The 57,671-nt window shown below is 69.7% G+C and carries 41 protein-coding genes and 2 pseudogenes (1 of these 43 running past the window's edge); 32 read left to right on the top strand and 11 right to left on the bottom strand.

What is annotated here, in order from left to right:
• Positions 1 to 241 carry the 3' portion of an elongation factor P gene (efp, locus tag ACIBCU_RS27030; RefSeq protein ID WP_014044814.1) on the top strand. It extends 326 nt beyond the left edge of the window, so only the last 241 of its 567 coding nucleotides appear in the window; its start codon lies off the left edge, out of view; its stop codon occupies positions 239 to 241.
• A gap of 2 nt (positions 242 to 243) precedes the next feature.
• Positions 244 to 675, top strand: a complete 432-nt coding sequence (gene nusB, locus ACIBCU_RS27025; protein WP_362929226.1) for a transcription antitermination factor NusB — start codon at positions 244 to 246, stop codon at positions 673 to 675.
• Between the two features lie 169 nt (positions 676 to 844).
• Here the strand turns inward: nusB and bldD are convergent, their stop codons facing one another.
• The gene (gene bldD, locus ACIBCU_RS27020) at positions 845 to 1,345 is read right to left on the bottom strand and encodes a transcriptional regulator BldD (protein ID WP_014157378.1); all 501 of its coding nucleotides are present in this window, start codon (positions 1,343 to 1,345) and stop codon (positions 845 to 847) included.
• A 221-nt stretch (positions 1,346 to 1,566) separates the two neighbouring features.
• Here bldD and pyrR point away from each other — a divergent pair, with 221 nt between their 5' ends.
• The 14 genes from pyrR (at position 1,567) to ACIBCU_RS26950 (ending at position 18,276) form a co-directional block, all read left to right on the top strand.
• A complete protein-coding gene (gene pyrR, locus ACIBCU_RS27015) occupies positions 1,567 to 2,151 on the top strand; it encodes a bifunctional pyr operon transcriptional regulator/uracil phosphoribosyltransferase PyrR (protein ID WP_362929224.1) in 585 nt (194 codons plus the stop codon).
• 90 nt (positions 2,152 to 2,241) lie between these two features.
• Complete coding sequence (locus ACIBCU_RS27010) at positions 2,242 to 3,258, top strand: aspartate carbamoyltransferase catalytic subunit (protein WP_362929222.1); 1,017 nt, start codon at positions 2,242 to 2,244, stop codon at positions 3,256 to 3,258.
• 2 nt (positions 3,259 to 3,260) lie between these two features.
• Positions 3,261 to 4,547, top strand: a complete 1,287-nt coding sequence (locus ACIBCU_RS27005; RefSeq protein WP_362929220.1) for a dihydroorotase — start codon at positions 3,261 to 3,263, stop codon at positions 4,545 to 4,547.
• Complete coding sequence (locus ACIBCU_RS27000; protein ID WP_362929218.1) at positions 4,544 to 5,158, top strand: hypothetical protein; 615 nt, start codon at positions 4,544 to 4,546, stop codon at positions 5,156 to 5,158. The genes ACIBCU_RS27005 and ACIBCU_RS27000 overlap by 4 nt, the downstream gene beginning before the upstream one ends.
• Positions 5,155 to 6,291 carry a glutamine-hydrolyzing carbamoyl-phosphate synthase small subunit gene (carA, locus tag ACIBCU_RS26995; protein ID WP_399234622.1) on the top strand — a complete coding sequence of 379 codons (1,137 nt, stop codon included), beginning with the start codon at positions 5,155 to 5,157 and terminating at the stop codon, positions 6,289 to 6,291. Before ACIBCU_RS27000 ends, carA begins: the two co-directional genes overlap by 4 nt.
• Positions 6,284 to 9,592, top strand: coding sequence for a carbamoyl-phosphate synthase large subunit (carB, locus tag ACIBCU_RS26990; protein ID WP_362929214.1), 3,309 nt, complete (start codon positions 6,284 to 6,286; stop codon positions 9,590 to 9,592). Before carA ends, carB begins: the two co-directional genes overlap by 8 nt.
• Positions 9,593 to 9,646: 54 nt before the next feature.
• Complete coding sequence (locus ACIBCU_RS26985) at positions 9,647 to 10,756, top strand: quinone-dependent dihydroorotate dehydrogenase (protein ID WP_362929212.1); 1,110 nt, start codon at positions 9,647 to 9,649, stop codon at positions 10,754 to 10,756.
• Positions 10,753 to 11,592 (top strand): orotidine-5'-phosphate decarboxylase, encoded by an 840-nt coding sequence (pyrF, locus tag ACIBCU_RS26980; RefSeq protein ID WP_362929210.1) that lies wholly within the window; start codon positions 10,753 to 10,755, stop codon positions 11,590 to 11,592. Before ACIBCU_RS26985 ends, pyrF begins: the two co-directional genes overlap by 4 nt.
• 244 nt (positions 11,593 to 11,836) lie before the next feature.
• Entirely contained in the window at positions 11,837 to 12,160 is a 324-nt protein-coding gene (locus ACIBCU_RS26975) for an integration host factor (RefSeq protein WP_014157387.1), read from the top strand.
• A gap of 38 nt (positions 12,161 to 12,198) precedes the next feature.
• On the top strand, positions 12,199 to 12,816 hold the full coding sequence (gene gmk / locus ACIBCU_RS26970; RefSeq protein ID WP_362929208.1) for a guanylate kinase: 618 nt from the start codon (positions 12,199 to 12,201) through the stop codon (positions 12,814 to 12,816).
• Positions 12,817 to 12,914: 98 nt separating this feature from the next.
• Positions 12,915 to 13,187 (top strand): DNA-directed RNA polymerase subunit omega, encoded by a 273-nt coding sequence (rpoZ, locus tag ACIBCU_RS26965; RefSeq protein ID WP_003970369.1) that lies wholly within the window; start codon positions 12,915 to 12,917, stop codon positions 13,185 to 13,187.
• A 174-nt stretch (positions 13,188 to 13,361) separates the two neighbouring features.
• A complete protein-coding gene (gene coaBC / locus ACIBCU_RS26960; RefSeq protein ID WP_399234618.1) occupies positions 13,362 to 14,564 on the top strand; it encodes a bifunctional phosphopantothenoylcysteine decarboxylase/phosphopantothenate--cysteine ligase CoaBC in 1,203 nt (400 codons plus the stop codon).
• 239 nt (positions 14,565 to 14,803) lie between these two features.
• The gene (gene metK, locus ACIBCU_RS26955; protein WP_362929204.1) at positions 14,804 to 16,012 is read left to right on the top strand and encodes a methionine adenosyltransferase; all 1,209 of its coding nucleotides are present in this window, start codon (positions 14,804 to 14,806) and stop codon (positions 16,010 to 16,012) included.
• Between the two features lie 119 nt (positions 16,013 to 16,131).
• Complete coding sequence (locus ACIBCU_RS26950) at positions 16,132 to 18,276, top strand: primosomal protein N' (RefSeq protein WP_399234616.1); 2,145 nt, start codon at positions 16,132 to 16,134, stop codon at positions 18,274 to 18,276.
• Positions 18,277 to 18,326: 50 nt separating this feature from the next.
• Here the strand turns inward: ACIBCU_RS26950 and ACIBCU_RS26945 are convergent, their stop codons facing one another.
• Positions 18,327 to 18,839: a hypothetical protein gene (locus tag ACIBCU_RS26945; protein ID WP_362929465.1), complete on the bottom strand. Its 513-nt coding sequence runs from the start codon at positions 18,837 to 18,839 to the stop codon at positions 18,327 to 18,329.
• A 259-nt stretch (positions 18,840 to 19,098) separates the two neighbouring features.
• On the opposite strand from ACIBCU_RS26945, the gene fmt reads away from it, so the two are divergent.
• The gene (fmt, locus tag ACIBCU_RS26940; RefSeq protein ID WP_399234613.1) at positions 19,099 to 20,031 is read left to right on the top strand and encodes a methionyl-tRNA formyltransferase; all 933 of its coding nucleotides are present in this window, start codon (positions 19,099 to 19,101) and stop codon (positions 20,029 to 20,031) included.
• Positions 20,032 to 20,109: 78 nt separating this feature from the next.
• Entirely contained in the window at positions 20,110 to 21,543 is a 1,434-nt protein-coding gene (locus ACIBCU_RS26935; RefSeq protein WP_362929469.1) for a transcription antitermination factor NusB, read from the top strand.
• Between the two features lie 38 nt (positions 21,544 to 21,581).
• Here ACIBCU_RS26935 and ACIBCU_RS26930 read toward each other — a convergent pair whose 3' ends face one another.
• Complete coding sequence (locus ACIBCU_RS26930) at positions 21,582 to 22,517, bottom strand: TauD/TfdA family dioxygenase (protein ID WP_362929471.1); 936 nt, start codon at positions 22,515 to 22,517, stop codon at positions 21,582 to 21,584.
• 558 nt (positions 22,518 to 23,075) lie between these two features.
• Between ACIBCU_RS26930 and rpe the strand changes: the two genes are divergently transcribed.
• Positions 23,076 to 23,759 carry a ribulose-phosphate 3-epimerase gene (gene rpe, locus ACIBCU_RS26925; RefSeq protein ID WP_362929473.1) on the top strand — a complete coding sequence of 228 codons (684 nt, stop codon included), beginning with the start codon at positions 23,076 to 23,078 and terminating at the stop codon, positions 23,757 to 23,759.
• A 138-nt stretch (positions 23,760 to 23,897) separates the two neighbouring features.
• Complete coding sequence (locus ACIBCU_RS26920; protein ID WP_362929676.1) at positions 23,898 to 24,884, top strand: sugar-binding domain-containing protein; 987 nt, start codon at positions 23,898 to 23,900, stop codon at positions 24,882 to 24,884.
• Positions 24,885 to 24,944: 60 nt separating this feature from the next.
• On the opposite strand, the gene ACIBCU_RS26915 is transcribed toward ACIBCU_RS26920, so the two are convergent.
• Positions 24,945 to 25,997: a terpene cyclase gene (locus ACIBCU_RS26915; RefSeq protein WP_399234610.1), complete on the bottom strand. Its 1,053-nt coding sequence runs from the start codon at positions 25,995 to 25,997 to the stop codon at positions 24,945 to 24,947.
• Positions 25,998 to 26,290: 293 nt separating this feature from the next.
• Between ACIBCU_RS26915 and ACIBCU_RS26910 the strand changes: the two genes are divergently transcribed.
• From ACIBCU_RS26910 to ACIBCU_RS26890, 5 genes are all read left to right on the top strand, one after another.
• Positions 26,291 to 27,757: a GuaB1 family IMP dehydrogenase-related protein gene (locus tag ACIBCU_RS26910; protein ID WP_399234608.1), complete on the top strand. Its 1,467-nt coding sequence runs from the start codon at positions 26,291 to 26,293 to the stop codon at positions 27,755 to 27,757.
• A gap of 202 nt (positions 27,758 to 27,959) precedes the next feature.
• A complete protein-coding gene (locus ACIBCU_RS26905) occupies positions 27,960 to 29,420 on the top strand; it encodes an aldehyde dehydrogenase family protein (RefSeq protein WP_399234606.1) in 1,461 nt (486 codons plus the stop codon).
• A gap of 118 nt (positions 29,421 to 29,538) precedes the next feature.
• The gene (locus tag ACIBCU_RS26900; protein WP_362929481.1) at positions 29,539 to 29,997 is read left to right on the top strand and encodes an Lrp/AsnC family transcriptional regulator; all 459 of its coding nucleotides are present in this window, start codon (positions 29,539 to 29,541) and stop codon (positions 29,995 to 29,997) included.
• Positions 29,998 to 30,229: 232 nt separating this feature from the next.
• Positions 30,230 to 31,027: a carbon-nitrogen hydrolase family protein gene (locus ACIBCU_RS26895; RefSeq protein ID WP_362929483.1), complete on the top strand. Its 798-nt coding sequence runs from the start codon at positions 30,230 to 30,232 to the stop codon at positions 31,025 to 31,027.
• A 46-nt stretch (positions 31,028 to 31,073) separates the two neighbouring features.
• Positions 31,074 to 32,765, top strand: a complete 1,692-nt coding sequence (locus ACIBCU_RS26890) for a flavin monoamine oxidase family protein (RefSeq protein WP_399234604.1) — start codon at positions 31,074 to 31,076, stop codon at positions 32,763 to 32,765.
• A 15-nt stretch (positions 32,766 to 32,780) separates the two neighbouring features.
• On the opposite strand, the gene ACIBCU_RS26885 is transcribed toward ACIBCU_RS26890, so the two are convergent.
• Entirely contained in the window at positions 32,781 to 33,491 is a 711-nt protein-coding gene (locus ACIBCU_RS26885; RefSeq protein WP_362929487.1) for a DUF5995 family protein, read from the bottom strand.
• 35 nt (positions 33,492 to 33,526) lie between these two features.
• Between ACIBCU_RS26885 and ACIBCU_RS26880 the strand changes: the two are divergent.
• Positions 33,527 to 33,736 (top strand): annotated as a pseudogene (locus ACIBCU_RS26880) (hypothetical protein); the annotation flags it as partial.
• A 48-nt stretch (positions 33,737 to 33,784) separates the two neighbouring features.
• Here ACIBCU_RS26880 and ACIBCU_RS26875 read toward each other — a convergent pair.
• Both ACIBCU_RS26875 and ACIBCU_RS26870 read right to left on the bottom strand, forming a co-directional pair.
• Complete coding sequence (locus ACIBCU_RS26875; protein ID WP_399234602.1) at positions 33,785 to 36,037, bottom strand: penicillin acylase family protein; 2,253 nt, start codon at positions 36,035 to 36,037, stop codon at positions 33,785 to 33,787.
• 1,490 nt (positions 36,038 to 37,527) lie between these two features.
• Positions 37,528 to 38,499: an alpha/beta hydrolase gene (locus ACIBCU_RS26870; protein WP_362929491.1), complete on the bottom strand. Its 972-nt coding sequence runs from the start codon at positions 38,497 to 38,499 to the stop codon at positions 37,528 to 37,530.
• 1,276 nt (positions 38,500 to 39,775) lie between these two features.
• On the opposite strand from ACIBCU_RS26870, the gene ACIBCU_RS26865 reads away from it, so the two are divergent.
• Positions 39,776 to 40,648: an alpha/beta hydrolase gene (locus tag ACIBCU_RS26865; protein WP_362929493.1), complete on the top strand. Its 873-nt coding sequence runs from the start codon at positions 39,776 to 39,778 to the stop codon at positions 40,646 to 40,648.
• Positions 40,649 to 41,036: 388 nt separating this feature from the next.
• Here ACIBCU_RS26865 and ACIBCU_RS26860 read toward each other — a convergent pair whose 3' ends face one another.
• The 3 genes and pseudogenes from ACIBCU_RS26860 to ACIBCU_RS26850 all read right to left on the bottom strand — a co-directional run.
• Positions 41,037 to 42,062: a helix-turn-helix domain-containing protein gene (locus ACIBCU_RS26860; RefSeq protein ID WP_399234599.1), complete on the bottom strand. Its 1,026-nt coding sequence runs from the start codon at positions 42,060 to 42,062 to the stop codon at positions 41,037 to 41,039.
• Positions 42,063 to 42,363: 301 nt separating this feature from the next.
• Positions 42,364 to 46,146: a S8 family serine peptidase gene (locus ACIBCU_RS26855; RefSeq protein WP_399234597.1), complete on the bottom strand. Its 3,783-nt coding sequence runs from the start codon at positions 46,144 to 46,146 to the stop codon at positions 42,364 to 42,366.
• A 298-nt stretch (positions 46,147 to 46,444) separates the two neighbouring features.
• Positions 46,445 to 46,618 (bottom strand): annotated as a pseudogene (locus ACIBCU_RS26850) (helix-turn-helix domain-containing protein); the annotation flags it as partial.
• A 762-nt stretch (positions 46,619 to 47,380) separates the two neighbouring features.
• Here ACIBCU_RS26850 and ACIBCU_RS26845 point away from each other — a divergent pair.
• A complete protein-coding gene (locus ACIBCU_RS26845; protein ID WP_399234595.1) occupies positions 47,381 to 49,729 on the top strand; it encodes an ATP-binding protein in 2,349 nt (782 codons plus the stop codon).
• Positions 49,730 to 50,115: 386 nt separating this feature from the next.
• On the top strand, positions 50,116 to 50,469 hold the full coding sequence (locus ACIBCU_RS26840) for a UBP-type zinc finger domain-containing protein (protein ID WP_362942599.1): 354 nt from the start codon (positions 50,116 to 50,118) through the stop codon (positions 50,467 to 50,469).
• 641 nt (positions 50,470 to 51,110) lie between these two features.
• On the opposite strand, the gene ACIBCU_RS26835 is transcribed toward ACIBCU_RS26840, so the two are convergent.
• Entirely contained in the window at positions 51,111 to 52,106 is a 996-nt protein-coding gene (locus tag ACIBCU_RS26835) for a helix-turn-helix domain-containing protein (RefSeq protein ID WP_399234592.1), read from the bottom strand.
• An 845-nt stretch (positions 52,107 to 52,951) separates the two neighbouring features.
• On the opposite strand from ACIBCU_RS26835, the gene ACIBCU_RS26830 reads away from it, so the two are divergent.
• The 3 genes from ACIBCU_RS26830 to ACIBCU_RS26820 form a co-directional block, all read left to right on the top strand.
• Positions 52,952 to 53,377, top strand: coding sequence for an SsgA family sporulation/cell division regulator (locus tag ACIBCU_RS26830; RefSeq protein WP_362942603.1), 426 nt, complete (start codon positions 52,952 to 52,954; stop codon positions 53,375 to 53,377).
• A gap of 1,156 nt (positions 53,378 to 54,533) precedes the next feature.
• On the top strand, positions 54,534 to 56,825 hold the full coding sequence (locus ACIBCU_RS26825) for a helix-turn-helix domain-containing protein (protein ID WP_362942605.1): 2,292 nt from the start codon (positions 54,534 to 54,536) through the stop codon (positions 56,823 to 56,825).
• Between the two features lie 514 nt (positions 56,826 to 57,339).
• On the top strand, positions 57,340 to 57,671 hold a 332-nt coding region (locus ACIBCU_RS26820), incomplete at its 3' end, for an alpha/beta hydrolase (protein WP_362942608.1).

The following is a 57,671-nucleotide window of genomic DNA, read 5'->3' as shown; positions in this document are numbered from 1 at the left end:
CTTCACCGCCTCCGTGGCGCAGCACGAGGGCGAGGTGCTCTACGTCGAGCTGCCGGCCGCGGTCGAGCTGACCATCCAGCACACCGACCCGGGCGTCCAGGGCGACCGCTCCACCGGTGGCTCCAAGCCCGCCACCCTGGAGACCGGTTACGAGATCGGTGTCCCGCTCTTCATCACCACCGGCGAGAAGATCAAGGTCGACACCCGTACGGGCGACTACCTCGGCCGGGTGAACAGCTAACCGTGGCTGCCCGGAACAAGGCCCGCAAGCGCGCCTTCCAGATCCTTTTCGAGGCCGACCAGCGCGGTGAGTCCGTGCAGACGGTCCTCGCGGACTGGGTACGGCTCTCGCGGACCGACGACCGTCAGCCGCCGGTCGGTGAGTTCACGATGGAACTGGTCGAGGGGTACGCGCAGTACGCCGACCGGATCGACGACCTCATCATCACCTATGCCGTGGACTGGGAGATCGACCGCATGCCGGTCGTCGACCGGAGCATCCTGCGGCTCGGGGCGTACGAGCTGATCTGGATGGACTCGACCCCGGACGCCGTGGTGATCGACGAGGCGGTCCAGCTCGCCAAGGAGTTCTCCACGGACGACTCCCCGACCTTCGTGAACGGCCTGCTGGCCCGGTTCAAGGACCTCAAGCCGAATCTCCGCCGGGAGCAGTAGCCTCCGGCGGCGACAGAGCCGAACGAAGGGCCCACGGTCGCGTGCGACCGTGGGCCCTTCGGCGTGTCCGCCCCGGCTGCGGCGGACGGGCCGGGACATGAGAACGCCGGGCCGGCGGGGTCCTGGGGACCCCGCCGACCCGGCGGCACGCTCTTCGTGGTGCTGGTGGTCAGCCCTCGTCGTGGGCCACGGCGCGACGCGCGTCGGCGTCCAGCACACCCCAGCTGATCAGCTGCTCCGTGAGCACGGACGGCGACTGGTCGTAGATCACGGCCAGGGTGCGCAGGTCGTCCTGGCGGATGGACAGCACCTTGCCGTTGTAGTCGCCGCGCTGGCTCTGGATCGTCGCCGCGTAACGCTGCAGCGGTCCGGCCTTCTCCGGCGGCACGTGGGCGAGGCGCTCGAGGTCGAGGACCAGCTTCGGCGGCGGCTCGGCGGCACCGCCAGGAGTCGTACCGGGCAGGAGCTCCTGCACCGGAACGCCGTAGAAGTCGGCCAGCTCGGCAAGGCGCTGAACGGTCACGGCGCGGTCGCCGCGCTCGTAGGAACCGACCACGACGGCCTTCCAGCGGCCCTGCGACTTCTCCTCCACGCCGTGGAGGGAGAGGCCTTGCTGGGTGCGGATGGCGCGGAGCTTGGCCCCGAGCTGCTTTGCGTATTCGCTGGACATGAGGCTCCCCGGACGCTGGAACATTCTGCGGCTGGGCCGCGTGGCTGGTAACTCACTGTGAGGTTACGCAGCGTTACTTGGCTGCGTCAAGCCGAAAGGTCCGGACTGCGGCCTCCCGGGGGCGGGTCCAGGGCCTCGCACAAGCCCTGGTAACGTGGGTGACGCAATTTCGACGTCCTTTAACGTCCGTCCAGTGAGGCGGAGAAGGAGGTCCGTTTCTTATGGACGCACAGCATGACCACACCGGCAATGCGGCCCGCCCCGTTCTTGAGGCTCCCGACATCGCCCGGGTACTGACCCGAATCGCCCACGAGATCGTCGAACGCGCCAAGGGCGCCGACGACGTGGTGCTCCTCGGCATCCCGACACGAGGGGTCTTCCTCGCCCGTCGGCTCGCCGGAAAGCTCGAAGAGATCACCGGCCGGAAGACGCCGGTCGGGTCACTCGACATCACGATGTACCGCGACGATCTGCGGATGCGCCCGGCGCGTGCTCTCGCACGCACCGAGATCCCCGGTGAGGGCATCGAGGGCAGCCTCGTCGTGCTCGTCGACGACGTGCTCTTCTCCGGCCGCACGATCCGCGCCGCACTCGACGCGCTCGGCGACATCGGCCGGCCCCGTGCCGTACAGCTCGCGGTCCTCGTCGACCGGGGCCACCGCGAACTCCCGATCCGTGCCGACTACGTCGGCAAGAACCTCCCCACGTCGCTGCGGGAGACGGTCAAGGTCCAGCTCGCCGAGGAGGACGGCCGCGACGCCGTGCTGCTCGGTGTCAAGCAGACCGTCCCGGCAGGCGAGCAGTAGCCGAGTCCCGTCCCGTGCGCCCGAAAGGCCGCACGGCCGCTTCCGCACGCTCGCCTGCCTGATCCCTCCACCCTTCACGGAGACTCCCAGATGCTGCGCCCTCCCGGGGACAACCCCCGGACACCCCGCCACCTCATCTCGGCCGCAGACCTCACCCGCGACGACGCCGTCCTGATCCTCGACACCGCCGAGGAGATGGCGAGGGTCGCCGACCGGCCGATCAAGAAGCTTCCCACCCTGCGTGGACGAACGGTCGTCAACCTCTTCTTCGAGGACTCGACCCGGACGCGGATCTCGTTCGAGGCCGCCGCCAAGCGCCTCTCCGCCGACGTCATCAACTTCTCCGCGAAGGGCTCGTCCGTCTCCAAGGGCGAGTCGCTCAAGGACACCGCCCTGACCCTGGAGGCCATGGGGGCCGACGCCGTCGTCATCCGGCACGGCGCCTCCGGAGCCCCGTACCGCCTCGCGACCTCGGGCTGGATCGACAGCGCCGTCGTCAACGCGGGTGACGGCACGCACGAGCACCCCACCCAGGCACTGCTCGACGCGTTCACGATGCGCCGCAGGCTGGTGGGGGCCGACGCGGGCATCGGCCGCGACCTCGAAGGCCGCCGGATCACGATCGTCGGCGACATCCTGCACAGCCGCGTGGCGCGCTCCAACGTGCACCTGCTGCACACGCTCGGTGCGCACGTCACCCTGGTGGCCCCGCCCACCCTCGTGCCCGTAGGCGTGGAGCAGTGGCCCTGCGACGTCAGCTACCGCCTCGACGACGTGCTGCCGAAGTCCGACGCCGTCATGATGCTCCGTGTGCAGCGCGAGCGGATGAACGCCGCCTACTTCCCGACCGAGCGCGAGTACTCCCGCCGCTACGGCCTGGACGGCGAACGCATGGCGCGGATGCCCGAGCACGCCATCGTGATGCACCCCGGCCCGATGGTCCGCGGCATGGAGATCACCGCCGAGGTCGCGGACTCCGACCGCTGCACCGCCGTCGAACAGGTCGCGAACGGCGTCTCCACCCGCATGGCCGTCCTGTACCTGCTGCTGGGCGGTTCCGAGACCGCCCTGCCGTCCGCCTCCGCCCGTACCGAGGAGAACAAGTAACCATGAGCAAGATCCTGATCCGCGGTGCGAAGGTCCTCGGCGGCGAGCCGCAGGACGTCCTCATCGACGGCGAGACCGTCGCGGAGACCGGCACGGGCATCGAGGCGGGCGACGCCACCGTGATCGAGGCGGCAGGCCGGATCCTGTTGCCGGGCCTCGTCGACCTGCACACCCACCTGCGCGAGCCCGGCCGCGAGGACTCCGAGACCGTCCTCACCGGGACCAAGGCGGCCGCGGTCGGCGGCTTCACCGCCGTCCACGCCATGGCCAACACCTTCCCCGTCGCCGACACCGCCGGCGTCGTCGAGCAGGTCTGGCGGCTCGGCAAGGAGTCCGGCTACTGCGACGTGCAGCCCGTCGGCGCCGTCACCGTCGGCCTGGAGGGCAAGCAGCTCGCCGAACTCGGCGCCATGCACGACTCCGCCGCCGGGGTGAAGGTCTTCTCCGACGATGGCAAGTGCGTCGACGACGCCGTGATCATGCGCCGCGCGCTGGAGTACGTGAAGGCCTTCGACGGTGTCGTCGCCCAGCACGCCCAGGAGCCCCGCCTCACCGAGGGCGCCCAGATGAACGAGGGCGTCGTCTCGGCCGAGCTCGGCCTCGGCGGCTGGCCCGCCGTCGCCGAGGAGTCGGTCATCGCGCGCGACGTCCTCCTCGCCGCCCACGTCGGCTCCCGGGTCCACATCTGCCACCTGTCGACCGCCGGCTCCGTGGAGATCGTCCGCTGGGCCAAGTCCAAGGGCTGGAACGTCACCGCCGAGGTCACCCCGCACCACCTGCTCCTCACCGACGAGCTCGTACGGACCTACAACCCGGTCTACAAGGTGAACCCGCCGCTGCGCACCGAGGCCGACGTCATGGCCCTGCGCGAGGCCCTCGCCGACGGCACCATCGACTGTGTGGCCACCGACCACGCGCCGCACCCGCACGAGGACAAGGACTGCGAGTGGGCCGCCGCCGCCATGGGCATGGTGGGCCTGGAGACCGCGCTCTCCGTGGTCCAGCAGACGATGGTGGACACCGGGCTCCTCGACTGGGCGGGCGTCGCCGACCGCATGTCGTTCCGCCCCGCTGCCATCGGCCGGCTCGAAGGACACGGCCGGCCCGTCTCGGCGGGTGAGCCCGCCAACCTCACTCTGGTCGATCCGGCATACCGTGGAGCTGTGGACCCCGCGGGCTTCGCCTCCCGCAGCCGCAACACTCCGTACGAGGGTCGCGAGCTGCCCGGCCGAGTGACCCACACCTTCCTGCGGGGCCGTGCCACGGTCGTCGACGGGAAGCTCGCGTGACAACACTCAACCCCCTCTACCAGCTGGCCGCCGAAGAGAAGTCGGCCGAAGTGACGGACTGGTCCGCCCGCATCAGCTGGGTCATCGGACTGGTCGTCCTCATCGCCTTCGTCTACTGGCTGATGCGCCAGGGATGGAAGTGGCGGGGGAGCCTGCAGTCCGGCCTGCCCGAGCTCACGACCACCCCCGAAGGGTTCGCGGACGGCGAGAAGCTGCTCACACTCACCGGCCGCTACCACGCCTCGACGACCGCCGGGCAGTGGCTCGACCGGATCGTGGCGCACGGCCTCGGCACCCGCAGCCGGGTCGAGCTGACGCTCACCGCGCAGGGCCTCGACGTCGTACGCACCGGGGCGGCCGACTTCTTCGTGCCGGCCGCCGCGCTGCGCGAGGCCAGGCTCGACAAGGCGCTCGCCGGCAAGGTCCTGCCCGAGGGCGGCCTCCTGGTCATCACCTGGGAGCACGGCGACCGGCTGATCGACTCCGGCTTCCGCTCCGACCACGCGGCCGAGCACCAGGCGTGGGTCCACGCCGTCAATCACCTCACCGGCGCAGCCGGTGACCACCTCACCAGCACCACCACCAGCACGACGGAAGGCACCGCACGATGACGATCTCCACCCGGGGAGCCGGAAAGGCTCCCGCCGTACTCGTCCTGGAGGACGGCCGCTCCTTCCGCGGCCGCGCCTACGGGGCCGTGGGGGAGACCTTCGGCGAGGCGGTGTTCTCCACCGGCATGACCGGTTACCAGGAAACGCTCACCGACCCCTCGTACCACCGCCAGGTCGTCGTCATGACCGCCCCGCACGTCGGCAACACCGGCGTGAACGACGAGGACCCCGAGTCGAAGCGGATCTGGGTCTCCGGCTACGTCGTGCGCGACCCCGCCCGCGTGCCCTCCAACTGGCGCGCGCAGCGCTCGCTGGACGAAGAGCTGCGGAAGCAGGGCGTCGTCGGCATCAGCGGCATCGACACGCGCGCCCTGACCCGCCACCTGCGAGAGCGGGGCGCGATGCGGGTCGGCATCTTCTCCGGCAACGCGCTGCCCGACGAGGGCACGATGCTCGCCGAGGTGCGCCAGGCGCCCGAGATGGTCGGCGCGAACCTCTCCGAGGAGGTTGCAACCAAGGAGAAGTACGTCGTCCCCGCAATCGGTGAGAAGAAGTTCACCGTCGCAGCGCTCGACCTCGGCATCAAGGGCATGACCCCGCACCGCATGGCCGAGCGCGGGATCGAGGTGCACGTCCTGCCCGCCACGGCGACGCTGGACGATGTGTACGCGATCAACCCCGACGGCTTCTTCCTGTCGAACGGTCCGGGCGACCCCTCCACCGTCGACCTGACCGTCGTCAAGGGCGTTCTGGAGCGCAAGACGCCCCTCTTCGGTATCTGCTTCGGCAACCAGATCCTGGGCCGCGCCCTCGGCTTCGGCACGTACAAGCTGAAGTACGGCCACCGCGGCATCAACCAGCCCGTGCAGGACCGCACGACCGGCAAGGTCGAGGTCACCGCGCACAACCACGGCTTCGCCGTCGACGCCCCCCTCGACAAGGTCTCGGACACGGCGTTCGGCCGCGCCGAGGTCTCCCACGTATGCCTGAACGACCAGGTCGTCGAAGGCCTCCAGCTGCTCGACCAGCCGGCCTTCAGCATCCAGTACCACCCCGAAGCAGCCGCGGGTCCGCACGACGCCGCGTACCTCTTCGACCGTTTCGTCACCCTGATGGAGGGCCCGCGTGCCTAAGCGCTCCGATATCCAGTCCGTCCTGGTCATCGGCTCCGGCCCGATCGTCATCGGGCAGGCCGCCGAGTTCGACTACTCAGGCACCCAGGCCTGCCGCGTGCTCAAGGCTGAGGGCCTGCGCGTCATCCTGGTGAACTCCAACCCGGCGACGATCATGACCGACCCGGAGATCGCCGACGCCACGTACGTCGAGCCGATCACCCCCGAGTTCGTCGAGAAGATCATCGCCAAGGAGCGCCCCGACGCGCTGCTCCCGACCCTGGGCGGCCAGACGGCGCTCAACACCGCGATCTCCATGCACGAGAACGGTGTCCTGGAGAAGTACGGCGTCGAGCTGATCGGCGCCAACGTCGAGGCCATCAACAAGGGCGAGGACCGCGACCTCTTCAAGGGAGTCGTCGAAGCCGTCAAGGCGAAGATCGGTTACGGCGAGTCCGCCCGCTCCGTCATCTGCCACACGATGGACGACGTCATCGCGGGCGTCGACACCCTCGGCGGCTACCCCGTCGTCGTCCGCCCCTCCTTCACGATGGGCGGCGCCGGCTCCGGCTTCGCCCACGACGAGGAGGAGCTGCGCCGCATCGCCGGACAGGGCCTCACGCTCTCGCCGACCACCGAGGTGCTCCTGGAGGAGTCCATCCTCGGCTGGAAGGAGTACGAGCTGGAGCTGATGCGCGACAAGAACGACAACGTCGTGGTCGTCTGCTCCATCGAGAACTTCGACCCGATGGGCGTCCACACCGGCGACTCGATCACGGTCGCCCCGTCGATGACGCTCACCGACCGTGAGTACCAGCGGCTGCGTGACATCGGCATCGCGATCATCCGCGAGGTCGGCGTCGACACCGGCGGCTGCAACATCCAGTTCGCCATCGACCCGGCCGACGGCCGGATCATCGTGATCGAGATGAACCCGCGCGTCTCCCGCTCCTCGGCGCTCGCCTCGAAGGCCACCGGCTTCCCGATCGCCAAGATCGCCGCCAAGCTGGCCGTCGGCTACACGCTCGACGAGATCCCCAACGACATCACCGAGAAGACCCCGGCCTCCTTCGAGCCGTCTCTCGACTACGTCGTGGTCAAGGCCCCGCGCTTCGCCTTCGAGAAGTTCCCGTCCGCCGACTCCACCCTCACCACCACCATGAAGTCGGTGGGCGAGGCCATGGCGATCGGCCGCAACTTCACCGAGGCCCTCCAGAAGGCCCTGCGCTCCCTGGAGAAGAAGGGCTCGCAGTTCGCCTTCACCGGCGAGACGGGCGACAAGGCCGAGCTGCTCGCCGAGGCGGTCCGCCCCACGGACGGCCGCATCAACACCGTGATGCAGGCGATCCGTGCCGGCGCCACCCAGGAAGAGGTCTTCGACGCCACGAAGATCGACCCCTGGTTCGTCGACCAGCTCTTCCTGATCAAGGAGATCGCCGACGAGCTGGCCGCCGCCGAGCGCCTCGACACCGAACTCCTCGCCGAGGCCAAGCGGCACGGCTTCTCCGACACGCAGATCGGCGAGATCCGCGGCCTGCGCGAGGACGTCGTGCGCGAGGTCCGGCACGCGCTGGGCATCCGCCCGGTCTACAAGACGGTCGACACCTGCGCCGCCGAGTTCGCCGCGAAGACGCCGTACTTCTACTCCAGCTACGACGAGGAGAGCGAGGTCGCGCCCCGCACCAAGCCGGCGGTGATCATCCTCGGCTCCGGCCCGAACCGCATCGGCCAGGGCATCGAGTTCGACTACTCGTGCGTCCACGCCTCGTTCGCCCTGCACGACGCGGGCTACGAGACCGTCATGGTCAACTGCAACCCGGAGACCGTCTCCACGGACTACGACACCTCCGACCGGCTCTACTTCGAGCCGCTCACGCTCGAGGACGTCCTGGAGATCGTGCACGCCGAGTCGCTGGCCGGCCCGATCGCCGGTGTGATCGTCCAGCTCGGCGGCCAGACACCCCTGGGGCTCTCGCAGGCACTCAAGGACAACGGCGTGCCGGTCGTGGGGACGTCCCCCGAGGCCATCCACGCCGCCGAGGACCGCGGCGCCTTCGGCCGGGTGCTCGCCGAGGCCGGACTGCCGGCCCCGAAGCACGGCACCGCCACCACCTTCGCCGAGGCCAAGGCCATCGCCGACGAGATCGGCTACCCCGTCCTCGTGCGCCCGTCCTACGTGCTCGGCGGACGCGGCATGGAGATCGTCTACGACGAGACCCGGCTGTCCTCCTACATCTCCGAGTCCACCGAGATCAGCCCCACCCGGCCGGTCCTGGTCGACCGCTTCCTCGACGACGCGATCGAGATCGACGTCGACGCGCTCTACGACGGCACCGAGCTCTACCTCGGCGGCGTCATGGAGCACATCGAGGAGGCCGGTATCCACTCCGGCGACTCCGCCTGCGCGCTGCCCCCGATCACGCTCGGCGGCTACGACATCAAGCGGCTGCGTGCCTCCACCGAGGGCATCGCCAAGGGCGTCGGCGTACGCGGGCTGATCAACATCCAGTTCGCGCTCTCCGGCGACATCCTGTACGTCCTGGAGGCCAACCCGCGTGCCTCGCGGACCGTCCCCTTCACCTCGAAGGCGACCGCGGTCCCGCTCGCGAAGGCCGCCGCCCGCATCTCGCTGGGCGCGACCGTCGCGGAGCTGCGCGCGGAGGGCCTGCTGCCGAAGCAGGGCGACGGCGGCACCCTGCCGCTGGACGCGCCGATCTCCGTCAAGGAGGCCGTCATGCCGTGGTCGCGCTTCCGCGACATCCACGGCCGCGGCGTCGACACGGTCCTCGGCCCGGAGATGCGCTCCACCGGCGAGGTCATGGGCATCGACTCGGTGTTCGGCACCGCGTACGCCAAGTCGCAGGCCGGCGCCTACGGCCCGCTGCCCACCAAGGGGCGTGCCTTCATCTCCGTCGCCAACCGCGACAAGCGCTCCATGATCTTCCCGGCGCGCGAGCTGGTCGCCCACGGCTTCGAGCTGCTGGCCACCTCCGGCACCGCCGAGGTGCTCAAGCGTAACGGCATCAACGCCACGGTCGTGCGCAAGCAGTCCGAGGGTGAGGGCCCGAACGGCGAGAAGACGATCGTCCAGCTGATCCACGACGGCGAAGTCGACCTCATCGTCAACACGCCGTACGGGACGGGCGGCCGTCTCGACGGCTACGAGATCCGCACCGCGGCCGTCGCCCGGTCCGTGCCGTGCCTCACGACGGTCCAGGCGCTCGCCGCCGCCGTCCAGGGCATCGACGCGCTGAACCACGGCGACGTCGGCGTACGTTCCCTCCAGGAACACGCGGAACATCTGACCGCGGCCCGCGACTAGCTGCCCGATGGGGGACACCGGAAACGGTGTCCCCCTCTTCATGAGGACACCGTGATGTACAAACTCTTCTTCCAGCTGGTCTTCAAGCGGATGGACCCGGAGCAGGCCCACTACCTGGCGTTCCGATGGATCCGCCTCGCCGCCCGCACCCCCGTACTGCGCACCTTCCTCGCCGCCGCGCTCGCCCCCCGCCACAAGGAGCTGCGCACCGAGGCCCTCGGCCTGCGGATGCACGGCCCCTTCGGGCTCGCCGCCGGCTTCGACAAGAACGCGATCGCCATCGACGGCATGTCCATGCTCGGCTTCGACCACATCGAGATCGGCACGGTCACCGGCGAGCCGCAGCCCGGCAACCCCAGGAAGCGGCTGTTCCGCCTCGTCGAGGACCGGGCGCTGATCAACCGCATGGGCTTCAACAACGAGGGCTCCGCGGCCGTGGCCGAACGCCTCGCCGCCCGCACCCCGGTCTTCCGTACGACCGTCGGTGTCAACATCGGCAAGACCAAGGCCGTCCCCGAGGACGAGGCCGTGGGCGACTACGTGAAGTCCACCGAGCGGCTCGCCGCCCACGCCGACTACCTCGTCGTGAACGTCTCCTCGCCCAACACGCCCGGACTGCGCAACCTCCAGGCCACCGAGGCGCTCCGCCCGCTGCTCACCGCCGTGCGTGAGGCCGCCGACCGCACCGTCACCGGCCGGCGGGTCCCGCTCCTCGTGAAGATCGCCCCGGACCTCGCGGACGAGGACGTCGACGCGGTGGCCGACCTCGCCGTCGAGCTCGGTCTGGACGGCATCATCGCCACCAACACCACCATCGCCCGCGACGGCCTCGGCCTGAAGTCCGGCGCGTCCCTGGTCAAGGAGACCGGCGGACTCTCCGGCGCGCCCCTCAAGGAGCGCTCCCTGGAGGTCCTGAGCCGTCTGTACGCCCGTGTGGGGACCCGGATCACCCTGGTGGGCGTCGGGGGCATCGAGAACGCCGAGGACGCCTGGCAGCGCATCCTGGCCGGTGCCACGCTCGTCCAGGGCTACAGCGCCTTCATCTACGAGGGCCCGTTCTACGCCCGCGCGGTCCACAAGGGCCTGGCCGCCCGCCTGGCCGCATCCCCGTACGCCACCCTCGCCGAAGCCGTCGGCGCCGAGACACGGAAGGTCATGCAGTGACCCTGGACCCCTTCGGCGCGCGCCTGCGCCACGCCATGGACACCCGCGGGCCGCTCTGCGTCGGCATCGACCCGCACTCCTCCCTGCTCACCTCCTGGGGCCTGAACGACGACGTCGCGGGCCTGGAACGCTTCACCCGTACGGTCGTCGAGGCACTGGCCGACCGGGTCGCCGTGCTCAAACCGCAGTCCGCGTTCTTCGAGCGCTTCGGATCGCGCGGTATCGCCGTCCTGGAGAAGGCCGTCGAAGAGGCCCGCGCGGCGGGGGCCCTCGTGCTGATGGACGCCAAGCGCGGTGACATCGGGTCGACCATGGAGGCCTACGCTGCCACCTACCTCGACAAGGACTCGCCGCTCTTCTCCGACGCGGTCACCGTCTCGCCGTATCTCGGCTTCGGTTCGCTGCGCCCCGCGCTGGAGGCCGCCGAGACCTCCGGTGCGGGAGTCTTCGTGCTCGCCCTCACCTCCAACCCGGAGGGCGCGGAGGTCCAGCGGGCCACCGCAGCGGACGGAAGGCCGCTCGCCCAGGTGATGCTCGACCACATGGCCGCCGAGAACGCGGGGGCGGCGCCGCTCGGCTCCGTCGGCGCGGTGGTCGGTGCCACGCTCGGGGACGCGGGTGTGGATCTGGCGATCAACGGTCCGCTGCTCGCTCCCGGCATCGGCGCCCAGGGCGCGACCCCCGCGGATCTGCCCGGTGTGTTCGGCGCCTCGGTGGGCAACGTGGTGCCGAGCGTGAGCCGGGGCGTGCTCCGCCACGGACCGGACGCGTCAGGGCTGCGCGAAGCCGCCGGACGGTTCGCGGACGAGGTCCGTACGGCCGTCTCGGAAAGCTGACCATGCCACGTAACAGCCTGTTGACGGAATCCTGACCAGAAATCCGGGTTGTTATGGCCGGAATGTCCGGGTCGGCTCAGGCTGACCAGGACTTTTCGTCTGTTCTCGCTGACTCAGGCGGCCATGGCCGCTAGTCTCCGTCGAGAGCCAACGAGCACTCGTTGTTCGTTGCTCACCAGGTGTGGGGCTACCAGGTTCCTCACCGGTCCGTATCCGACAGATCGACATCCGAGGTGACGTAGGCGTGGCTCTTCCGCCCCTTACCCCTGAACAGCGCGCAGCCGCGCTCGAAAAGGCCGCCGCGGCTCGCCGGGAGCGGGCCGAGGTCAAGAATCGACTCAAGCACTCCGGCGCCTCGCTCCATGAGGTCATCAAGCAGGGCCAGGAGAACGACGTCATCGGCAAGATGAAGGTCTCCGCCCTTCTCGAGTCCCTGCCGGGCGTGGGCAAGGTCCGCGCCAAGCAGATCATGGAGCGTCTCGGCATCTCCGAGAGCCGCCGTGTCCGGGGTCTTGGCTCCAACCAGATCGCATCCTTGGAGCGTGAGTTCGGCGGCAGCGCCGCCTGACGTTCTCAGGCACTCCTGAGAACGGGGATAATCGCCCCATGGCTGCAACATCCCGGGGGACGTCCCCCGTACCCCCGGACGTACGTCCGCGGCTGACCGTGCTCTCCGGCCCCTCAGGGGTCGGCAAGAGCACGGTCGTCGCTCATATGCGCAAGGTTCACCCCGAGGTCTGGCTCTCGGTGTCCGCGACGACCCGTAAGCCACGCCCCGGCGAGCGCAACGGCGTCCACTACTTCTTCGTGGAGGACGAGGAGTTCGACAAGCTGATCGCCAACGGCGAACTCCTGGAGTGGGCCGAGTTCGCGGGCAACCGGTACGGCACGCCGCGCCGGGCCGTGCTCGACCGCCTGGAGGCGGGCGAGCCGGTGCTGCTGGAGATCGACCTCCAGGGCGCCCGACTGGTCCGCCAGTCGATGCCCGAGGCGCAGCTCGTCTTCCTGGCGCCGCCCGGCTGGGACGAGCTGGTGCGCCGGCTCACCGGCCGCGGAACGGAGTCGCAGGAAGTGATCGAGCGCCGGCTCGCCGCGGCGAAGGTCGAGCTGGCCGCCGAGGCGGAGTTCGACACCACGCTCGTCAACACCTCGGTCGAGGACGTGGCGCGCGAGCTGCTAACGTTGATGCTGCAGGCTTCCGGCCTCCGTGGTAGCGACGACTGACCCACTGTCCTCACCGTCCACGGACGCAGAGCATCACCACTGCGGAACCAGCATGATCAAAGATCTCTTTGATCTCTATCCCCTTCGGAAGGCAGAGAGTGTCCTCTTCCATCACCACGCCCGAGGGCATCATCAACCCGCCGATTGATGAGCTCCTCGAGGCCACCGACTCGAAGTACAGCCTTGTGATCTACGCCGCCAAGCGCGCGCGTCAGATCAACGCGTACTACTCGCAGCTCGGCGAAGGCCTCCTCGAGTACGTCGGTCCGCTCGTCGACACCCACGTGCACGAGAAGCCGCTCTCGATCGCGCTCCGCGAGATCAACGCGGGCCTGCTGACCTCCGAGGCCATCGAGGGCCCCGCGCAGTAAGCAGGCGGCAGGAAACGCACCTTCACCACAGGCCCGGCGGTCGGTACCCGCCGGGCCTGTGGTGTGTCCGGCGCCGGACCCGCCGGAGTGCCTCGCGGGCGGTGAGGCAGCATGGGGTACGTACGTCATGAGGCCGCACGCGAGTGCGCGGAGACACGAGTGCGGGGAGACGCAGTGGAGAAGCCGAGGGTCGTCCTGGGGGTCAGCGGAGGCATCGCCGCGTACAAGGCGTGCGAACTGCTGCGGAGGCTGACCGAGTCCGGCCACGACGTACGGGTCGTCCCGACCGACGCGTCGCTGAACTTCGTCGGGGCGGCCACCTGGTCCGCCCTCTCCGGGAACCCCGTGTCGACCGAGGTCTGGGAGAGCGTGCACGAGGTGCCGCACGTCCGGATCGGCCAGGGCGCCGACCTCGTCGTGGTGGCCCCCGCCACCGCCGACATGCTCGCCAAGGCCGCCCACGGCCTCGCCGACGACCTCCTCACCAACACTCTGCTCACCGCGCGCTGTCCGGTCGTCTTCGCGCCCGCGATGCACACCGAGATGTGGGAGCACCCCGCCACCCAGGAGAACGTCGCCACCCTGCGCCGCCGCGGCGCCGTCGTCATCGAGCCCGCCGTCGGCCGGCTCACCGGCGTGGACACGGGCAAGGGCCGGCTGCCGGACCCCGGGGAGATCTTCGAGGTCTGCCGGCGCGTCCTGGCCCGGGGTGCCGGCGCCCCCGACCTCGCGGGCCGGCACGTGGTGATCAGCGCGGGCGGCACCCGTGAGCCGCTCGATCCGGTCCGCTACCTGGGCAACCGGTCCTCGGGCAAGCAGGGCTACGCCCTCGCCCGCACAGCCGTCGCCCGCGGCGCCCGGGTGACGCTGATCGAGGCGAACACCGGGCTGCCCGACCCCGCGGGCGCCGACGTCGTGCGCGCCGGGACCGCCGTACAGCTGCGCGAGGCCGTGCTGAAGGCGGCGGCCGACGCCGACGTGGTGGTGATGGCCGCGGCCGTCGCCGACTTCCGGCCCGCCGCCTACGCGACCGGGAAGATCAAGAAGAAGGACGGCCAGGAGCCGGCCCCCATCGCGCTCGTCCGCAATCCGGACATCCTCGCCGAGGTCGCCGCCGACCGCGCCCGGGAGGGGCAGCTCGTCGTCGGATTCGCCGCGGAGACCGACGACGTCCTCCGCAACGGCCGCGAGAAGCTCCGGCGCAAGGGCTGCGACCTCCTCGTCGTGAACGAGGTGGGGGAGCGCAAGACATTCGGGTCGGAGGAGAACGAAGCGGTCGTGCTCGGCGCCGACGGCGGTGAGACCCCCGTGCCGTACGGGCCGAAGGAAGCGCTTGCCGACACGGTTTGGGACCTGGTGGCCGCGCGTTTCGACTAGATTGCACACACGCCGTCGCGGCGGAAGAATCTCATGACATTCGGCCATATCTCGTACCCGGAAGGAGGGATTGTCGTACCGCCGTCAACAGTGCCGCAGGTCACAGACCTCCCAAGGGGCGAGACACGTGCCCCAATCACCGGAAGCGACCGATAAACTGGTCGACGGAATGTGCCGGGCGCAGCTCCCGGAGTTCCGACAATGATCAGCCAGCAGCCGCTGCAACCCCAGGGAGCGATGTGTCCCGCCGTCTCTTCACCTCGGAGTCCGTTACCGAGGGCCACCCCGACAAGATCGCTGACCAGATCAGCGACACGATTCTCGATGCCCTCCTGCGCGAGGACCCCTCCTCGCGCGTCGCGGTCGAGACCTTGATCACCACCGGTCTGGTGCATGTCGCGGGTGAGGTCACGACCAAGGCCTACGCCGACATCCCCAACCTCGTGCGCAACAAGGTCCTGGAGATCGGCTACGACTCCTCCAAGAAGGGCTTCGACGGAGCCTCCTGCGGCGTCTCGGTGTCCATCGGGGCGCAGTCCCCGGACATCGCCCAGGGTGTCGACACCGCGTACGAGAAGCGGGTCGAGGGCGACGAGGACGAGCTCGACAAGCAGGGCGCGGGCGACCAGGGGCTGATGTTCGGCTACGCCTGCGACGAGACGCCCGAGCTGATGCCTCTGCCGATCTACCTCGCGCACCGGCTCTCGCGCCGGCTCTCCGAGGTCCGCAAGAACGGGACCATCCCGTACCTGCGCCCCGACGGCAAGACCCAGGTCACCATCGAGTACGACGGCGACAAGGCCGTCCGCCTCGACACGGTCGTCGTCTCCTCGCAGCACGCCTCGGACATCGACCTGGACTCGCTGCTCGCGCCCGACATCCGCGAGTTCGTCGTCGAGCACGTCCTGAACCAGCTCATCGAGGACGGCATCAAGCTGGACACCGACGGCTACCGCCTCCTGGTCAACCCGACCGGCCGCTTCGAGATCGGCGGCCCGATGGGCGACGCGGGCCTCACGGGCCGCAAGATCATCATCGACACGTACGGCGGTATGGCCCGCCATGGCGGCGGCGCGTTCTCCGGCAAGGACCCGTCCAAGGTCGACCGCTCGGCCGCGTACGCCATGCGCTGGGTCGCCAAGAACGTCGTGGCGGCCGGGCTCGCCACCCGTTGCGAGGTCCAGGTCGCCTACGCGATCGGCAAGGCCGAGCCGGTGGGCCTGTTCGTCGAGACCTTCGGCACCGCCGCGGTCGACACGGAGAAGATCGAGCACGCGATCGGTGAGGTCTTCGACCTCCGCCCGGCCGCGATCATCCGCGACCTCGACCTGCTCCGCCCGATCTACGCCCAGACCGCGGCGTACGGGCACTTCGGCCGCGAGCTCCCCGACTTCACCTGGGAGCGCACCGACCGCGTGGACGCGCTGCGCCAGGCGGCGGGGATCTAGCACCGCTTGCAGTCCTGCACGACGGGGGCCCGGACACCGCACGAGGTGTCCGGGCCCCCGCGCGTGCGGCCCTCCCGGGCCGCCGGGGCGTGTCAGTGGTGTCTGGTAGGAATGTGGCTGTGAGCAGCGACGACGAGCGGTCCGACGAGCCCGGGTCCGGGGCACCGGAGCAGCTTGCGCTCATCCGGGAGACGGTGCGCCGGGCCAAGGTGCCGCGTGCCAAGCCGCGGACCTGGCGGGGCGCCCCGCTCGCCGAGAGACTCCCGGTCGCCCGCGTCCTGGTGAACAAGGGCGCACTCCACCTCGACCAGTACTTCGACTACGCCGTCCCCGAGGAGCTCGACGCGGACGCGCAGCCCGGTGTCCGGGTGAGGGTGCGGTTCGGGGCCGGAGGACGTCAGGTCCGCGGCGGGCGACGCGAGGGCGGCGGGCTGATCGACGGCTTCCTGATCGAGCGGCGGGCCTCGTCGGACTACCAGGGGGCCCTGGCGGCCCTCGCCTACGTGGTCTCGCCCGAGCCGGTGCTCGGACCGGAGCTGCTCGAGCTCGCGCGCGCCGTCGCCGACCGTTACGCGGGAAGCCTCGCGGACGTGCTGCAGCTCGCGGTGCCGCCGAGGAACGGCCGCGCCGAGTCCAAGCCCTCGGCGGCCCCGCTGCCACCGCCTCCCGCCCCGTCGCCCGGCACCTGGGAGCGGTACACCCAGGGCCCCGGATTCCTGCGGGCGCTGGCCGAGGGCGGGGCGCCCCGGGCCGTCTGGACCGCGCTGCCCGGACCGCACTGGCCCGAGGAGATCGCCCGCGCGATGGCCGCCACCCTGGCCTCGGGCCGGGGCGCGCTCGTCGTCGTACCGGACGGGCGTAGTGCCGGGCGGGTGGACGCCGCGCTCACCGCGGTGCTGGGGGAGGGGCGCCACGCGCTGCTGACCGCCGACTCCGGACCGGAGAAGCGCTACCGGCAGTGGCTGGCCGTCCGGCGCGGCTCCGTGCGCGCGGTGGTCGGGACCAGGGCCGCGATGTTCGCCCCGGTCGCGGACCTCGGCCTGGTGGCCCTCTGGGACGACGGAGACTCCAGCCACAGCGACGACAACGCCCCCTTCGCGCACGTCAGGGAGGTCCTGGAGCTGCGGGCGGCGCACGGCCGCTGCGCGTTCCTGCTCGGTGGCACGAGCTGCACGGTGGAGGCCGCCCAGCTGGTCGAGAGCGGCTGGGCTCTGCCCCTGCGCGCGGACCGGGACCAGCTGCGGGCCGCGGCCCCCCTCGTGCGCACCGTCGGCGACGGGGAGCTCGCGCGGGACGGCGCCGCCCGCTCCGCGCGGCTGCCCAGCCTGGCCTGGCAGACCGTACGGGACGGCCTGCGCAGCGGCCCCGTGCTGGTCCAGGTGCCGCGCCGGGGCTACGCGCCCAGGCTGGCCTGCGAGCGCTGCCGCGAACCCGCCCGGTGCAGGCACTGCGCGGGGCCGCTGCAGGCACCCGACCAGCAGGATCTCAACTGCGCCTGGTGCGGGCGGGCCGAGACGGCCTGGAGCTGCGTCGCCTGCGGCGGCGTCCGGCTGCGGGCGCAGATCGTCGGCGCCCGCAGGACCGCCGAGGAGCTGGGGCGGGCGTTTCCCGCTGTCCCGGTGCGGACGTCCGGGCGGGACCATGTGCTGGACTCCGTGCCCGGCCAGCCCGCCCTGGTGGTCAGCACCCCCGGGGCGGAGCCGGTGGCCGAGGGCGGCTACGCGGCGGCGCTGCTGCTGGACGGCTGGGCGATGGTCGGCCGGCCCGACCTGCGGGCGGGCGAGGAGGCCCTGCGGCGCTGGACGGCCGCCGCCGCGCTGGTCCGAGGGCAGCCTGAGGGCGGCACGGTGGTGATCGTGGCCGAGCCGACTCTGCGGCCCGTGCAGGCCCTGGTCCGCTGGGACCCGGTCGGTCACGCCCGGCGTGAGCTCGCCGAACGCGCCGAGCTCGGCTTCCCGCCGGTGTCCCGGATGGCCTCGGTGACCGGCCCGCCGGAGGCGGTGGCCGCCTACCTCGCCGGAGCGGACCTGCCGCCCGAGGCGGAGGTCCTCGGCCCGGTCCCCGTGCCGGCAGCCACCCCCGGCAGGCCCCGCCGACAGGGGGACGCACCCACCGGCGAGACCTGGGACCGTGCGCTGGTCCGGGTCCCGCCGGGGCGGGGAGCGGCGCTGGCGGCCGCCCTGAAGACGGCGCTGGCGGCGCGGACGGCCAAGGGCACCGGAGATCCCGTACGGATCAGGATCGATCCGCCGGACATCGGCTGAGGCGGCCGGGACGGGGCGGAGGTGTGCCGCCCCGCCTTCTCCGCCGTCCGTCAGCCGTTGCGCGGCCCGGGGAAGGCGCCGGGGCGGTCCGACGGCTGCGGCGGCATGGAGCGGGCCGTGGGCACGGTCGGCAGCACGGAGGAGGGCTCCGGCGTCGCGGGCACCGCACGGGTCGCGTTCTCGGAGGCGGCCTCCGCAGACCCGGGCTGCGGGGTCGCGCGGCGTGCGCCGTAACGCCGGTGCACCGCCTGCTTCGTGACCCCGAGGGCGGAACCCACCGCGTCCCACGAGAAACCCAGCGAGCGGTCGAAGTCCACCGCCGCGGTGACCAGCGTCTCGACGCTGTCCCGCAGTTCCTGGGCGAGCCGGACCGTCGGGGCCGGCGCCCTGCCGTAGACGACGAAGCCCGCGGACGGGCCGGAGCGGCGCGGACGGTAGACGTTGCCCAGCTGCGCAGTGAGGGTACGCAGCGCGTCCACCTGCCGCCGGACCCGCTCGATGTCCCGCACCAACAGGTGCAGACTGGCACGCGCTTGAGCGTCGTGGGTTGCGTGGTCGGCCATGAACAAGCCTCTCGAACCGGCGTTGAAAGGGATCGGACCGCGCGGCGGCGGCCCACTTCGGTCAATCTCACTTGACCAACGCGTCACCCGGCCATGTGGTCACGCAATAGGGGCGTATGTGCGTATGCGCGGGGCGCGCGGACCTGCGTACGCCCCCCGCCGTCCGGCCCGGGGAGGCCGGGCGGGACCACGGGGTGACCCCCTAGACTGGTGTGCTGCTCGCCACGTACGTTCCGGCCCGAGAGGCAGTCCGCCACCCATGAAGCTCGTCTTCGCAGGCACCCCCGAGGTCGCCGTTCCCGCCCTGGACGCCCTGATCGCCTCCGACCGCCACGAGGTGGCCGCCGTGGTGACCCGCCCCGACGCTCCGGCCGGGCGGGGCCGCCGGCTGGTCGCCAGCCCCGTCGCGGAACGTGCCGAGGAGGCGGGCATCGAGGTGCTCAAGCCCGCCAGGCCGCGCGACGAGGACTTCCTGGCGCGGCTGCGCGAGATCGCACCGGACTGCTGCCCCGTCGTCGCGTACGGCGCCCTGCTGCCCAAGGTCGCGCTCGACGTGCCTGCCAAGGGCTGGGTCAATCTGCACTTCTCGCTGCTGCCCGCCTGGCGCGGTGCCGCACCCGTGCAGCACTCGGTGATGGCCGGGGACGAGGTCACCGGCGCGTCGACCTTCCTGATCGAGGAGGGGCTGGACTCCGGACCGGTCTACGGCGTCCTCACCGAGGAGGTCAGGCCCACCGACACCAGCGGAGACCTGCTCACCCGGCTGGCCTTCGCCGGCGCGGGCCTGCTCGCGGCGACCATGGACGGCATCGAGGACGGCATCCTGCACGCCGTCCCGCAGCCCGCCGAGGGCGTCACCCTCGCACCCAAGATCACCGTCGAGGACGCCCAGGTGCGGTGGTCCGCCCCCGCGCTCCGGGTCGACCGTGTCGTGCGCGGCTGCACCCCCGCGCCGGGGGCATGGACCCTCTTCCGCGGGGAGCGCCTCAAGCTGGTCCAGGCGGCGCCCGTCCTGGACCGCACCGATCTCGCCCCCGGCGAGCTGTCCGCGGGCAAGAACAACGTGTACGTGGGCACCGGTTCGCACGCCGTGGAGCTCCTCTGGGTCCAGCCGCAGGGCAAGAAGCCGATGCGGGCCGCCGACTGGGCCCGCGGCGTGCGCATCGCCCACGGGGAGCTCCTGGGGCTCTGAGGCCTCGGGGCAGGGGGCGGGCCCGGCGACGTACGCTGGACGGGTTCGTCCCCTCACCATCAGCGGAGCACCTTTCACGTGAACGACCAGCAGCGTCGCCGTCCCTCCACACCGCACCGGCGTCCCAAGAAGGACCCGGTCCGGTTCCTCGCCTTCGAGGCGCTCAGGGCCGTCGACGAGCGCGACGCCTACGCCAACCTCGTCCTCCCCCCGCTGCTGAAGAAGGCGCGCGCCAAGGGCGATTTCGAGGGCCGGGACGCGGCGCTGGCGACCGAGCTGGTCTACGGGACGCTGCGCCGGCAGGGCACCTACGACGCGATCGTCGCCGCCTGCATCGACCGGCCGCTGCGCGAGGTCGACCCGCCGGTGCTCGATGTGCTCAACATGGGCGTCCATCAGCTGCTCGGCACCCGCATTCCCACCCACGCGGCCGTCTCCGCCAGTGTGGAGCTGGCGCGGGTGGTGCTGGGCGAGGGCCGCGCCAAGTTCGTCAACGCCGTGCTGCGCAAGGTCTCCGCGCACGACCTCGACGGGTGGGTGGAGCGCGTCGCGCCCGCGTACGAGGAGGACGCCGAGGAACACCTCTCCGTCGTCCACTCGCATCCCCGGTGGATCGTCTCCGCCCTCTGGGACGCCCTGGGCGGCGGCCGCGCCGGGATCGAGGACCTGCTGGAGGCCGACAACGAGCGGCCCGAGGTGACGCTGGCCGCCCGCCCCGGCCGCTCCACCACCGAGGAGCTGCTGGACGCCCTCGGCGAGGAGAGCGGTCTTCCCGGCCGCTGGTCGCCGTATGCCGTGCGGATGGCCGAGGGGGGCGAGCCCGGGGCCCTGGCCGCCGTACGGGACGGCAGCGCCGGTGTGCAGGACGAGGGCAGCCAGCTCGTCGCCGCAGCCCTGGCCAACGCCCCCGTCGACGGCGACGACACGCGGTGGCTGGACGGCTGCGCCGGACCGGGCGGCAAGGCCGCGCTGCTGGCCGCGCTCGCCGCCGGACGCGGCGCGACCCTGCTCGCCGCCGAGAAGCAGCCGCACCGCGCCCGGCTCGTCGAGCGCGCGCTGGCCGGCAACCCGGGGCCGTACCAGGTGATCACCGCCGACGGCACCCGGCCGCCGTGGCGGCCCGGCTCCTTCGACCGGGTCCTCATGGACGTGCCCTGCTCCGGCCTCGGCGCGCTGCGCAGGCGTCCGGAGTCCCGCTGGCGGCGCCGCGCGGAGGACCTGGAGGGCTTCGCCCCCCTGCAACGCGGTCTGCTGCGCGAGGCGTTGAACGCCGTACGGGTCGGCGGGGTCGTCGGTTACGCGACCTGCTCACCGCACCTCGCGGAGACCAGGGTCGTCGTCGAGGACGTGCTCAAGGGGCGCGGCGGGGAACCGTTCGAGGCGGAGTGGGTGGACGCCCGGCCGCTGCTGCCCGGAGTCCCCGCCCTGGGCGACGGGCCGGACATCCAGCTGTGGCCGCACCTGCACGGCACCGACGCGATGTACCTCGCGCTGCTGCGCCGTACGGGCTGACCCGACCCGGCGGCGCCGCGCCCGCGCCGGACCGTCCGTCAGCGCGGGCGGTCTCCCGCGACGGCTACACGTTCGGCCACCCTGCGGTGCGGGGCGTAGTCGTTCACCGCGTAGTGCTGCGTCGCCCGGTTGTCCCAGAACGCGACGTCTCCCGCCCGCCAGGTGAAGCGCACCTGGTACTCGGGTACGTGCGCCTGCTGGAACAGCAGCCGCAGCATCCGGTCGCTCTCCTCCTGGTCCCAGCCCACGATCCGGGTGGTGAACGAGGTGTTGACGAAGAGCATCCGGCGCCCGGTGGCGGGGTGCGTCCGCACCACGGGGTGCTCGACCGGCGGGAAGCGGTCCTGGAAACGGACCAGCCGCTCCTCCGGGGTGAACCGCGCGAATCCCGGCACGAAGTCGTGCACCGCCCGCGCCCCTTCCAGGCGGGCCTTCACCTCCGGCGGAAGGTTGTCGTACGCGGCAGCCATGTCGGCCCACATCGTGTCGCCGCCGTACGGAGGCACCTCGCGCAGGTGGAGGACCGCGCCGAGCGCGGGCCGCTCGCGGAACGTCACATCGGTGTGCCAGACGTTCTCGAAGCTCGGCACGGACGCGCGGTCGAAGCGCGCCACCTCCGGATCGTCCCCGGCCGCCAGCAGGGGATTGGTCTCCAGCTCCCCCCAGTTGCGGGCGAAGGCCCGCTGCTCGGCCGAGCTGGGGTGCTGCCCGCGGAAGAAGAGCACCTTCCACTCCAGCAGCGCCCGGTCGAGCTCCGCGCGCACGGCGGGCGTGAGCGGACGGGTCAGGTCGACACCGCCGATCTCGGCCCCGATCACCGCGCCGAGCGGAACGACGTCGAACAGCGTGTAGGGCCGGTCGGGCTGACCCGGCGCCAGCCTGCGCAGCTCGCGGGGGCCTTCGTACAGCCCGTCCGCCGGCAGCCGGGGGGTGCGCAGCGCGGGGACGGAACCGATGGGCGCGGTGAGGGACATGGGGACTCCTGTCTGCGTGGGGGTGCGGGGGGCCACCTGCCCGGCATGAGGAGCGGGGGCGGTGGCCACGGCGCCGGAGGAGGAGCCGCAGAACGCGTGCGCGCCGCAAGCGGACGAAAACGTACGGTCCGGCTCACGGACAGGGTTCTGGGGGGGGACTGCCGGCTCACCCGAGGGCGGCCGGCAGGCGGGCGGACGACGCCGCACAGTTCTGGAAGCGCTCAGCGCTGCCGGGCCAGGTTCAACAGAAGGAGCTGGGCACGCGGCAGGGATCGATGCTGAGGTGCTCCTTCAGGAACTGGTCGCTGATCATGGGAATGGTCTAACACAGCCGCATGGCGGGCACCAGGGGCTGTCCGCGCCCTGGTACGGGCCGGAGCGCGGGCCCTTCCGGGACCGTTCCTCCGCCCTTCCGGGACCGTTCCTCCGCCCACCGGGGCCGTTCCTCCGCCCACCGGGGCCGCCGAAAAGCCGGGAATGCGCGAACCGTGATGATCCCGTGAGGCTTTGAGGCGCACCGAGGCGGGGAAGTGGCTCCGGGCATGGCAGGCTTGGTACATGGCCCAGATCAACCCCAGCATCCTGTCCGCCGACTTCGCCCGTCTCGCCGAGGAGGCGAAGGCCGTGGAAGGCGCCGACTGGCTCCATGTAGATGTCATGGACAACCATTTCGTGCCCAACCTGACCCTCGGCGTGCCCATCGTGGAGGCGCTGAGCAAGGCGACGGACACCCCGCTGGACTGCCATCTGATGATCGAGAACGCGGACCGGTGGGCTCCGCAGTACGTCGAGGCCGGTGCGGGCTCGGTCACCTTCCACGCGGAGGCCGCGGCGGCGCCCGTGAGGCTGGCCCGGGAGATCAGGGCCAAGGGCGCCCGCGCATCCATGGCGCTCAAGCCCGCGACGCCCATCGAGCCGTACGAGGACCTGCTCCCCGAGCTCGACATGCTGCTGATCATGACGGTGGAGCCCGGCTTCGGAGGCCAGGCGTTCCTGGACATCATGCTGCCGAAGATCCGTCGTACGCGTGAGCTGATCTCCAAGCACGGCCTGGAGCTGTGGCTCCAGGTCGACGGCGGAGTCTCGGCCACCACCATCGAGCGGTGCGCCGAGGCCGGCGCGGATGTGTTCGTCGCCGGCTCGGCGGTGTACGGGGCCGAGGACCCGGCCGAGGCGGTCCGGGCGCTGCGCGCACAGGCGGACACGGTCACGGCTTCCGCGCCCTGGGCATGCGGCCACTGAACCAACCTCGGATGAACGCGGCCCGACGGGTCTGACCAGGGATTGCCGCATCTGACAGGATGAACGGCGTATCAGCGTGTGAACAGCAGTGAGGAGATCGCGGTGTCTGGCATCTCGGCGGGTCGGTCAGCCATGCGGATGGGACCCGCGGAGCTGGTGCAGGCGGCGGCCATGGCCCGCCGGTTCTACCTCGAGGGCAAGTCGAAGATCCAGATCGCCGAGGAGTTCGGCGTCAGCCGCTTCAAGGTGGCCCGGGTCCTGGAGACAGCCCTCGAGCGTGATCTCGTACGGATCGAGATCCGGGTACCGGCGGAGCTGGACGCGGAACGCTCCGACGCGCTCCGGGCCCGCTACGGGCTGCGGCACGCCGTCGTGGTCGAGTCCCCCGCGGAGGAGCAGGACGACGCCGCCGATCCGGAGAATCTGGGTGAGGTGGCGGCCGAGCTGCTCGGCGAGCTGGTGAACGAGGGCGATGTGCTGGGCCTGGCCTGGGGCCGCTCCACCATCCACATGGCGGCGGCCCTCGACCGGCTGCCCCCGTGCACGGTCGTACAGCTGACCGGTGTCTACGACGCGGGTACGGCCGAGCGCGGCTCGGTCGAGGCGGTCCGCCGCGCCGCGCAGGTGTCCGGCGGTGAGGCGCACCCGATCTACGCTCCGATGCTGCTGCCCGATCCGGCGACGGCGGCCGCGCTGCGTCACCAGACGGGTATCGCCCGCGCCTTCGAGTACTTCGACAAGGTGACGGTCGCCGCGGTCTCCATCGGATCCTGGGAGCCCGGGATCTCCACCGTCCACGACATGCTCTCGGACGAGGAGCGGGCCCACTACGCCTCGCTCGGTGTGGCGGCGGAGATGTCCGCCCACCTCTTCGACGCGAACGGGCGCCGGGTCGGCCGGGACCTCGGCGAGCGGTGCATCACCGTGGAGGCCGACCGGCTGCGCCGGATCCCCGAGGTGGTGGCCATCGCCGGAGGACAGCGGAAGGCGGCTGCGATCGGCGCGGTGCTGCGCTCAGGGCTGGTCACCAGCCTCGTCACGGACACCGCCGCCGCCGACTACCTCCTGACGGAGTTCGCCGCGGGACAGCGCCCGGCGCTGGAGCGGGCCGACCCGGACGACTGACCGAGGACATGACGGAGGCCGGGCACCGTGGGGCGCCCGGCCTCCGTCATGTCCGGCTTCTCAGCCGCTGCCGCCCGCGCCCAGCCGCGCGTGGTCCGGGCTCACGACGAGCACGGACTCCTCCAGATAGGCCCCGGGCTCCGTGTACTGGCTGACGTCCGCCGGGTTGTAGCGGGGGGTCTGCCGCGACCAGTCCAGATTTCCGCGCATCCAGCTCCGCATCCCGTCGAGATAGGGCACGAGCAGGCCCGCCAGCTCCGGGTACAGGCCGAGCAGCTCGGCCTCCGCGACGAGGAAGCGTCTCGTCTCGTCGGCTATCTCCGCGCACACGTGCTCCAGCGCCTGGCGCTCACCGTAGCCGCGGTGGTGCCGGACCAGATGGACGAGATTGTGGATCTCGCCCAGCACCTGCTCCTTCTCGTAGGAGTAGACGTCGTTCGCCCAGCACACGACGTTGCAGGCGGCTTCGAGCGCGGTGATGAACCGGGCGTCGTTGTGGACCGACTCGGGCGCCCCGATGCCGGCCACGATCTCTATCAGGTCCATGCACACATGGATGGCCCCGGTGTGCCGGCGCTTGGCGATGTACGTCGCCTCGGACGGCACGATCCCGTCGGCGCGGTTCCCCGCCTCCCAGGTGGTGGCGGTCGTCAGATACGTCATGAGGTGCCAGGTGAAGCGAGCGCGCCAGTGCGGGGCGGCCCTCGGGATCGTACGTTCCCACAGGTCGGCCAGGGCGACGAGCGCGGCGGGGGCCTCCTCGTCCGGCAGGGGGCCGGGAGCTCCGCCCTCGATCACGGTGCGCATCCGCTCCACCACGTGGCGTACGCGTTCGGGGCTGCGGCCCAGGTGCCCGTCGTCCAGCTGGTCGTCGACGAGGAAGAGCCAGACGAACCAGTCGGCGACCAGGTCGAGGTGCTCGCTGTCGGCCGTCGGGTGGACCATGCCCACGAAGGCGCCGAAGTCGGCCTGCTCGAAGCGCTTCCTGGCCGATTCCCGGTGCACCAGACCGGTGCGCCGTGTCCAGACGTCGAGGTGCTCACGGGTATGAGCCACGTGCGGATTGCTCCGCCGAGGGAACGGGCAGTAGATGTCGGGCAGTTCGCTCTCCACAGGCGGATCCCCATCCTCTCCGGCCAAACGCGTGACAGGTGTTCCGGGCTCGTGGGCGGTGTCGCACCTACCGCATGGACCTACGGATTTGAAGCTACCTGACCCCTCGTCACTCGGTCCAGGGATAGTGATCACGAAGGAGCGAATCCTGTTCGGGTAGGGTCCATGGGTAAGGCAGGTTTCCACTTGCCCGGCCCCCGGGCAGCTCCTTGGAGGAACTGACGAACGCGGGGGTCCATTGCCGTGTCTTCGTGGAAACGACCTGCACCGTTTCGTATGAAAAAATGGGTGTTATGCGTTTTCTTGAGCCCGGCACCGGTCGCTACACGACCTCTCCCTCGGTCCCCTACGACCTCACGTACGACGATGTCTTCATGGTCCCCGGCCGCTCCGCGGTCGGTTCCCGGCAGGCCGTGAACCTCTCGTCGCCGGACGGCAGCGGCACCACCATCCCGCTCGTCGTCGCGAACATGACCGCCATCGCGGGCCGCCGGATGGCCGAAACCATCGCCCGCCGCGGTGGTCTGGTCGTGATCCCGCAGGACATCCCGATCGAGGTCGTCACCGAGGTCATCGGCTGGGTCAAGAAGCGCCACCTCGTGCTCGACACGCCCATCGTGCTGGCCCCCGGCCAGACCGTCGCCGACGCGCTGTCCCTCCTGCACAAGCGGGCCCACGGAGCCGGCGTCGTCGTCGACGCCGGGAACCGTCCGGTCGGTGTCGTCACCGACCACGACCTGACCGGCGTGGACCGCTTCACCCAGCTCTCCGAGGTCATGTCCAAGGACCTGGTGGTGCTCGACGCGGACATCGATCCGCGCGAGGCCTTCAACAAGCTCGACGGCGCCAACCGCAAGCTCGCTCCGGCGGTCGACGCGGACGGCCGGCTCGTCGGCATCCTCACCCGCAAGGCCGCGCTGCGCGCGACGCTCTACACCCCCGCGACGGACGCGGACGGCAAGCTGCGGATCGCGGCGGCCGTCGGCATCAACGGCGATGTGGCGGGCAAGGCCAAGCAGCTCCTGGACGCCGGTGTCGACACCCTCGTCGTGGACACCGCCCACGGTCACCAGGAATCCATGATCAGCGCGGTCGCCGCCGTCCGGGCGCTCGACCCGGCCGTGCCGATCGTCGCGGGCAACGTCGTGGCCGCCGAGGGCGTGCGTGACCTGATCGAGGCCGGCGCCGACATCATCAAGGTCGGCGTGGGCCCCGGCGCGATGTGCACCACCCGCATGATGACCGGCGTCGGCCGGCCGCAGTTCTCCGCCGTGCTGGAGTGCGCCGCCGAGGCGAAGAAGCACGGCAAGCACGTCTGGGCCGACGGAGGCGTCCGGCACCCGCGCGACGTGGCGATGGCTCTGGCCGCCGGCGCGTCCAACGTGATGATCGGTTCCTGGTTCGCCGGGACGTACGAATCGCCCGGCGACCTCCAGCAGTCCGCCGACGGGCGGTACTACAAGGAGTCGTTCGGGATGGCCTCGGCGCGCGCGGTCAAGAACCGCACCTCGGAGGAGTCCGCCTACGACCGGGCCCGCAAGGGACTGTTCGAGGAGGGGATCTCCACCTCGCGGATGTTCCTCGACCCCACCCGCCCCGGTGTGGAGGACCTGATCGATTCGATCATCGCCGGTGTCCGTTCCTCCTGCACCTACGCGGGCGCGTCCTCGCTCGAGGAGTTCGCCGAGAAGGCGATCGTGGGTGTCCAGAGCGCGGCGGGCTACGCGGAGGGCAAGCCGCTCCACGCCAGCTGGAGCTGACGCCAGGGGCCCGGCGGCCCTGTCGCACGAGTGCCTCTCCCTGCCGTTCGCGCGGGGAGAGGCACTTTTCGTGTGCGCACCCGAGGTCATGGCTGCCTGACCGCATTCACAGGCGAGCACTCCCGTCTCTCCTTCAACATGGTTGAAAGATAAGTAATATGAGCCGCAATCAGCTGCCCGCCCCTCTGCGGTAAGGGATTCCATGAGCTCCTTCTTCACCGACCTGGCCCAGCAGTACATCGACGGCGAGTGGAGGCCGGGGAAGGGGTCCTGGGACATCATCGACTTCAACCCGTACAGCGGGGAGAAGCTCGCCCCGGTCACCGTCGCGACGGCCGGCGAGGTCGACCAGGCCTACCGCGCCGCCGAGCGGGCCCAGCCGGAGTGGGCCGACACCAACCCGTACGCCCGGCGGGCGGTGCTGGAGAAGGCGCTGCGGGTCGTCGAGGAGCGCGAGGCCGAGATCAGCGAGGCGATCGTCGCAGAGCTCGGGGGCACCCGGCTGAAGGCGGGCTTCGAGCTGCATCTGGCCAAGGAGTTCCTGCGCGAGGCGGTCCAGCTCGCGCTGCGGTCCACCGGGCAGATACTCCCCTCGCCGACCGAGGGCAAGGAGAACCGCGTCTACCGGCTGCCCGTCGGGGTCGTGGGTGTCATCAGCCCCTTCAACTTCCCCTTCCTGCTGTCGCTCAAGTCGGTCGCGCCCGCGCTGGCCCTCGGCAACGCCGTGGTCCTCAAGCCGCACCAGAACACCCCGGTCTGCGGCGGCACGCTGATCGCCAAGGTGTTCGAGGAGGCGGGGCTCCCCGCCGGACTGCTGAACGTCGTGGTCACCGACATCGCCGAGATCGGCGACGCTCTGCTGGAGCACCCCGTCCCGCAGGTCATCTCCTTCACCGGGTCGGACAGGATCGGCCGCCACGTCGCGACGGTCTGCGCGGCCAACCTCAAGCGCGCGGTGCTCGAACTCGGCGGCAACAGCGCGCTGATCGTCCTGGACGACGCCGATGTGGACTACGCCGTCGACGCGGCCGTCTTCAGCCGCTACATCCACCAGGGCCAGGTCTGCATGGCGGCCAACCGCATCCTGGTGGACCGCTCGGTGGAGCAGGAGTTCACCGAGAAGTTCGTCGCCAAGGTCGCCTCCCTCCGCGTCGGCGACCCGGCCGACCCCGCGACCCACATCGGCCCGCTGATCAGCTCCTCGCAGGCCGACGCCGTGTCCAGGCTCGTCGACGAGACCGTGGCGGCGGGCGCCACGGCGCTGCTGCACGGCCGGACCGAGGGCAATGTGGTCAGCCCGTCCGTCCTGACCGGCCTCGCCGCCGATTCCCCCGTCCTGCACCAGGAGATATTCGGTCCGGTGGCCCTGCTCGTTCCCTTCGACGGGGAGGACGAGGCCGTACGGATCGCCAACGACACCCCGTACGGGCTGAGCGGCGCGGTCCACACCGGCAACATCGAGCGCGGCGTACGGGTGGGGCAGCGGATCCGCACCGGCATGATCCACATCAACGACGGCACCGTCCACGACGAGCCCATCGTCCCCTTCGGCGGGGAGAAGAACTCCGGCCTCGGGCGGCTGAACGGCGAATCGATGCTCGAGGCGTTCACCACGCAGAAATGGATCTCGGTCCAGCACGGCCGCTCGGAGTTCCCCTTCTGACCGGCCGTTCCCCGCGGTGAGCGCGCCCCTCGCGGGGTGCGCGTGGTCTACTTCGGGGGCGGCCGAAGACCCCGGCCGCCCCTGAAACCCACCGCCGCAGAGAAGTGATCCACCCGAAGTGCGCCTGAACGACCTCGACGAACGCATCGTCCACGCCCTCGCCGAGGACGCCCGCCGCTCCTACGCGGACATCGGCGCCCTCATCGGCCTCTCGGCACCCGCGGTGAAGCGCCGCGTGGACAGGCTGCGCGCCGAAGGGGCCATCACGGGCTTCACCGTGCGCGTCGACCCGGCGGCGCTCGGCTGGGAGACCGAGGGGTTCATCGAGATCTACTGCAGCCGCAACACCGCCCCCGAGGCGATCAAGCGGGGCCTCTCCGCGTATCCGGAGATCGCGGCCGCGTCCACGGTGACGGGCGACGCCGACGCGGTCGTGCAGGTCTTCGCCGCCGATATGCGCCACTTCGAGCAGGTGCTGGAGCGGATCGCGGGCGAGCCCTACGTCGAGCGGACCAAGTCGGTCCTCGTGCTCTCCCCGCTGCTGCGGCGGTACTCCTCCTCCGGCCCGCCCGCCTGACCCCGTACGGGCGTCGAGGGAGCCGGACCCCAGACCTGCGGGCGGGTGCGGGGGAGACCGAAATCACTCGTCCGGCCTGCGAGGACGCCCCACGCAACACATCACCGCAGCGGCCGCTTTCCGCGCAACGGATCGACGGTACACGCGCAACAATCGCGCCTTGTCGGCCGTGATCCCCGCGCCGTACCTTCAATACGTCTCCCCACCCCGCCCGTCCCGCCCGAGGTCAGCCATGCCGCCGTTGCGCACCGCCCTGCTCCAGAGCTCCGGACGAGCCGGCTCCGTGGACGACAACCTCGCGGCGCTCGACGAGGCCGCCGCACGGGCCGCCGCCGCGGGCGCCCGGCTGCTGGTCTGCCCGGAGCTGTTCCTCACCGGATACGCCATCGGTGACGCCGTCCCCGAGCTGGCCGAACCCGCGGACGGACCCGCCGCGCGAGCCGTCGCCGGCATCTGCGTACGCCACGGCCTCGCCATCCATTACGGGTACCCGGAGCGGGAGGACGAGGCGGTCTTCAACGCGGCACAGCTCATCGGCCCCGACGGGGCGCCGCTCGCCAACTACCGCAAGACCCACCTCTACGGCGGCTTCGAGGAGGAGTGGTTCACCCCCGGCGAGCAGCCGGTGGTGCAGGCCGAGCTGGACGGCATGCGGGTCGGGCTGCTGATCTGCTACGACGTCGAGTTCCCGGAGAACGTGCGCGCGCACGCCCTGGCCGGCACCGAGCTGCTGCTGGTCCCGACCGCGCTGATGCACCCCTTCACGTTCGTCGCCGAATCCGTCGTGCCGGTCCGCGCCTTCGAGAACCAGCTCTACATCGCGTACGTCAACAGGGCCGGCAGCGAGGGAGAGTTCGACTTCACCGGGCTGAGCTGCCTGGCCGGCCCCGACGGCACGGTCCGCGTCCGCGCCGGCCGCGGCGAGGAGCTCCTCATCGGCGAGGCCGACCCCGGACTGCTCGCCGGGTCGCGCGCCGCCAACCCGTACATCGAGGACCGGCGGCCGGGCCTGTACGGCTCCCTGGTCTGAGCACCCGCCCCCGTTCCACGCTTCCCCCGCAAGGAGTCCGTACCCCATGACGTCCACGGTGCCCAACGCCGTCCAGCACACCGACGCACAGCCGCCGATCACCATGTTCGGGCCGGACTTCCCGTACGCCTACGACGACTTCCTCGCCCACCCGGCGGGCATCGGACAGATACCGGCCACCGAGCACGGCACCGAGGTGGCCGTCATCGGCGGGGGGCTCTCCGGCATCATCACCGCGTACGAACTCATGAAGATGGGGCTGAAGCCCGTCGTCTACGAGGCGGACCGGATCGGCGGCCGGCTGCGCACCGTCGGCTTCGACGGGTGCGACCCCTCGCTGACCGCCGAGATGGGCGCCATGCGCTTCCCGCCCTCGTCCACGGCGCTCCAGCACTACATCGACCTGGTGGGGCTGGAGACCAAGCCGTTCCCCAACCCGCTCTCCCCGGCCGCCCCGTCGACCGTCGTCGACCTCAAGGGCGAGTCCCACTACGCGCGCACCATCGACGACCTGCCCCAGGTGTACCGCGAGGTGATGGACGCCTGGAACTCCTGCCTGGAGGAGGGCGCGGACTTCTCCGACATGAACCGCGCGATGCGTGAGCGCGACGTACCGCGCATCCGGGAGATCTGGGCGGAGCTCGTCGAGAAGCTCGACGACCAGACCTTCTACGGCTTCCTCTGCGGCTCCGACGCCTTCGCCTCCTTCCGGCACCGCGAGATATTCGGTCAGGTCGGCTTCGGCACCGGCGGCTGGGACACCGACTTCCCCAACTCGATCCTGGAGATCCTCCGCGTCGTCTACACCGAGGCCGACGACCACCACCGGGGGATCGTCGGCGGCAGCCAGCAGCTGCCGCTGCGCCTCTGGGACCGGGAGCCGCAGAAGACCGTGCACTGGCCGTCCGGCACGTCGCTGTCCTCGCTGCACGGCGGGGAACCGCGCCCGGCCGTGACGCGGCTCGACCGCACGGCGGGCAACCGGATCACGGTCACCGACGCCACCGGTGACATCCGCACCTACCGGGCGGCGGTCTTCACCGGACAGTCCTGGCTGCTGCTCTCCAAGATCGCCTGCGACGACGAGCTCTTCCCGATCGACCACTGGACGGCGATGGAGCGCACTCACTACATGGAGTCGTCCAAGCTGTTCGTGCCCGTCGACCGGCCGTTCTGGCTCGACAAGGACGGGTCGACCGGCCGGGACACGATGTCCATGACGCTCACGGACCGGATGACCCGGGGGACGTACCTCCTGGACGACGGGCCCGACAAGCCGGCCGTCATCTGTCTCTCCTACACGTGGTGCGACGACAGCCTGAAGTGGCTGCCGCTCTCCCCGAACGAACGCATGGACGTCATGCTCAAGTCGCTCGGCGAGATCTATCCGGGCGTCGACATCCGCAAGCACATCATCGGCAACCCGGTCACCGTCTCCTGGGAGAACGAGCCGTACTTCATGGGCGCGTTCAAGGCGAACCTGCCCGGCCACTACCGCTACCAGCGCCGCCTCTTCACCCACTTCATGCAGGACCGGCTGCCCTCCGACAAGCGCGGCCTGTTCCTCGCGGGCGACGACATCTCGTGGACGGCGGGCTGGGCCGAGGGAGCCGTACAGACCGCGCTGAACGCCGTATGGGGCGTGATGGCGCAGTTCGGCGGCACCACCGACCCGGCGAACCCGGGGCCGGGCGACGTCTTCGACGAGATCGCGCCGGTCGAGCTCCCGGAGGGCTGAGACGGGCTCGCCGCCTCAGCGGCACGGAGTGAGCAGGAAGCGCCCCACCAGGCCGGCTCCGGCATCCATCCGTGCCCTGAACTCCTCGGCCAGAGGCGGCACTCCACGCAGCTGCCACAGCATCCGGGCCGCCGACCAGGACGCCTCGCGGGCCCGCTCCAGACTCCAGGTCCCCGCGAGATGGATGAGGGGATCGGCGACCTGCAGCAGATCGGGACCGGGCATCAGATCCTCGCGGATCTGCTCCTCCAGCAACACGAGGAGATCGCCCACCCGGTCGAACTCCTCCTTGAGGTCCGGCGGAGCGCAGTCGAGCGTACGGCAGGTGTCCACGACGGCCAGGGCGAGGTCGTGCCCGATGTGCGCGTTGATACCCGCGAGCGCGAACTGCAGCGGACGTACGCCCGGATGGCGGCGGTACTGGAACAGCGGGCGCCAGCACTCGGGCGGACGGTCGCCCGAGACGGCTGTGTCGACCGCCGTCAGATAGTGCTCGGCGAACCGCACGTCCAGTGCGGACACGGCCTCCCGGTCCTTGAACGCGCCGTCCGTGATGTGCCGGCCGACCGCCTCCGTGACCGTCAGATAGACCTGGTTGAAGACCGCCACACCGTCCTCGGGTGGCCAGTCGGAGCGGAACGCACGCATCCGCTCGATCACCGCGTCGACATCGGTCACCGCGCCGGCCGCGCCGGCCGGGATTGCGAACTGCTCGATCCGGTCCATGCGGGCAGCGTCCCAGCCATAGGCTCGCCACGGCGCCGACGGGCCGGAGACTTCATCGGAACGGACGAACACCGGGCGCCGTGACCGGCCAGGTCCGGGACGTGACGGCCGCGGCGGCAGTCGCCGGCCGTACGCCCGTCCTCGACGGGTACCTCTGGGTGAAGCTGCCGGGGGAGTCCGACGGCTGCAAGGGGTCGGCCGGCTCGTTCACCCCGGACTACGCCTACGAGCTGGCCACGGGCTGAGGGGGACAGCTCTCTGGGCCGGGCCGGGCCGTCCCGGTCGGCGGGCTCTCACTCGCCGGGCCGGTACCTCCGCTCCACGTGCCCCTCCAGCTCGTCGGGGTAGAAGTAGACGCGCCGCAGGTCGCCGCCTGCGTAGCGTTCGGCCTGGTCGTCGAAGTGCGGGGAGCCGGGGTGGCCGCTCACGCCGCCCGCCGTGACCGCCCAGGCGCGCAGCCGCGGCCCGAACTCCACCACCGCGACGAAGGAGTTGCCGCTGGTGCCGTAGTAGCGCTTCGTACCCGGGTAGGCCTTCGCACCGAACGACGCGAGCGAACCCCAGCGCGAGGAAGCGAAGGGGACCGGAATGCTCGGCTTGTCGTCGTCGAACTCCTGGACGATCGCGCCGTCGTTGCGCTGGTAGCGGTTGATCTCGCCCCACTCCACGTCCCAGCCGCCGAAGTCCCGCTCCAGCCGCGCCACCGCCGTGCCGAGCGCCTCGATGCGCTCGGCATCGGTGGCGCGGTCGGCCATGTAGTCCCACCCCGAGAGTCCGGCGTCCGCGGCCGCTTGCGCGGTCATCGCCCACAGGTCCTCACCCCAGAACACGGCCACCGACATGGCCGTCGACTGCGCCGACCAGCGACAGTCCCAGTCGCGCAGCAGGGCGATCGGGCCGGAGAGCCGCTTCCTCTGCCCGTTGCCACGGGGAAGCCCGTCCCACGCGGCGACGAGGCCGGGGAGCAACCGGGCGAAGGCCGTGAGGTACGGGTCGAAGGCGGCCTCGATCAGCGTCCGCGGAGTGAAGTCCTTGCGCGCGGTGAGGACTCGGATCGCCTGCGGCCCGCGCGGATTTTCGCCGGCCTTGTCGAAGTAGCGCGGGTAGTCGGCGGCGTCGGGGCTCTCGTCACCGGCCGCGGTCCAGGGCCAGTTGTTGGTGTTGAAGGTCCAGCCGTTCTTGGGATTCACGGCCTGCGGCATGCTCGCCAGGCTGTGCAGTCCGTTCCAGTCGGTGGCGGGGTCGCTGCCGTCGACGTTCTTGAGATAGTCGAAGCGGTCGTCGCGCTTCGGCATGAACTGCGGCATCAGAAAGGCGATGTCACCCCTGGAATCCGCGAAGAGGGTGTTGTTGGAGCTGTTCGCCTTGAGTTCCGCGACCCGGATGTACTCCTCGTAGTTCTTCGTCGTGGTGCGCAGGAAGCTCTGCTTGAGCGCGTCGACGGGCTTGTTCATCAGCGCGCAGGCGATCCACTTGCCGTCCTCCTCGCGGACGACCGGGCCGTGGTGGGTGGCGAAGGTGGTGAAGCTCCGTTCCTCCTGGCCGCCGTCCTCGGTGCGGCAGGACAGCTTGACCGTCCTCGTGGTGACGGGGCGCAGCTCGTCGCCGTAACGGTAGAAGTACTCCCCGTCCTCCCCGTCCGGGCCGCTCACGATCGTCTCGGCGAAGTTGTCGATGTTGTCGACCCCGGCCGTCGTGTGCATCCAGCCGGTGTCGGCGTTGAAGCCCTGGTAGATGAAGAACTGGCCCCAGGTGGCGGCCCCGTAGACGTCGAGTCCCCGTTTGCTCGTCACGTGCTGCTCGGCGCGGAAGAAGAAGCTGGTGTGGGGGTTGATGAGGAGCAGGGCGTGGCCGTCGCGGGTGTGGCTCGGCGCGATGGCCATGCCGTTCGATCCGGTCGGCTCGCGAAACGTCAGGCCGATCTCGTCGTCGGTCATCGGCACTTCGCGCTTGGCGTAGAAGGCTTCGAGCCGGCTGAGCGGGATCGACTCGATGTCGCCGCCGATGCTGCCCTCCGAGAAGCTCAGCGGCATCCACGGCTCGAAGCGGCCGAGTGCGCGCGGGCGTACGTCGGGGTGGGTGGCGAGGTAGTAGTTGAGGCCGTCCGCCCAGGCCTGCATCAAGGTGCGCAGCCAGGCGGGGGACCTGGCGTAGTCCTTCTTCAGCTCCTCGTGGTCGAGATAGAGCCGCTGGCGCAGGTCCTGCCATATCGCGCTCTCGCCCTCGGCCTCGGCGAGCCGGCCGAGGGCTGTCAGGTAATTGGTCTCGACCCGGTTGAAGTCGTCCTCGGCCTGGCTGTACATCATCCCGAACACCGCGTCGGCGTCACTCTCGCCGACCACGTGCGGGACGCCCCAGTCGTCGCGGGTGATCGTCACACGCGCGGAGTGTCGTCGCCAGCGGGCCGTGTCCGACGCCGCGGACGCGCTGCCGGCCGGCAGCCCCGCCGCGACGACGGCCAGCCCGGCCGCACCGCCCAGGACGCGGCGTCGGCTCAATCCTCCGTGCTGTCCCGGGGTCTGCCCTGTGCTCTGCGCGTCGCTCATCAAATGCTCCCCATCGGCTGTCGCGGCAGGACGCGTGGATTCCGGTGATCATCCACGCGGACAGTCCTATCCATGACGTGGCGCGTTGACAAGATCCCCGCCACGGCCCGAGCAGCAGATAGAGGACGGAGGGCTCCCGCTGCAGTTTCTCTCCCGTGTCCGCACGGGGAAAATGTCGACGAGTATCGGCGGATTATCGCAGATATAAGGCATGAGAAGCAGCGAGGCGAAATACCGGCACAAGGGAGTTGAATCCCTGGGCCGTTCCGCACCACGCTCTGGGCGCTGCAGATCCCGATCGCCGTGCTGCTCCTGGTCCGTCTGATGGCACCTGCCCGCCCGAGCGAACGCCTGAAACCGCGTGGCCCGCGGCACCGCGACATCGCGCTGGCCACCGGAACTGGTCGAACGCAATCAGCTGGGGCAAGCCGCCGCAGCACCTGGCTCAGCATCACGTCCGTCTCACAGCAACCGACGGCCACATCGAAAAGCGTGTCCGCCGACTCCTGGTATCGGGCACGTACCCAGAGGTGACACACGCCTTTGACGCATCGGCGGGCCCCGTGGTCACAGCCACCGCGGACCAAGGAGGGGCGAGTGCCGCAGAAGCGTAGGCAGGCCCGTGCCCCGTCATCAGGAACCCTTCGCACGAGTGGAGAGGAGGTGTACGGGTCGGCATTGCAGATCAGGCGGCACGACCGAGCTTTTCGCGGACGAGGCAGGAAGTTGCCGTCGAGGACTTCGAGGACGGCGACACCCTTGTCGATGAGGGCTTGTGCGTAAAGGCATGCCGACTGGACCTTTGAGTCCGGGAAGCGCCATTTCCACGCTCATCCTGTGGTCTTGGGTGAGGTTTCGCCAGCTTGGCGTACCGAGCGATCTTTCAGGGCTTGGGCCGAGGCCGCCGGACGTTCGTCGGGCTCGGGCAGAACGGAGACGGTAGGTGCTCTGACCGCGAGTGCTGACGCCCCGGTTGGGGTGGTTCTCCTGCCTAGCGGCCGAGGGGCTGCTGCCCGATCTTCGCCTTCTCCGGCAGCCGGTCAGCGTTGCAGATCTGGTTTTCCTTGTGCAGTACCTAGACGCACAAGAAGACGGCGCCACGGCGCGAGCCGGTGGTGCCGTCTTCTGTTTTGCGATCGGTACTACAACCGACACGCTATTGGTGCCCAGCCTTCGGATTGATGCCGACGATTCGACATGCCTCATTGTTGCCGGCGTCTGGATCTTCCGATCTTGACGTCCATCGCATCCCTTGAACCGGGTTATCACGACGACCATTTGAACAGCAGTGAACCGTCTCGGTGAGGTGTCGAGCCCGGCACTTCGGGAGTCCTCGACCCTGGAGCGCGGCCCCTGAGGGGACACGCGGACGCTGTGTGGAGAGAGTGTCCGCGCGGCTGGTCGTCAGCTCGTCGCACGGGTCGCCTCGTGGATCCGCTCCGCGGTCTCCTCCAGCCGGGTGGCTATGACGGCGTGTGAAGTCTCTCGAGTCAGTTGGTCTGGAGGGCCGTGCGCAGAGTGGCGACGGCAAGGGTGATGGCGGCCTGGGCGGCGTGGGTCTCGCGCAGGGTATTGAGCATCACGAAGTCGTGGATGATGCCCTGGAGGCGGACGGCGGTCACCGGGACGCCGGCTTCGCGGAGCTTGTTGGCGTAGGCCTCGCCCTCGTCGCGCAGGACGTCGGCCTCACCGGTGATGACCAGGGCCGCGGGCAGTCCGGTGAGCTGCTCGGTGGTGGCGCGCAGCGGGGAAGCGGTGATCTGGGCGCGTTCGGCCTCGTCGGTCGTGTACTGGTCCCAGAACCACTGCATGCCGTCGCGGCGCAGGAAGTAGCCGGTCGCGAACTGGTGGTAGGAGCCGGTGTCGAAGTTCGCATCGGTGACGGGATAGAACAGCACCTGCTGGACCAGGGGCAGGTCGCCGCGCTGCTTGGCCATCAGGGTAAGGGCGGCCGCCATGTTACCGCCGACCGAGTCGCCCACCACGGCGAGGCGTGCGGCATCCAGGCCCTTGGCGGCGCCCTGCTCGACGATCCACCGGGCGACGGTGTAGTTCTGCTCGATGGCGACGGGGTAGCGTGCCTCGGGCGAGAGGTCGTACTCGGGGAAGACAACCGCTGCGCGAGCGCCGACGGCGAGCTCGCGTACGAGGCGGTCGTGGGTGTGGGCGTTGCCGAACACCCAGCCGGCGCCGTGGATGTAGAGGATCACCGGCAGGGTGCCCTCGGTGCCGGCCGGCTTGACGATCCGGGCCCGGACGCTGCCGGTGGGACCGCCCGAGACGGTGATCCACTCCTCGTCGATGTCCGGCTTGGCGATGTCCCCGGACTGCACCTCGTCGACGGCCTTGCGTCCGTCGACCGGGCCGAGGTCGAAGAGATACGGCGGGTTGGCGGTAGCCTCGGCAAACGCCTGGGCGGCGGTTTCCAGCACCGGCGGAACCGGCTCGATGATGTCGGACATGTGTATCTCCTGCTGCTGTCGGTGTGCGTTGTGCTGTCCCTACACGCTAAAACCGTGGCGCCACCGGACATGTTCTGCGCGCGCACTCGCTCTGTCCGCAAAGCGCACAGAGCGCCGCGCACGACGAAGCCCATGGGAGTGCGTCCGGGGAACCCGGTGTGTGTCTGAAGCGGGGGCGTGAGATTTCAGTGGCCCTATCGCTGTTCGTCGCCGCTTTCGCAGATGCTGGCACCCACCCAGGCGCATGGTTCGCGGTGACCGCTTGCCCTGTGGGCGCAGCTGCCGTGGCGCTGTCCACCTTCAGCCGCCCGACTCAGTGAGCCCTTTCAGAGCTGCCTTTCCAGAGTAAGGATGGCCTTGGCGATGGACGGCATTCGATTTCGGCTGCATCGAGAGCCCCGTGAATCTGTCATGGCGTCAGCTGTGGCATCCCACCCGGGCGGGTGTCCTTGTCCCGTGGTGTGCTCACGTCGCTCCACGAGTGAGGATCTCGGCGAATGCCACGCCCGCAGGGCTGGTGCATGCCCGCCTTTCAGCACCTGTATCGCACGCGCTTGTGCGAAACAACATGAGCTGCAGGCCAGTGCCGGCACGCTGCTCCCGAAGGTGGCCCGGCGAACAATCAGTTGCCGCATGTACTCGCGGCCCGCCCTGGCACCCCTTTCTGGCGCCCCTCTGGTAGCAACGGCGTGAAACGAGTAGCACTTCTGAGCTGTGTCGATACGGTCAGATCACGCTTAAAATCGCTGTCATCGGCACGGCCTACGTCTCCACCCGGTCGGCATCTCGGCGGACGGTCATTTGATGCTCGTCACCATCCGATGGCCGCATTTCCCTTACAGCGTGGGTGCCCCTCCGGCTGGGGCAATGTGCGCAGTCACAGCACCATCAGTCTCGTCGTCTGCCTCCGTGGACGTCGCGTTGTTCCCCACTGAGCAAAAGCCTGTGCACGATTGAGCTATTCGTCTGCTTTGTTGCGTTCTAGCGTTCAGGAGTCGACGGAACGCCCAGGAATACGCGGGAGACACAAGTGAGAAGCACCTCTTCGAGGTGGCCCATTCTTGAGTCTGAAGCTCAGGCCACCGCCGGTTGCACAGCCCATCCGCCTCACACCCGGGCCATCCCGCAACTGCCCGTCCAAGCACCGCACCGTGTTGCGTTCTGCCCTGAAGGTCACCCAGGCCTCAGCGTCCGGCACCGGCTCGTCGCACCGACCACACGCCCTGATTCCGCGAGCATCCACTCGCATACACCACCCTTCTGCAGGAGACACACCATGCCTCGTCTTTCTCGACGCGTCCTCGCTGCGGCGTTCACCGCTGTAGCGGCCGGATCGCTCGCGTTCGCCGCTCCCACCACCGCCGCGCCGCGTACCCCTGTAGAGGCCGATGCCACCCAGTACAGTTCCGTGGCCAAGCCGACGATCGTGCTGGTACATGGCGCCTGGGCCGACGCCTCCAGCTGGAACCCGGTCATGTCCCGTCTCCAGCACGCCGGCTACACCGTCTACGCGCCGCCGAACCCTCTGCGTGGCGTCGCCTCCGACGCGGAGACCATCGCCGACTTCGTGGCCACCATCCCCGGACCGGTCGTCCTGGTCGGCCACTCTTACGGCGGCATGGTCATCACCAACGCCGCCACCTCGCTGCCCAACGTCAAGGCACTGGTCTACGACGACGCCTACATTCCCGCCCAGAACGAGACCGTGTTCCAGATCAACGCCGCCGAGCCCGGGTCCTGCGTCAGCGTCGACCCCTCGGCGTTCCTCAATCTGGTCCCCTATCCCGGTGCCGCCTCCGGTGATGCCGACGCCTATCTCAAGACCGCGCCCAACGGTGTCTACCAGGGGTTCGACAATTGCTTCGCCAATGGGGTCCCCAGCGCTCAAGCGAGTCTCCTTGCGGCCGGCCAGCGTCCGTTCGCCGTGAGTGCAGGCTCTGAACCCTCTGGTGTTCCGGCGTGGAAGACGCTGCCTTCCTGGGCCGTTGTCGGTACCCAGGACCATGTCATCCCCCCCGCCGAACAGCTCGCCATGGCCAAGCGAGCCGGCTCTCACATCGTCAAGGTGCCGGCCGGTCACCTGTCCCTGCTCACCCATCCGGACACGGTCACGGACACGGTCGTAGCAGCTGCGCGAGCTACCGGCTGACCAGCTCGCCCCGCCACCATGTTCGACCGAATGCAGGGGTGATGCGCGCTCCGTCCTCGGGAACGAAGGGCTCTCGCCAACGGTCGGCAATCACAGCGCGGCGGCGGGACAGGGCATCCGCATTGATCGCGTGAGTTGTCGACGCGGGCTTTGATCGGAAGCGGAGATCTCCGTGTGCAGCTCTGCAGTGCCTGCCACACGGAGATCTTCGTGCCCCACGGTGGTGCCCGGCTGCCCGTTCACAGTAGGTGACTTTTTGGACCCCGAGTCGGGCGCTGCAAGGCGTAGTCGTCCATCCTCCGTGGGCGACCACCCACCACCGGCCACGCAGCCCCTGGGGCTGGACTCTCCCGCGGCTCGTCCGACCGGACACCTGCCCGGAGTGGAGTCACAGCCATCCTCGACGTGCTGCCTGCCACGCGAGTTGCATGCGCGTGCCCGCCCCGGCGCGCTCCATCAAGCGTTGAATGTGCCGCTGTACCGTGCGTCTGCTGAGTCCCATTTGGGAAGCGATCGCTTTGTCGGCGACGCCGGCGACCAGCAGGGAGAGCAGCTTCCGGTCGGTGGCCGAGAGGGAGGGGAATTCGGCTGCGCCGTCGAGGCCGCTGATCGCCGTGCTGTCGACGTTCAGCGGCACAGCATCTTCCCAGTAGCGTTCGAAAAGGGCGAGCAGGGCGCTGAGCAGATTGCTGTCCCTCACCAGAGCGGTGGTCGGTTCGTCGGGGCTTCCCCCGGGGCCGCCGGGGACCAGCGGGAAGATCGCGACCGAGCGGTCCGCGATCGCCAGGCGCAGTGGCAGGTGGGGGGCGGCTCGGGCGATCTCGCCGGCGCGCACGCCGGCCACCACGTTGTCCACAGCGCCCTCGTCCTCGAAGAATGCCTTCTCGTACAGCACGCGGTACTCGACGCCGCGTTCCAGAGCAGCGAATTCCTCCGCGTTGCTGCCGGACGGCATGGCCACGTACTGGGCCTTGCAGAACCACAGCATCTCCTCGCGCGCGGAGGTCTGTATCTGCCGTAGGTGCTGGCGCAAGGCCTCGGCTCCCGTGATGACCTCCAGGAGTTGGCCGGCGTGCTGGCGTCGGGCCGTGTCCTGGTGGGACTCGATCAGTCTGGCCGCCTCCGCGCGCGCCTGGTCCAGCGCGTCGGTGCTGCTCTTGATCCGGGGCAGCAGCGCGACATCAGGGGGGACGGCTCGGTAGACGCGGGGTTCGCCGTCGGTGTGACTGACCAGGCCCAGAGAGGCGAGCAGGCCGAGGGTTTGCTCGGCCGCGGTGAGGTCCATCACGGTGCGGCGGGCGAGATCCCCGGCGGTGGCGCGGCCGGAGACGACGAGGAGCCGGTAGACGGATTCCGCCGGCTCCGGGACTCCCACCGCTTCCAACACCTCGGCTACCTCCCCGAACTGCAGCACATCAGACAGTTGAAAAGCGTACTGCAGGGAAATGAGGGAGGGCGGGGGGGGGGGGGGGGCCCCCGGCCCCCCCCCCCCCCCCCCCCCCGCACCACCCCCCCCCCCCCCCGGGGGGTAACCCCCCCGGGTCCCCGGCGAGGACCCGAGAACCCGCCCCCCGCCGGGGGGGGCACCCCGCGCAACCCCCCCCTACCGCCCGCACATCTCCATTTTAAAAGCCGTCCGCCGGGGAAATGAGGGAGGGCGGGCGGATGAGCGGCCCCGGGGCCGCTCATCCGCCCGCCCTCCCGTGAGAACCGGGCTACCTGAGGTGGAGAAACGCCCGCTGGACCGTCTGACGTACCGAGTTACCGGCCACGTCCTCGGCGGTGACCCGCACGCTTACCGCGGTGTTGTCGTGAGCTGCCGACGGCCGGGGGACGGTGGCCCGGAAGTTGTTGTGACCGCCGTTCCGGACACCCGCGGGCTGCCATGTCCTGCCGTCGTCGTACGACGTCTCTATGCGGGTCCTGACGCCGCGGGGGGCCGGCAATCCGTCCTGGGCGCGGACCGTGACGACGAAGCCGTACTTCCCGCCCGTCCGGATCGAGTTGTCTGCCGTCACCGGGACCTCGTAGTCGAGCTGCAGCAGATCGAGACTGGATGGAGTGTCCGTGCCGGCGGACCGGAAGGACCAGGAGGTTTCGGTGGCCGTGGCGTATCGCCAGTCCACGGCTTCGCGTCGCGTCGTCAGATCGAGCCGGTATTCCGCGGAGCCGGCCGGTACTTCCACGTCCTGCCAGGCGTCGGTGAGATCATCGGTCCTCTTGCCGTTCCGGTACAGCGTGGCCCTGACGGCGTCCCCGGACTCCTGCGCGGCGGAAGTGCCGACCCCTCCGCCGTCGGGAGCTACCAGGCGTGACCAGTGACCCGCCTGGGAATCGGTGAACTCCGGGATGCGCAGCCGCAGGACGTCGCCCTCCCGGACGGTCGGGGTCGTGGTGCCCGCGGGAATCGATGGCCGGACCACCGCGCCCTGCCATGTTTCCTGCGTACGGGTGCCGGGCCGGTAGTCCCGAGGTGTGTCCCGCATGCCGTGAGCCAGGGGAAGGTCGACGTCGTACACCAAGCGGTGGTGGACAAGGTGCTGCCACGTCGTGTCTCCGGCACTGACGTACTCGGTGCGATGGAAGTTGGTCGGCACGTAACGGGTGTACTGAAGCCACGCGGTGCTCTGGGACGGTCGCCAGCCGAAGCGCTGCTCGACCGCCCAGCCGGGGCCGCCGTTGTCTGCATAAGCGGTCCGGACGATTGCGCTGTTCTCGGCGGAGACGTCGTAGCGGACCTGAGCGGGAATGCGTTGCTTGGACACCTGCATGACGTCGTAGAGGTAGGGGCTGCGGGCCGTGCCCGCGAACTTGAGCTCCGTGGTGCGGTGGGCGATGCGGGCCAGCAGGTCGTTGCCCGCCTGGGTGCCGATGCGGATCGCAGGCAGGGCCCAGCGCTCCCCGTCCGGCGTCCAGCGCGTCCACGCGTTGTCCTCACTGTGCACCAGGACGACGGCCCGGGCGCCGGCCTTCGCGGCCCGCTCGATCGCCGGCACGACGTCGACGCCCTCGTGGTTGGTGAGGAGCGCCACCTTTCCCCGGGCGTGGGACAGACGGGGTGCGCCAACGTCTCCGGCGGCGACGGCCTTGAGGGCGGTCCCGCCTTCGTCCAGCAGCGGAGACGCGGGCATGTAGTAGGCGTCCAGCTTCTCGCCGGAGCCGGGCACGGTCACGTCAAGGAGTGGCGCGACCAGCTGCCAGCGCGAGGAGAACTCGAAGGTGCCGTGCTCGACCTTCGAAGTCGGGCTGACGTAGAGGCGTTTGGCGTTGTCGAAGTACATCGTGCCTTGCAGGGCACTGCGTCCGTCGAGTTCTCGGTACGTCTGGTAGCTGAGCACGCCGCGCTGTTCGGCCGGCTTTGGGGTTCGGATGTCGACCTTGCGGGTGTCCCGGTCGTCCAGCGTGATGACTGTGTCCTTGGTGACGGACACCTCGGGGAGGATCACCTCGCGCAGCTCCTCGCCGTCACTGGCGGTGTCGAGCGAGGTGTGCGAGACCGAGTAGACGCCCTCTTCGACCTCTGTGACGGCAGTGGTGGGATCCGTGTAGGTGACGAAGCCCTCGGTTCCCCAGATCGACGGCAGCGCCTGGACGCGTTTGCCGTCCTTGTCGTAGGTCTTGACCGTGACTTTGTGGATGGGGCCGTGCACGACCAGGCTGAGTGTCGTATGTACCGCTACCGATCCGTCCGCACTGGTGCCCACGACGTATCCGTAGTACTTACCCTGGGGCACCCGCGCCGGGGCGACCGTCAGCGGCACCTCGACCCTCGCGCCAGCCGGTACACGAACGGTCGCGGAGCCAAGCCGGACGGCGTCGGCCGGAACAGGGCGGCCGTCCGACGCCGACCAGTCCGGAGCGAGCGTCAGTGTGACGTCTTCGGCGGAGCTGTTGGCGTACTCGACCCGGGCGGTCTGCGGCACGGTGGCACCGGCCTCGAAGGGTCCGAGGGCGACCGTCCCCGTGGCGGACACCGGGCCCAGGGCGGCGGCGACGTCGATGCGCCCGCCTCCCTGTTCGGTGGTCTTCTGCCCGCTGATCCTGTCGGCCGAGCTGATGAGGGCGTTCTTGAGCGTGGGGCCGCTCCAGTCAGGGTGGCGCTGGGAGAGCAGCGCGGCGGCGCCCGCGACGTGCGGTGTCGCCATCGAGGTGCCGGACGCCGCGACGTACTCCTCATCGACGGGATCACCCATCGTCGTGCCGGCCGCCCGCGCGGCGACGATGCCCACGCCAGGCGCGGTCACGTCGGGCTTGACCGCGTCGTCCCCGAGTCGTGGGCCACGACTGGAGAACGCCGCCGGCGAGTCGTCCCGGTCGACGGCACCCACGGTGAGGGCCGCGTCCGCTGCGCCGGGCGAGCCGACCGTTCGTGCTCCCTGCTCGCCGGAGTTGCCGGCGGCCACGACGAACAGCGTGCCCGTGATGCGGCTCAACTCGTTCAGCGCGAGACTCATCGGATCGGTGCCGTCCGTGATCTGGTCCGAACCAAGGCTCATGTTGACGACCTCGGCACCTTCCGAGGCCGCCCACTCCATGCCGGCGATCACCTGGGACTCGGAGCCGTAGCCGTCGTCGCCGAGCACCTTGCCGATGAGGAGGTCGGCGGCCGGGGCGACTCCTTTACGGCTGCCGCCGGACGCCGCTCCGCTGCCCCCGACAATGGAGGCGACGTGGGTGCCGTGGCCGAAAGCGTCCCCCGTTCCTGAACTGCCGGAGAAGTCCTTGGCCTGTGTGATGCGGCCGACGAGATCCGGGTGCGAGGCGTCCACTCCGGTGTCCAGGACCGCGACCTTCACGCCTTCGCCCCGGTAACCGCCCTCCCAGGCGGCTTGAGCGCCGATCTGCCGCGTGCTGCGGTCCAGGACCGGTCGCACCCGTCCGTCGAGCCACAACCGCGGGGAGGCGGCGACCTCGCTGGCCGTCACCTCGTCGCCGTCCGGGGCGAACCGATTCCAGAACTCGCCGAGATGCTCTTGCCCGACCCGTACCGCTCGGGCATCGATGCTTTCCAGCTCGCGGACCGGGGAGCCGTCGTCGGTGAAAGCGGCGAGGTCCCGGGCTGACGGCCTCTCGGCGCCGGCGGAGCTGCTCACGATCAGGGGCAGAGCATCGGCGTGTGCCTGGTCGTAGTGCTGGGCCACGATGGCCGTCACGTCGAACAAGGTACGGTCGATCCGTCCCGCCGACACCAATTCCGCTGCGTCGGAAGGCAGGACGGTCAGATGACCGTCCTGCTCCACCGTGCGGAATACGATGCCCTGCCGCCCAGGGCCCGGTTCGACACTCGCTGTCTGCCGTCCGCTGCCCGGGACTCTGGTGAGGATCACCTTGTCACCCGTGATCAGGCGCACGGTAGCCGTGTCGGCGGACGTCGTCGTGGTGACTGACCCCGCCGCCGGTTCCGTGGCGCCGGCGATCACCGGGGACACCGATCCGGTGATCAGCGCCAGGCCCACTGATGCCGCTGCCGCCAGGCGGATCCGTCTTCTCACTCCCATGCCTTCCCTCACACGTGATGCGATGTTCATTCGTTCGCCAGAATCAGGCGGCGATCACATCGCTGTCACTCGATTCCGTTGGCACAGGTGCGACATGTCCCAACGGCGACATCTGCGGCGCTCTCAACGAGCGCTCAGCTGACAGGCCCGGACGGGGCGACACCGACTACAAGCTCAGACATGCGGACGAAGCGCCGGCATCGGCTGGGGCCCACAAGGAGGTGTGGCAGGCTCTTGTCGCTGGCTCGTGGCCGCCGGCTTGAGGAGCCGGCGGCCACGCCCGGTCCAGACGCACGATGCGCCACTCGCGGGGTGAGAGACCGTAAGCCTCTCGGAACACCCGGCTGAAGTGGGTGGGATCGGCGAAGCCCCAACGCTCGGCGATCGCCGACACCGTGGGCGCCGTGCGACTCAGCCGGGCCAGTTCGTACGCGCTCTCCTCGAGTCGTCGTCGTTGGATGAACCGGCTGACGTGCGTCCAGCGAATGTGGCGTTGCCCTGAGAGAGAACGGGCGTGGGAACAAGCGCCTTGTCCACTGCCTCACGCCAGTACTCCAGTGTGCGTTTCCCCGGAGCCGAGGCAGTCGTAAGGACCGGGCCTTCCCGACCTGGCAGCCGTCTCGTGCATACGACTCGTCCGTCTCACCACGCAGGACACGGTTCATGGCCACGATTCGTATGTCGACACCGACAACCATCGACGGACGGCAGCACCGAACCCATGGCCGGGCAGAGCTTCGGGCGACAGCCTGCGTCACTCCGCTCCGTCCTGGGTTGCCATCCACGCCATCCGGCACGCATAGGCGTCGGTCTGCCGGCCCAAACGTCAGCTCCGTCCCTTCCCTGCCGGGTGAGCGAGGCCTGGGCGCCGACGGGGAGGCCGAGACCTCCTCGCGGCGACAGGGGGGCGGCGGACTGGTTGATCGAGGGTGCACGGTTCCTTGCCGCGGAGCGCACTGAGGCTCCCTGCAGGGGTGGGTGGTCTCGGTATGATTCCGACATACCGAGTCCGCGCAGGTCCGGGGGTGAGGGTATGACTGCAAGCTGAAGAGGGCTCTGCGTGCCGGCGCGTCTGCTGAGGTGAGTGATCGGACTGGCGGGCAGGCGTCTGAGTCCGGCGTAGTGCGTCTGCAACTCGCACCTACCGGCGGACAGTTCGGGAACGGCGTCTGGCTGACAGGCCGATGTTAAGCGGGTATACGCAGGTCAGGCAGAGGGTGGGGTGCGGTAGAGCATGGTTGGGGAGTCTGTGGCGTCGGGGGGTGAGCCGAATTTCGGTTCCATGCTTCGTGGGCTGCGGGTGGAGGCTTCGCTCACTCTTGAGGGTTTGGCCGAAGCTTCAGGGGTGAGCGTCAGGGCCATCGGTGATCTGGAGCGGGGAAGGCGAGGGGCGCCACGACCGGGTACCGCTGCCGCGCTTGCCGAGGGGTTGAGACTGTCCGACTTCGGGAGGCAAGGCCTGCTCGCTGCGGCCCGCGCGGGCCGCAACGACGGGTACACCCCCGTCGGCGTACAGGCCGTTCCACGAGGAATGCCTGAGTTCGTTGGCAGACGGCGGGAGCTGGCGCGGCTTGTGCGGCTCGCGGAGGAGATGTCCAGCGGCCAGGCGACGGATGGCCTGGGGGCGCAGCCGGTGATCGCGGCTGTTTCCGGGCCGCCGGGCGCAGGCAAGACGACGCTGGCGCTGCACGCAGCCCGTCGACTGGCGGACCACTTCCCTGATGGTCAGGTCGTGGTCGACATGCGGGGGCTGGACACGGAAGCGCCTCATCTGGGCGAACTGATGATCGGTGTGCTGCGAGCTCTGCGGGTTCCTGACAAGGAGCTACTCCGTGTGGGGGCGCAGGGTCACATCGAGTTGTATCGGCAGACTCTGGCGGTGCGGCGTTTCGTGCTCGTGCTCGACAACGCCCGTGACGAGGCGCAGGTGCGTCCGCTGTTGCCTGGTTCCGGCACGGGAATCGTGGTGATCACGAGCCGGCGCATGCTCACCGATCTGGAGGGGGTGCACCGTCTGCCCCTCGATGGGTTCGAGCCGGGCGAGGCCACAGCGCTGCTCAGCACGTTCCTTGACGGAGAACGCGCGTCCACCACTGATATCGGTGAGCTCGAAACGATTGCCAGGTACTGCGGCTATCTGCCTCTCGCACTTCGCCTGGCCGGAAGCTGGCTCGCCGCGCACAGGACGTGGCCCGTGCAGCAGCTGGCAGAGCGGCTCGCCCCCGACGACAGCCGCTTGCAGGCTCTTGACATCGGCGACACGCGCGTCTCCACGGCGTTCGACCTCTCCTACCGGCAGCTCACTGTCGAGGCCGCCCGCATGTTCAGGATGCTTGCCGTGCCCCCGGGCCCGGACGTTTCTACGGCTGGGGCCGCACAGTTGTCCGGGCAGGGTCTGTTCGACACGGAGGACACCCTGGAGGAGCTGGTCGAGACGGGCTTGCTGGGCGTGGCAGGCGACCGGTACCGACTGCACGACCTTCTGCGGCTCTATGCCCGGACGAGGCTGCGCGCTGAGGAGACCGCGGGCGATATCGAATATGCCCGGACCGCTCTGCGTGAGTGGCTGCTACGGACCACGGTGGTGGCCGGCCGGTGTTTCGAGCCTGGCCATGGGGCCCCGTCGCCCACGGCTTCCCAGGGGCATGTCGATCTGTCCTCCGCGGAGAAGGGGCGCGAGTGGCTGCAGGCGGAGGGCGCGAACTGGCTGGCTGCGTATCGCGAGGCCGCGAATGCTGATGATCACGCGGTGGTGGTGGAGGTGGCCGAGTCCCTGCACTGGTTCTCGGACCAGTGGATCTTCTGGGGCCACTGGCCGGAGGTCTTCGCCATCGCCGCCTCCAGCGCGAAGGCCTTGGGCGACACGGTCCAGGAGGCGACCCAGCTCAACTACCTGGCATGGGCGCGCCTCACATGTGAAGGCCGCCACCGCGACAGCCTGGCCCACTCCGCCCAGGCCCTCGCACTGGCGGAACGCGCAGGCGACATCAGCCAACAGGCCTGGGCGTACGTCTACCAGGCGGGGGCTTACCGGAAGATCGGCGAATACGCGACGGCAGCCGACCACTTGTCCGTAGCAAGTCACCTCTTCGCGTCCGCAGGTGACATACAAGGAAGCCTAACCGCCCTGAACGGCATGGGCCAGACCCTTTCGATGTCCGGGCGGACCGAGGAATCCCTGCGTGCTTTTCGAGATGCCCTCGCATTCATTGAAGAAAAAGGTGACCTCCTGGAGATGAATTCCGTTGAAATTTCCCTGGCGGAAGTCTATAGCGGTATGGCGGTGGCATTTGAGAAGTCGGGGGAGCGGGACGAGGCGATCGCCTCCCTGTGGAAGGCGGTAGACCTGTGCAGGAATAACGGAAATGCCGGACTTGAGAGTCGCCACCTCAGTGATCTGGGCACAATGCTGCTAGACATGGGGCGTAGTTCAGAAGCGCGAAAAATCTTCGCCAGTGTTGTCTCCCTTGGGTCCTATGCCGACCCGCAGGTCGTCAGCGAGGCCGCCACGCGCCTCGGCGCCATCGATGCAGTCGCCGTAGAAGTGGATAACCGCATTGCCGACGGTGAGCGGTTCCGGTGAGCGCATGATATGGGCCCGTCCGCTCCGACCGCCGGTGTCGACGTCTGCCCGTACTGCCGTGGTGACCATGCGCTGACCGGCATAAGTGCATGCGCTTCAGAGCAACTCCTGTCCCAGGACGTCCCTAGATTGTCTGTGCACAGGCGAGGCGAAGGCCACGCTGAATCTGTGGGGCCGCCCGCGTTGGAGGACACTTGGTGCGTCGCCGAAAGCTCGGAGGCGATGCCTGCGAAACCGGCGCCCGCGGCGACGATCCTTGGCCAGCACTGTGCGATGCCGTGGAACCCCTCGGCGGTGTGAGGCCAGGCTGCCGGTTCACGGCCCAGCCCCGCGCCGACGAATGGCAAGGCGGCCACGGCCCCCACCCGACGAAACAGGGAGACCCCATGAATACGCCGCACGCGATCGACCCCGAGGCCCTGCCCAGCGGCACAGGCTGCGTCGAGTGCGAGGCCAACGGTACGTGGTGGTTCCACCTGCGCCGTTGCGCGAACTGTGGCCACATCGGCTGCTGTGACGACTCCCCTTCCCAGCACGCGACCGCACACGCGCGGACGAGCGGTCACCCGGTCATCCAGAGCTTCGAACCCGGGGAGAGCTGGTTCTGGGACTACGACACGTCCACCTTGTACGAGAAGGGGCCGCAGTTGGCCCCGCCGAACAGTCACTCCGCCGACCAGCCCGTTCCCGGGCCTGCGGGGCGCGTACCGACCGATTGGGCCGACCGTCTGAGGGGCTGACCCTCCTCCCTCCTCCTTGGGGCGTGGCGCCGGGACGTTCCCCAGTCTGATGCCCTGTTCTTCGGCCGCGCCGGGTTGGGGCACGCTCGTCCGTCAGATCAGCGGTTCGAAGTCGGCAGCCGGCTGACCGAGTGGGGCCGCGAGCTGACGGCCCGGGCGGGCAGGCCGCGTACGTGCTGAGGTCCTGCCGGTGTTGCGTCGTGGCCCTGCTCGCCCGCCACCGCGGCGGCCACATTGCTCTCGCCACCAATTGACCCTGCGACCTTCGGTTCCACGCGGCCAACGCATTTGCCATGCCGGGCGTTGTCAGGGCCGGTTTCTGGCCCTGGTTGCTGCCCGGCCTGGTGATTGCGGGCGTGGGCTGTGGTCCGCTGAACGCCGGGCTGCCGTTGCTGCGGGGGACTCGGTCCCGGCGGCGCGAGGCGGCGACTGGCTCGGGCGCACAGCAGACCTTCCGCTACGCCCGCTTTCGAGCCGGCGTAGCCCTGACGTATTCGCACTCGCGGCGTCGGCCAAGGACATGGCACGGACAAGGCGATGGCGGTGTCGCCAGGCGTGAGGTCGAGGGTGACACCCGACATGTGTCACCCCCCGACGTCACGCCTGCGGAGTCACTGGACCGAATCGCGGGGACGGACCGGTCACCCGCCCGCCTGCTGTTCTTCTGCATGCATCGTCGCGCCGCTCTCCAGGCCCAAGGCACGCCATTCGCGAGGTGAGAGGCCGTAGGCACCCCGGAACACTCGGCTGAAGTGCGCTGGATTGACGAAGCCCCAGCGTTGGGCGACGGCAGACACGGTGGGCATGGTCCGGCTGCGGCGGGCCAGCTCGTGCGCGCACCTCTCCAGCCGACGTCGCTGGATCAGCCGGCCGACGGTGATGCCTTCGTCTTCGAAGAGCCGGTGCAGATAGCGCACCGAGATCCTGTGTGCCCGCGCCACGGACTCCGGCGACAGGTCGGGTTCGCCCAGATGCTGGTCGATGTGTTCGCGGACACGCTGCACGACGTGATCCCGAGTCGTGCCGGCGCCCTCGGCCAACCCTTCGTACCGTTCCGTGACCAGGGTGGAGAAGAGATCGATGAGACCGTTGACCAGCCCGCCCGTCGCAAAGGCCGAGTACCTGTGGGCGGAGGAGACCAGTGTCGTCAGAACAGGTTTCAGGACTGCGGCGCACCCTTGCTCGGTGCCGAACGTGGTACCGATGACGCCGTCGAGCGCCTCGTCCGGCAGGTCCAGCATGCGGCGCGGGATCAGGACCACGTGGGCGGAGAAGCTCTCCGGGCGTTCAAGGAAGTACGGGCGTGAAGTGTCGTAGACGAAGAGGTCACCTTGGTCGGCCGTGACCTGGCGCCCTGCCTGGACAAGTACTGTCCGGCCCGTCACCTGGGCACCGACGGCAACCAGAGGCTCCGGTGACCGCGCGATGTGGGCCTTCGTCCGCCTGATGCGATGGGCGTCGGCTTCGACGGTGGAAACCCGTAGGGTCCCCACGCGATCGGTGACGAGCCGCCCGGTGAACGGTCCCGCGCTGTGCGGCATGACTGTCACGGGCACCAGCTCCCGGGCCACAGCGTTGTGCCAGGAGAGGAGTCTTTGTTCCTCGGGAATCTGTGACGTCAACAGCACCGGGCTCATCCGGCTCCTCTCAACCGCTGCCATGGGCGGAGACTGCCCAGTCGTCACGTGCACGACTGCAAGCACCCCCACGAAGGGAGCCAAGAAGCAGCAGCACGCTGTCCGGTTCTCCGCCTTGACCAGCAAAGCTGCCGATGGCGTCCGACTCCAGGCAGCTAGCAGGCAGAAAGCGTCACTCCGTCGTGAGCGGAGCAGGAGAGTCGGTCCGGAGAGCCGTGCTGCGGACGCAGAGGCGCGCAGGTCGGCTAGACCAATAGCCAGGAACGGTTGGCGACGTGTCGGTTACCCCAAGGGGGCCGGAGCATTCGTACCGTCACCGTCTTGCGATCTGGTCGATCGCTTGAGGGGCATCCATGCGTACACAGAGAACACTCCGTGCTGTACCGACTTCTGTTTGTGAACGAGAGCGCGTTCCCCGGATCGGTCATGTATGCGCGGAGATTCGCAGTGTAGTTGCCTCACCATAGGCCGGTTCATGCACCGCATGCACGAAGTGCTGAGTCGCCGGTCGACGTGCCTGTGCCTGGCCCCAATCCCATACGGAACCGTTGACTCGGTGGCGGAGGAAGAAAATCCGTGGGCGTCGTAAAGACTGGCGCACAGTACTTCCCTGCCGGAGATCTGGGGTCGCGGAGTGAGCGTGCGTGCTCGTCGGCGCACGGTGTGGACGCTGGCGGCATCCGGAGCCGACGTGATCACCACAGTGCCAGACCTGGGCTCGTTGGACGAGTGACCTCCCGTACTCCTAGGAGCAATGGTGGATGCGCTGAGCGACAAGGAGTTGCATGCACATGTTTCTAGGGTGATGCCCAGATGACCACTCAGCTGCTAATTCGGGAGCCCCCATGAGTCAACCGCTCACATCGATCAAGTGCGATGTCACGGCTTTCGTCAGTGTCTTGGAAGACCGGCGGGTGCCCCTGCCCAGCCAACTGCGCTACGACGCGACGGATCCTTATGCCGTCCACCTCTCCTTGGGAGCACCCACGGCCGGACCGGTCGTCTGGGTGTTCGCGCGTGAGTTGCTGGCCGAGGGACTGCGTCGGCCGGCCGGCGTCGGCGACGTGCTGGTCTTTCCTCGGCACCGCTGCCTTCCGGATACCATGCGCATAGTCCTGCGGACCCGCGCCGGTGCCGCGCTGGTCGAGCTCTCGGCGTCCGAAGTCACGCGCTTCTTGCAGAATGCCGGCCAGCTGGTGCCTCCTGGTACGGAAGCCGCGTACGTCGACATCGACAGCGGACTCGCGCAGCTCACGGGCCACAGCGACTGAACTGTCTCGGTCAGAGACGAGGCCTGGCCCGAGGCCGGGCAGGTCTGGGCCGACGTGAGTGGAATTACTGCCGCACCGCAGGCCTGTTCCTGGCGAAGGGACAGCACGGCGGGAGCTTTGCGTGCGAGGCCAGGCACATGTACCGCCGGCAGTGGACAAGCGGACCGCTTCGGAGGCCCCCGAAGTCTCGGAGCCGGGCGGTGATTCGGCTCCGCCCGTCCGTCCGAAGACGGAGGACGAGGATACGGCTGCGGCGATGACCTTCCTCGCCGACCGGCGGCTGTCTCTCCACTCGCCGGGCAGCCGGGGGCGCTTTCCGGTGGCCCATCACGGACTGCCCCTCCAATGCCTCGCCCGCACGGCCGGCTTCGACGTCGCTCTCAATGAAACCCTCAGCTCGATTCCTTCAAGTGGTGGGTTCACAGTCGAGTTCCCGACTCGTTGCCGAAGGACGGACAGGTCAGAGCTCGGAGCGGGCGGCCGCTTGGCGTGAACCGGCCCGTCGCGACCCTTTCCGTCGGCAGGGCCTGGTGACCTCTATGCCTGCTAGAGCCTGTCGCTATGACCTTTTGTGAATCGCGGCGGTACTGGTGGGCCTGCGCTGACGGGCTGAGAGCGGATCATTGACCTGCGATGTCGGCTGAATACGACACTCAACGGCTCCTGGGGCACGGTGAACGAGCCTGGGCTCGGGCCGGTCGGGTGCGGCCTCTCCTCTCCCTTGCCGCATGGTGGTGGCCCCGGCAGAGGGTTGCCCACCGATGCAGTCCAGCCGACAACGGCATCGCCAGCATGCGCTCCTGCTCCCAGGATCCGGCGGTGGTCGGGCCACCGTCTTCCACGGATCGGATCGGTTGGCATCGGCGGTTCGATCCGGTCCCACATCACCTGAATGATCACTAACCGATACGCACCGCGCCAGTGCGCCGATTGTGCGCCCCGAGGCAAGGGTCTGAGCGCTGACAGACATGTCACGCGCTGTGCCGCTGATCACAGGAGGCCCGGAGGACACGGCTTCGCAAAGTCGCGAGAGCTAAAGTTGAGGACGAGGGCGCTGGTGCCTGTCCACGGCGCACTTCGAATCAGCGCTCGCGGTGTCACTGAGATCGTCCTTCGGAGGCCGGGCCACGGCCCGGCTGCGAAGGGAACGGTCAAGGTGAGCGGCGAGGGACAGGAATTCGGAGCGTTGCTGCGACAGCTGCGACTCAACGGGCATCTGACCATCCAGGGCCTTGCTGAGCTGTCGGGAGTGAGCGCTCGGGGCATCGGGGACCTGGAGCGCGGGCGGCGCGCCGACCCTCAACGGCGCACGGTGGCGGCTCTGGCCGACGGCCTGGGCCTGGATGCGGAACAGCGCGACGGCCTGCTTGCGGCGGCACGTATGGGACGCGGCCCCGACTCTGCCGCCATGCCGGTTCGTACTTTTCCCAGACGGACCGACGACTTCGTAGGACGCCTGCCCGAGCTGGCCTCGCTCACGGCACTGGCGGCGGGCGAGGACCCGTCCGCCGGAGGAGCCGGCTCAGGACGCGACGGGTCGGAGCCCGTGGTGATGACGGTGTCCGGTCCACCCGGCATGGGGAAGACGGCGCTGGCTCTGCACGCGGCCCAGAAGCTGGCTCCCCACTTTCCCGACGGCCAGATGGTGCTGGACCTGCGCGGCATGGACGAGGCCCCTGCCGCAGCGACGGAACTCATGCTGAGCGTTCTCAAGGCGTTCCGCGTCGCCGATGGCGAGCTCGTGAAGGCCGGCCCGCAGGGACACGCCGCGCTCTACCAGGACCTCCTCGCCGAGCGGCGTTGCCTGTTGATTTTCGACAACGCTTGCGACGAGGCTCAGGTAGCGCCGTTGCTGCCGGAGCGCGGTCGGAGCATGGTGGTGGTGACCAGTCGGAGGGTGCTCACCGGGTTGCGGAATGTACACCGGCTCTACCTGGGTGAGCTGGCCCAGGACGAGGCCGTAGCTTTTCTCACCGGCGTGATCGGCGAGGAGCGCGCCTCCCAGGAGGCCCCAGCGCTCCGTGAGGTGGCTGACCGGTGTGGTTGCCTTCCTCTTGCCCTGCGGGTCGCCGGGAGCTGGCTGGCGACCCGGACCGGCTGGACGGTACGGCGACTGGCCGATCGGCTCGCCTTGGACGAGCACCGCCTGGACTCGCTGGTCGCGGGAGGCAGGAAGGTATCGGCTGCTTTCGATCTGTCGTACCGGCAGCTCACCCCCGATGCGGCCCGGCTGTTCAGAAGACTGTCCGTCGTACCAGGTCCGGATGCCGGGGTGGCCTGCGCGGCGCAGCTTCTCGGACAGGACCTCCCGTCTGCGGAGGACATCCTCGAAGAGCTGGTCGAGGTTGGCCTGCTCGGCCCCGAAGGTGACCGCTTCCGCCTGCACGATCTCCTGCGCCTGTATGCGAAAGGCCGCCTTGAGGCCGAGGAAGGGCTCGAGGAGACAGAGCGGGTACGGGCCGACCTCTACCGTTGGCTGCTGGAGACCACCATCGTGGCCGGCCGCTGGTTCGAGCCCGGCCACGGGGCACCTCCGGCGCACTGGCGTGGGCTGGTGGACCTGTCCTCCGCCGACCTGGCCCGGCAGTGGCTGCAGACACAGGGGGCCAACTGGCTGGCCGCCCTACGTGCCGCGGCGGAGGCCGGAGAGTACGCGGTGGTGGTGGAGGTGGCTGAGTCCCTTCACTGGTTCTCGGATCAGTGGGTCTTCTGGGGGCATTGGCCCGAGGTGTACGACACGGCCGCCCGGAGTGCCGAACTCCTGGGCGACGAGGTCATGCGAGCCACCCATCTCAACTACTACGCCTGGGCCCTCATCGTGTGCGAGAGCCGCCCTGAGGCTGGTCTGCCCGTGGCCGCTCAGGCGCTGGCGGTGGCGCACGGGGCGAGCGATGTACTGCAACAGGCGTGGGCGCACTATTACCAGGGGTGGGCCAACCGGAGCATGGAGCGATTCGCGGAGGCAGCCGAACAGTACGGCCGTGCCACGCCGCTTTTTGCCTCGACGGGCGATCTCCACGGCAGTCTGTGGGCCCGGCACGGTTGCTGCAGCACCCTCTTGTCGCAGGGCGAGGGCGCCGCGGCTCTCGATGCCTATCAGCAGACTCTGACGGCGCTGGAGGAAGCCGGCGATCGTATCGAACCGCATATCGCCGCGGCGGCACGCATCAGCATCGAATCCGGGATCGGTAGAAGTTACGCGCTGCTGGAGAAGTGGGACGACGCTGTTGCGCACATCCAGGACGCAGTGCGCCTCTGTGACGCTCTCGGCAACCTCTCGCTGCGCAGCATCCACCTCCTCTACTTGGGAGAGGCCCTTTTGTCCCAGGGCCGTGAAGAGGAGGCTCATGAGGCCTTCCGAGCATGTGTCGCTCTCGGCTCCGACGCGGACCCGGTACGTCTCGACGAGGCGCGCGCCCGGCTCGCCCGTCTCACCGCCGTGGCATGAGGGCGGTTCTGTTCCCTGACCGTATTCGGTGTGTTCCGAGACCGCACCGTAGGCGCTCGCCCCCGCGGAGCAGGCGCTCACGCCTCCATGGCGGGAGTGCAGAAGCCGCCTCCGGACAGGGCAGGGAGCGCCACGCTGACGGCCTGAAGGTTCGACCAGCCGGAGATCCGTAAGCGGAATCGGGAACTCGTCCTCCGCGGTCAGTATGCGCATCTCTTGCGGCGCCGAGTGGCGGACCTTGCCGCGCTCCACTCCTCCGGGAGAGCAGGGCGGCAGCACCGTCCTCCGACCCGAGGGAGCTATGGCGAACGGGGCGCGGAGAGAACAGAGAGCATGCACGCCCGGGCAAGCAGAGCGCAGGATCGCGTACAGACTCAGGTCAGTGTGCTCGATCCGCCGCGGACGAGGCTGCGGCGCCGTACTGCCGTTTCCCTGCGTAGCCGGCTGACGGACGCCGCCCTCTCCGCCCCGACCGAGCCGCATCCCGGTTCCGAGCCCTTACCGAAGGATCGTCATGTCCCGTTCTGAGAAGCCGACCGTTGTTCTGGTGCATGGTGCGTTCGCGGATGCGTCCAGTTATTCCGCTGTTGTTCCCGAGTTGTTGAAGCGGGGGCTGAGGGTTGTTGCTCCGGCTGTTCCCAATCGCAGTCTGATCGGGGATGCGGCGTATGTGGCTTCGGTGGTTCGTCAGATCGATGGTCCGGTGGTGCTGGTGGGTCACTCCTACGGTGGCGCCGTGATCACGGTGGCCGGTGTGGAGGACAACGTCGAGGCGCTGGTCTACCTGTCGGGCTATGCCCTTGAGGTGGGCGAGAGTCTGGGTGAGCTGCAGGGGCGGTTCCCGGA

It is taken from the genome of Streptomyces sp. NPDC051064, assembly GCF_044455985.1.
Taxonomy (GTDB): Bacteria; Actinomycetota; Actinomycetes; order Streptomycetales; family Streptomycetaceae; genus Streptomyces.
The sequence above is the reverse complement of the archived record's forward strand: the minus strand, read 5'-3'. Positions and strand labels throughout refer to the sequence as shown.

What these genes read in the sequence shown, in the direction of transcription:
- bldD (WP_014157378.1), bottom strand. Translation starts at nt 1,345, where the DNA reads ATGTCCAGCGAATACGCAAAGCAGCTCGGGGCCAAGCTCCGCGCCATC.
- pyrR (WP_362929224.1), top strand. Translation starts at nt 1,567, where the DNA reads ATGGACGCACAGCATGACCACACCGGCAATGCGGCCCGCCCCGTTCTT.
- ACIBCU_RS27010 (WP_362929222.1), top strand. Translation starts at nt 2,242, where the DNA reads ATGCTGCGCCCTCCCGGGGACAACCCCCGGACACCCCGCCACCTCATC.
- ACIBCU_RS27005 (WP_362929220.1), top strand. Translation starts at nt 3,261, where the DNA reads ATGAGCAAGATCCTGATCCGCGGTGCGAAGGTCCTCGGCGGCGAGCCG.
- carA (WP_399234622.1), top strand. Translation starts at nt 5,155, where the DNA reads ATGACGATCTCCACCCGGGGAGCCGGAAAGGCTCCCGCCGTACTCGTC.
- ACIBCU_RS26985 (WP_362929212.1), top strand. Translation starts at nt 9,647, where the DNA reads ATGTACAAACTCTTCTTCCAGCTGGTCTTCAAGCGGATGGACCCGGAG.
- gmk (WP_362929208.1), top strand. Translation starts at nt 12,199, where the DNA reads ATGGCTGCAACATCCCGGGGGACGTCCCCCGTACCCCCGGACGTACGT.
- ACIBCU_RS26945 (WP_362929465.1), bottom strand. Translation starts at nt 18,839, where the DNA reads ATGGCCGACCACGCAACCCACGACGCTCAAGCGCGTGCCAGTCTGCAC.
- fmt (WP_399234613.1), top strand. Translation starts at nt 19,099, where the DNA reads ATGAAGCTCGTCTTCGCAGGCACCCCCGAGGTCGCCGTTCCCGCCCTG.
- ACIBCU_RS26930 (WP_362929471.1), bottom strand. Translation starts at nt 22,517, where the DNA reads ATGTCCCTCACCGCGCCCATCGGTTCCGTCCCCGCGCTGCGCACCCCC.
- rpe (WP_362929473.1), top strand. Translation starts at nt 23,076, where the DNA reads ATGGCCCAGATCAACCCCAGCATCCTGTCCGCCGACTTCGCCCGTCTC.
- ACIBCU_RS26920 (WP_362929676.1), top strand. Translation starts at nt 23,898, where the DNA reads ATGGGACCCGCGGAGCTGGTGCAGGCGGCGGCCATGGCCCGCCGGTTC.
- ACIBCU_RS26910 (WP_399234608.1), top strand. Translation starts at nt 26,291, where the DNA reads ATGCGTTTTCTTGAGCCCGGCACCGGTCGCTACACGACCTCTCCCTCG.
- ACIBCU_RS26905 (WP_399234606.1), top strand. Translation starts at nt 27,960, where the DNA reads ATGAGCTCCTTCTTCACCGACCTGGCCCAGCAGTACATCGACGGCGAG.
- ACIBCU_RS26895 (WP_362929483.1), top strand. Translation starts at nt 30,230, where the DNA reads ATGCCGCCGTTGCGCACCGCCCTGCTCCAGAGCTCCGGACGAGCCGGC.
- ACIBCU_RS26890 (WP_399234604.1), top strand. Translation starts at nt 31,074, where the DNA reads ATGACGTCCACGGTGCCCAACGCCGTCCAGCACACCGACGCACAGCCG.
- ACIBCU_RS26885 (WP_362929487.1), bottom strand. Translation starts at nt 33,491, where the DNA reads ATGGACCGGATCGAGCAGTTCGCAATCCCGGCCGGCGCGGCCGGCGCG.
- ACIBCU_RS26875 (WP_399234602.1), bottom strand. Translation starts at nt 36,037, where the DNA reads ATGAGCGACGCGCAGAGCACAGGGCAGACCCCGGGACAGCACGGAGGA.
- ACIBCU_RS26870 (WP_362929491.1), bottom strand. Translation starts at nt 38,499, where the DNA reads ATGTCCGACATCATCGAGCCGGTTCCGCCGGTGCTGGAAACCGCCGCC.
- ACIBCU_RS26865 (WP_362929493.1), top strand. Translation starts at nt 39,776, where the DNA reads ATGCCTCGTCTTTCTCGACGCGTCCTCGCTGCGGCGTTCACCGCTGTA.
- ACIBCU_RS26855 (WP_399234597.1), bottom strand. Translation starts at nt 46,146, where the DNA reads ATGGGAGTGAGAAGACGGATCCGCCTGGCGGCAGCGGCATCAGTGGGC.
- ACIBCU_RS26845 (WP_399234595.1), top strand. Translation starts at nt 47,381, where the DNA reads ATGGTTGGGGAGTCTGTGGCGTCGGGGGGTGAGCCGAATTTCGGTTCC.
- ACIBCU_RS26840 (WP_362942599.1), top strand. Translation starts at nt 50,116, where the DNA reads ATGAATACGCCGCACGCGATCGACCCCGAGGCCCTGCCCAGCGGCACA.
- ACIBCU_RS26835 (WP_399234592.1), bottom strand. Translation starts at nt 52,106, where the DNA reads ATGAGCCCGGTGCTGTTGACGTCACAGATTCCCGAGGAACAAAGACTC.
- ACIBCU_RS26830 (WP_362942603.1), top strand. Translation starts at nt 52,952, where the DNA reads ATGAGTCAACCGCTCACATCGATCAAGTGCGATGTCACGGCTTTCGTC.